The organism is Streptomyces sp. NPDC002994 (assembly GCF_040611155.1).
In the GTDB taxonomy this organism is placed as follows: Bacteria; Actinomycetota; Actinomycetes; order Streptomycetales; family Streptomycetaceae; genus Streptomyces.
The window spans coordinates 56,118-112,741 of sequence record NZ_JBEXNQ010000023.1 but is presented as its reverse complement, the minus strand read 5'-3'; the positions used below and the strand labels follow the sequence as shown (position 1 = coordinate 112,741).

The following is a 56,624-nucleotide window of genomic DNA, read 5'->3' as shown; positions in this document are numbered from 1 at the left end:
CGGGAGCCCGCATCCGGTTGACACGGAACACAAAGCTTCGGAGTGAGGCCGGTCACAGTACGAAAGCGCATACCATGCGGCGCGTTGTATCCATCGCAGCATCACCTCCGACCGAGGGGACTTCAGCGTGCGCACCAAGGTCCTGCCTTCTCTGCTCTGTGCCGGCCTCATAACGGCAACCGGTCTGCTGGCCGGCTCGCCCGCCGTCGCCGCCGAACCGGCGGCGCACGCTTCCTCCGACGTCGCGGCCGCCGCGGCCGACGCGGCCGCACCGGACAACGCGGCCGCACCGGACAACGCGGCCGCGGCAGCCGACATCCGCGAAAAGCTGGAGCGGATCCCCGGGCTGACGGTCGTTTCGGTGGCCGACAAGGGCGGATTCCCCTTCTACACCCTGACGCTGGCCCAGCCCGTCGACCACCGCGACCCCGGCAGCGGCACCTTCCAGCAGAGATTCACCCTCTGGCACAAGACCGAGACGGCGCCGGTCGTGCACTACACCGGCGGATACGGGCTCTCCTCAGGCACTCGCGAGATCACCACGCTGCTCGGCGCCAACCAGGTCAGCGTGGAGCACCGCTACTTCAACACCTCGCGCCCCGCGGCCGCCGACGTCGACTGGGACGACCTGAACGTCTGGCAGCAGGCGAGCGACGAGCACGCGATCGTCCAGGCGCTCAAGAGCATCTACAAGGCCAAGTGGCTCGGAACCGGCGCGAGCAAGGGCGGAATGACGCAGGTCTACCACGAGCGCTTCTACCCCCAGGACCTGGACGCGGTCGTCGCGTACGTCGCCCCGAACGACGCGAACAACCGCGACGACAGCGTCTACGAGAGGTTCTTCAAGACGGTCGGCACGGCGGAGTGCCGGACCGCCCTGGACGCCGTACAGCGCGAAATGCTCGTACGGCGCGGCGCCATGCTGCCGCGCTTCGAGGCCATGTCCAAGGAGCAGGGCCTCACCTTCAAGTACCTCGGCTCGGCCGACCGCGCCTTCGAGTTCTCGGTGCTCGACCAGGTGTGGAACTTCTGGCAGAGCGGTACGTACACCGACTGCCCGGCGGTCCCCGACGCGAGCAGGGCGACCGACGACGAGCTGTACAAGTGGTCGCTCGACCACGGCCTCAGCATCTACTCGGACCAGGGCAACGGGGCCGAGGGCAGCGGCCCGTACTACCGGCAGGCCGCCTCCCAGCTGGGCTGGGCGGACCTGAAGTTCAAGCACCTGCGCGACGTCCGCAACTATCCGGACATCTACCAGCCCAACTCGGTGCTGCCCGCCGACATGCGGACGTCCTACGACGGCCGCGTCATCAAGGACGTCGACCGCTGGGTGGCCACGCGGGGCGAGCAGATGATGTTCGTGTACGGGCAGAACGACCCGTGGAGCGCCGAGCAGTTCAAGCCCAGCAAGCACGACTCGCACCTCTACGTCGCACCGAACACCAACCACGGCGCGCTCATCTCCAAGCTGACGCCCACGGAGCGCGCCCAGGCCGAGGCCACCGTCAAGCGCTGGGCCGGCCAGTAACCCCGAGCCAGTTACCCCTACCGGCTGAGCGCCGCCCTCATCGTCTTCTCGGCGATGGGGGCCGCCAGGCCGTTGCCGCTGACCTCCGAGCGCGCCGCTCCCGAGTCCTCGACGACGACCGCTACCGCCACCTCCTTGCCGCTGGTCGTGTCCTTCGCGTACGACGTGAACCAGGCGTACGGCGTCTTGCTGTTGTCGACGCCGTGCTGTGCGGTGCCCGTCTTGCCGCCCACCTCCACGCCGCCGATCCGCGCGTTCGTCCCCGTGCCGTCCTCGACGACCGTGACCATCGCGCTCCGCAGCTGCTCGGCGGTGGAGGACGAGACGACCCGCTCACCGCCCGGGTCCCCGAGGTCTTCCAGCGTGTCGCCGTCCGCGTCCGTCACCTTGGAGACCATGTGCGGCGACGCGAGCTCACCGCCGTTGGCGAGGGCCGCCGAGACCATGGCCATCTGGAGCGGGGTGGCCGTCACATCGAACTGGCCGATGCCCGTCAGCGCCGTCTGCGCCTTGTCCATGCCGGACGGGTAGACGCTCTCCGAGGCCCGGACCGGCACATCGAGCTTCTCGGTGTTGAAGCCGAACTTCTCGGCCATCGCCTTCACCTTGTCCTGGCCGAGGTCGACGGCCAGCTTCGCGAAGACGTTGTTGCAGGAGTACTTCAGCGCGGTGCGCAGCGTGGCGTTCTCGCAGGGCGCGGACTTGTTCTCGTTCTCAAGAACCGTCCGCGTGCCGGGCAGCGTGTACGGGTTCGGGCTGTCCGTCCGCTCGTCGACCGACCCGTGGCGCCCGTCCTCCAGCGCTGCCGCGGCGACCACCAGCTTGAACGTCGAGCCCGGCGGCAGCGGCTGCCGCAGCACCCGGTTGACCAGCGGCTTGTCCTTGTCGCCGGTCAGCGACTGCCAGGCGTCACCGTCCGTCGTACCGCTGATCTTCGACGGATCGTACGACGGTGTCGAGACCATGCCGAGGATCTGCCCGGTCTTCGGGTCGATCGCGACGGCCGCGCCCTTCTTGTCACCCAGCGCCTCGTAGGCGGCCTTCTGCACGCCGGGGTCGATGGTCGTCACGACGTCACCGGGGTCGCTCTGCTTGCCCATGATGATGTCGGCCGGGTTCTTCAGCCGGGTGTCGGTCCCGTCCAGGACGTCGCTGTAGATGCCTTCGAGCTGGGTGGCTCCGTACGCCTGCGAGCTGTAACCGGTGACGGCCGAGTAGAGCTCGCCGTCCGTGTAGGTCCGCTTGTACTCGAGATCGCTTCCCTCCGTCTTCTTGGATCCGGTGACCGGCGAACCGGCCACGATGATGTTCCCGAGCGGCTGCGCGTACTGCGCGATCACGTTCCGCCGGTTGTGCTTGTCGTCCGCGAGGGCCTGGCCTTCGTACGCCTGCACCCAGGTGATCCGCACCAGCAGGGCGAGCACCATCAGCAGGCAGAAGACCGAAGCACGCCTGATCGTTTTGTTCATCCCGTACGGGAGACGAACGGGGCGGCCGGTGGCGTTCCCCTATGCCGCGTTTCTCACTGAATCCTCATCCGTCAGCGGCGGCACGCTCAGCGTGGCGTGATGAAGCCCGACTCGTACGCCGCGATCACCGCCTGTGTACGGTCACGAGCGCCCGTTTTCGCCAGCACGGCCGCCACATGGCTCTTCGCCGTAGCCGCGCCGACCCGCAATCTGTCCGCTATCTCCGCGTTTGTCAGGCCCGACGCCATCAGCCGCAGCACCTCCGACTCACGCTCGGTCAGCCGCGCCACCCACGGCGGCGGCGGGGCGGGCTGCCGCTTGGCGTGCTCGGCGGCCAGAGCGCGCACCGCCGAGGGGAAGAGCAGGGAGTCGCTGCGCGCGACCATCCGGACCGCCTGGACCAGGTCCTCGGCGGCGGCCCGCTTGAGCAGGAACCCGGCGGCGCCGGCGCGCAGCGCGTCGTACACATAGGAGTCGTTCTCGAAGGTGGTGACGACGACGATGCGCGGGGGCGCCTCCATGCCGCCGAGGATCTGCTCGGTGGCGCGGATGCCGTCGATCTCCGGCATGCGTACGTCCATCAGCACCACGTCGGGCCGCAGCTCACGGACCACCGAGACGGCCTGGGCCCCGGTCGCCGCCTCTCCGACGACCTCCAGGCCTGGCTCGGCGTCGAGGATGACGCGCAGCGCGGTGCGGACCATGCGCTCGTCGTCGGCGAGCACGACCCTGACCGGTGACGCCGGCGGGCTCATCGCGCGTCGCCCCCGCCGCTGATGGGCAGGCGGGCCGTGAGCCGCCACACGTCGCCGTACGGGCCCGCTTCGGCGTGGCCGCCGAGCAGGGTGGCCCGTTCCGCTGTGCCGGTCAGCCCCCGGCCGCCCCCGGGGCGTACCACCGGGGCCCTGTCGGGCAGCGGGTTCTCCATCACGATCTCCAACTCCTCGCCGCTCAGGGCGATCCGTAGCGACACCGGTGCGGCGCCGCCGTGCCGAAGGGCGTTGCTCAGCCCTTCCTGGACGATGCGGTACGCCTCGCGGGACACCGGTCCGGGTGCCCGGGCGGCCGGATCGCCGTCCTGCGTGTACGCGACCTTCACGCCGCTGCGGGCCAGCAGGTCGTCCAGTACGTCCAGCGTGGGCCCCGGCAGCTCACCGGCGCTGTCCTCGCCCTGCCGCAACAGGCCCAGCATGGCGTCCAGTTCGCCCACGGTGCGACGCGTCGTCTCCTCGATCGCGGTCAGCGCCTCCCGTACGAACTCCACATCGCTGTCCAGCACCCTGCGCGCCGCCCCCGCCTGGAGCGTGACCGCGCTCAGCGCGTGTCCCACCGAGTCGTGCAGCTCGCGGGCCAGCCGGTTGCGCACGGCCAGGTCCGCGGCCCGCCGCTCGGCCGCCGCCAGCCGGTCGGCCGGTGTCGGCCCGAGCAGCACCGGCGCCCAGCGGGCCAGCAGCGCCCCGGCCAGCGCCGCGCACGCCGCCAGCGCCACCAGGATCGCCACCCCCGCGACCGGGGCGAGCGCCAGCGCCCAGGTGTGGTCGAACACTTCGGGCAGCGCGAGCGGGGTGTCGCGCAGCCAGGTCAGCAGCGGCAGGATGATCAGTGCGCCCGCGAACGGCGGCACCGCGAGCGTCATGCCGCTGATGATGCCGCCGAGCCCGAGATGCAGCGTGAACCAGCCCGCGGTCCGCACCCGCGCCGGCCTGGACCGGGCGGGCCCGTCGGCCAGCCCCTCGCGGGGCACCCCGCACAGCGCCCGTACGGCGCCCACCGACAGGGGCCTGACGAGCGGGAAGAACGCGGTGAGGGTGGCCATGGGGAGCGCGACGCCGAAGGCGGCGAACTGCAGGGAGGTGGAGGTGAAGACGTTCTGGTTGCCGATGAACGGGCCGACGAAGACGCTTCCGAGGAGGAAGTACGGCATCGACAGGGCGCCGCCGAGGATCAGATGGATCCAGCGCAGCCGGGCCCGCGCCCCGAACAGCCGCTTCACGCCGCGCGTCCCCGTAGCTGTCCTTCTCCCCGTCCCTCGACCTCTGAGTCCCCTGAGTCCCGCACGCGCCGCCGCAGGAAGGAGGCGCCCGCGGCGAGGGCGACGAGACCGGCGATCATCTGGACAGCGTAGGTCACCAGCATCAACGCGGTGGCCTGATCGGCCGCATCGGCCGCGGGCATCGCCGAGGCGACGAGCAGCCAGCCGCCCCAGCAGCCGAGCGCCCCCGAGCCCAGCCAGGCGAGCGCCAGCGGTGTCTTCAGAGCCAGGCCGCGCCCGCGTCGCAGGGCGAGCGTCAGGACGCCCACCACGGTGAGGGCCGCGAACAGGACATAGGTGCCTTCGAGGAGCTGGAAGTCCGCCGAACGCTGGTCGATCCTGCTCTGGTTGAGCCCCGTGGTCGAACCGGCGGCCCACATCACATGCGGAACAGCGCAGAGCCCCGCGAGTACGGACGCGGCCACTGCGACCGTCTTCAGCCCAGGCCCGACGGCGGAGCCGGGCAGCTCCGAGACCGCGCCCCGCCACAGGTGGCCCCAGCGCTCGCGGGCGTACAGCGTGAAGAGGGTGCCCAGGGCCAGGCCCTGCACGATGAAGCCGGTGTAGACGACGCTGAAGACCCAGTCGGCGAGGAAGGGTCTGTCGCCGCTCGGTGCGCTGTGCTCACCGGTGATCACCTTCGCCAGCAGCTGGAGCGGAAACCCGGTCATGATCGGCGTCAGCAGCCCCGTCGCCGCCCACATGGGCAGGGCGAGCAGCCAGGCCGGGACGCGACGGCCCCAGTCCTGCGTGAGCAGCAGGGCCAGGACGACGACGGTCGCGTCCATCAGGATCGTGACGCTGTTGGCGACGGCCATCAGCCCCGGGTGGTCGAGGACCACGCTGCCGTCCGGGATGCCGGCGCGGCTGCCGGCGATCCAGGCGATCTTCAGCCCGACGTAGGGGACGCACGAGATGACGGCGGCGGCGCGCAGCACCCGGCGCAACCGGTTGGCAGGGGCCCGGTGGAGGCCCTGGGACGTGGGGACGAGCGCGGTCTCTGTCATGACACCTACGCTCCGGCACGCGCCGCCGCCGCACCTCCCGCTCAAAGGTGAACCGTCTCCCCCGGACGGGGGAGAGCGCTCAGCCGGTGAGAGCGAGGACCAGCTCGTCGATCTCCGTCCCCCGGGCGTTCGCGAACCCCCGGTCGTGCCCCGTGACCGTGAACCCGCACTTTTCCAGGACCCGCAGCGACCCGGTGTTGTCCGCGGCGGCGCGGGCGAACAGCGGGCGCTCCGGGACGAGTTCGAGCAACGCCCGGAGCGCGCCGGTGGCCACCCCGCGGCCCCAGTACGCGCGGTCGATGAAGTACGTGACCTCACGCTCCTGCGGCGGCCCGTACACGGCGGCGTGGCCCGCGATGTCGCCGTCGGCCAGGACGGTCCGTATGACGGCGTCCGAGGCGCGGATCCGAGCCCAGTGCGCGTCGAATGCGGCGCGGTCGGTGGGGTCCTTGGAGGTGAAGGCGGCGACCTGGTTGGACTCGGGGTCGCTCATGTGCCGGAAGATGACCGGCAGATCACTGTCCGCCACTTCCCGCAGCATCACGGCCGGGGCGGCCATGTCAGCGGCCATGTCAGCGGCCATGTCAAAGCCTCCGGGTGGCGAGCGTCAGCCGGTCACGTGCGTCGAACAGCGCGTCCTTGACCATCTGTTCGTGCGCCGGGGTGAGCCGGGCGACGGGCACCGAGCAGCTGATGGCGTCGCGGGCCGGGGTCCGGTAGGGGATCGCGACACCGAAGCAGCGCAGGCCCAGCGTGTTCTCCTCGCGGTCCACGGCGTACCCCTGCTCGCGGACGACGTGCAGCTCCTGGATGAGCTTCTCGCGGTCGGTGATCGTGTGCTCGGTCAGCGCCGGCAGCGTCTCCGGCAGCAGCTTGCGCACCTGCTCGTCGGTGTGCGTCGCGAGCAGCGCCTTGCCGAGGGACGTCGAGTGCGCGGGCAGCCGGCGGCCGACGCGGGTGAAGGGGCGCAGATAGTGCTGGGACTGGCGGGTCGCGAGGTACACGACGTTCGTACCGTCGAGGCGGGCCAGGTGGATCGTCTCCGTCGTGTCGTCGGAGAGCCGGTCCAGGGTGGGGCGGGCGGAGGCCACGACCTCGTCCCCGTCGATGTACGACGTACCGACGAGCAGGGCCCGTACGCCGATGCCGTACCGCGTGCCCGTCGCGTCCGTCTCCACCCAGCCGAGTTCGACGAGGGTGCGCAGCAGCATGTAGAGACTGGATTTCGGGTACCCGACGGCCTCTTGGACGGCAGCCAGGGAATGCATGCCGGGGCGGCCGGCGAAGAATTCGAGCAACTCCACGGTCCGCACCGCCGACTTGACCTGCGCACCGCCCGTATCGGCAGTAGACATTGAGCCTCGCCCCTTCTTGGCCACTCTTGACCGCTCAGATCGTCCGTTAATAGAGTCCCCAGCATATTCAGTATCAGGAACTCTGTTCAGAATATCGAACAGCTTGAACGGCTGGAAGGACCCCACGGTGGCAGCAACACCAGTCTGGAGTGTCGACCCCCGAACGGGGAAGCCGCGTGAGCAGGTCGCGGTCGAGGCCACGGCGGAGGAGGTCGACCGCGCGGTACGGGCCGCGCACGCCGTTCGCGCCGCGCTCGCCGACCGTACGGTGCGGGCCGCCCTGCTCCGTACCGCCGCCGGGCTCCTCGACGAGGCGGTGCAGCACGTCGTCGAGGCCGCCGACGCGGAGACCGCGCTGGGTCCGACGCGGCTGACCGGCGAACTCGCGCGCACCACGGCCCAGCTCAGGGCGTTCGCGGACGTCGTCGACGAGGGCTCCTTCCTCGACATCAGGATCGACCACGAGGACGGTACGAAGACCCCGCCCTGGCCCGACCTGCGCCGCTACAAGATCCCGCTGGGCGTCGTCGCCGTCTACGCCGCCAGCAACTTCCCGCTTGCCTTCTCGGTGCCCGGTGGCGACACCGCGAGCGCGCTCGCGGCGGGCTGCCCGGTCGTGGTCAAGGCGCACCCCGACCATCCGGCGACGTCGGAGCTGTGCGCGTCCGTGCTGCGCAGGGCGGCGGCCCAAGTGGGCCTGCCGGAGGACGTGGTGATCCTGGTCCACGGCTTCGACGCGGGCATCGAGCTGGTACGGCACCCGCTGGTCGCGGCCGCGGGCTTCACCGGCTCGGTGCGCGGCGGCCGGGCGCTCTTCGACGCCGCGGCGGCCCGCCCGGCCCCCATCCCCTTCCACGGCGAACTCGGCTCCCTCAACCCGGTCGTGATCACCGCGGCGGCCGCGGAGGAGCGGGCCGAGCAGATCGGGGCCGGGCTGGCGGGCTCCCTGACGCTGGGCACGGGGCAGTTCTGCACCAAGCCGGGCTTCGTCCTGGCGCCTGCGGGCGGGGCCGGCGACCGGGTGGTGAAGTCCCTCACGGCGGCCGTCAGTGAAACCGACCCGGGCGTCATGCTCGACCACCGGATGCGGGACGCGTTCGTGGAAGGTGTACGGGAACGGGCCGGCCTCCCGGACACCGAAGCCCCGGTGACCCCCGGCGCGGGCGGCGAGCACACCGTGAGCGCGGGGTTCCTGACCGTACCGGCGCAGGTGCTGACCTCAGAGGGGCCGCACGACCTGCTCCTGGAGGAGTGCTTCGGGCCGGTCACGGTCGTCGCGCGCTACGAGGACCCGGCGGAGATCGGCGCGGTGCTCTCCCGGCTGCCAGGCAACCTCACCGCCACACTGCAGCTCTCCACGGAGGAGCTGGCGGGGGACGGGGGCACGGGGGCGGATCTGCTGGCGGAACTGACGCCGCTGGCGGGGCGTGTGCTGGTCAATGGGTGGCCTACGGGGGTGGCGGTGGCGCCGGCCCAGCACCACGGTGGTCCCTACCCGGCGACGACTTCTACGTTCACGTCGGTGGGGGCGACGGCGGTCGAGCGGTGGTTGCGGCCGGTCACCTATCAGTCGACGCCGGAGGCGTTGTTGCCGGTCGAGTTGCGGGACGACAACCCTGGCGGGCTGCCTCGGCGGGTGGACGGCCGGCAGGAGTAGGGGTGCGGGTGGGGGCCCTGCGGGGCTTTCCCCGCCCCGCCCCTTCCCGCAGTGACCTTTGCGGCTTCGCCGCCTGTGGGGCGCTGCCCCAGGCCTCGGACGCCCTTCGGGCGTGTCCTCAATCGCCGGACGGGCTCCTATTAGAGCCCCTCCGGCGGTTGAGGAGCGGGGGCACCATGTCTCAGAGTCGCCCTTCCATGTCCGTTCGTCTCGCCGCCAGTTGAGCTGCGATACGGTCTCGCCACGGACGTCCTCAGTGATGTGATCGCCGCCATGCGCGCCGGACGGCCGCACTCCTCACGCAGCCGCCAATACGCCCCCTGGGGCATGCGTTTCCCCGAAAGCGAGGGCGCCGGGTTCCATGTCGTCCTCCAGGGCGCGGCGTGGCTGATACCCCCGGGGGACACGAGCGCGCCCGTACCCCTCGGCGTGGGCGACGTGGTGTTCCTGCCGCACGGGCGCGGGCACGCCCTCGCCGGCGACCCGGCCACCGAACTCGTCGACGTACGACCGGGCCCCGACGGAACCTGGCCGAGCGCCGAGGACGCGCCGCCGGACGACGCCTCCGCCCCCAGCACCCTTCTGCTCTGCGGCGCGTACCAGCTGAACAAGTCCCGCGCGCATCCGCTGCTTTCGCAGCTGCCCGATGTGGTCCACCTGCCGGCCGGCATCGGCTCGTACCCCTCACTGCGCGCGGCCGTCGAACTCCTCGGCGCCGAACTCCAGCACCCGCAGCCGGGATCCGACGCGATCGTGCCCGCGCTGCTCGACACACTGCTGCTCTGCATCCTGCGCGCCTGGTGGGTGCACGAGCGGCCCACCCGTGAGGAGCACCGCGCCGGATGGGCGGGCGCGCTCGGCGACCCGGCGGTCTCGGCGGCCCTGCACGCCATCCACGACGACCCGGCCCACCCCTGGACGGTCGAGGAACTCGGCGCCAGAGGCGGCCTGTCCCGGGCCGCCTTCGCCCGCCGGTTCACCGGGCTCGTCGGGGAGCCCCCGCTGGCGTATCTCACCTGGTGGCGCATGACGACGGCGGGGCGGTTGCTGCGCGCGGACGACGCGCCGCTGCGGACTGTCGCCCAGCAGGTGGGGTACGTCGCTGAGTTCGCGTTCGCCAAGGCCTTCAAGCGGGAGTACGGAGTGGCTCCCGGCCAGTACCGGCGGCAGGCCGCTGCGGGGTGAGCCGGGTGAGCGTCGCCAGCGCCGTCGCCGCCAGCAGCCCCGCGCTGATCAGCAGCGACGTACGCAGACCGGCCGCGAACTCCCCGACGACCAGCGCGCCGAACGCCGCGACGCCGAGCCCGCCCGAGACCTGCCGGGCGGCGTTGAGCACACCGGCAGCGAGCCCCGCCCGCTCGGCGGGCACCGCCTCCATCATGGCGGCGGTCAGCGGCGGCAGCGCGAGACCGATGCCGAGCCCCATCGGGATCAGCAGCAGGGCCATCACCGGCAGGGGAGTGCCCGGGCCGACGAGCAGCAGGAGGAGCAGGCCCGCGACGGCGACCGACTGGCCGATGAGCATCGGACGGCGCGGGCCGTAACGATTCGCCAGCCTCCCCGAGGCCATGTTCACCACGGGGATCAGTCCGGTCAGGGGCAGGAACATCAGCCCGGCGTTCAGCGCCGACAGGTGGTGGACCTGCTGGAAGTACAGGCTGAAGACGAAGATCATGCCGTAGAAGGCCACGCTGCACGCCGAGCCCGCCGCCACCGCCACCGCGACGACCGGGTTACGGAACAGGCCGAGCGGGACGACCGGATGCGGCTGCCGCGCCTCCACCGCCAGGAACACCGACCCGGACACCACCGCGACCCCCAGCGCCACCAGCGCGACCGTCCCGCCCTCGATCACCGCGAAGGCCAGCGCCGCCAGCGCCACCACGGCCGTCAGCTGCCCCGGCAGATCCAGCGGCGCGGGCCGCCGCACCGAGCGCGGCAACCGGGTCGCCAGCGCCAGGGCCGCCAGCCCCAGCGGCAGATTGATGAAGAAGATCCCACGCCAGTCCCAGGCCGTGGTCAGCGCCCCACCCGCCACCGGACCCAGCGCCGCCGCCACGGTCCCGCCCACCGCCCACAGCGACACCGCCCGCGAGCGCTGTCCGGGATCGGCGTACGCCTGCCGTACGAGAGCGAGCGTCGTCGGGAGGATCACGGCGGCCGCGACACCCTGCACCACCCGCGCCCCGGTCAACACCCCCAGATTCGGGGCAAATCCGCAGGCCGCCGACGCCACGGTGAACACCGCGATGCCGACCGTGTACGCCCTGGCCGCCCCCACCCGGTCGGAGAACGCGCCGGTGGAGAGCAGCAGCGCCGCGAAGGCGAGGGTGTAGGCGTCCACGACCCACTGGAGGCCGGACATGCCGCCGCCCAGCTCGGAGCCGATGGAGGGGAGCGCCACGTTCACCACGGAGGTGTCCAGGGTGATGAGCGCGAAGCCGAGCAGCGAGGCGGTGAGGACAAGAGCGGGGGAGGGGGACAAGTGGTCGCCGGTGTCCGGCTTTTGCCGGAGGTCCTTCGTTTCCATGCGCCCAGCCTGTCGATCATGGCGCCGGTAGAGTAGTGGCCCGAATGCCAGACATCCGGAGGTTCTCGCCATGCGGTCGGTGAAGTCGGTGCAGCGCGTCGCCGTGATCGTCGCCCCGCCCGTCGTCTCGATGTTCAATCTGGCCGTCCCTGAGATGCTGTTCTCGAAGGCCGAGGTCGACGGCGCACCCGGCTACGAGGTGACCGCCTGCACCCCGGACCCCGGCCCCGTCCCCACCACCGGCGGCCTCGACCTGCACGTACGGCAGGGACTCGACGCCGTCGACGCGGCCGACATCGTCATCGTCGCGGGCACCGGATCACGCGAGGAGCCCGACCCGCGGATTCTGGCCTCCGTACGCCGCGCCGCCGCCGACGGCAAGCGCATCGCCTCCATCTGCACCGGGGCGTTCCTCCTCGCCGAGGCGGGGCTGCTCGACGGCAGGGCCGCGACCACGTACTGGGCGTACACCCGCGAACTCGGCGAGCGTTACCCGGCGGTCGACCTCCAGGACGACGTCCTCTACGTCCAGGACGGCCCGTTCATGACCTCGTCCGGCTACGCCGCCGGCATCGACCTGTGCCTCCACATCATCCGCACCGACTACGGCGCCGCCGTCGCCAATACGGTGGCCCGCCTCGCCCTCGTCGCGCCCGTACGCCAGGGCGGCCAGACCCAGTTCACCGACACCCCCCTGCCGCCCGAACGCGGCGCCTCCTTCGCCTGCACGCGCGCGTGGGCGATGCGGCACCTCGACGAGCCGCTCACCCTCACCGACCTCGCCCGCCACGCGGGAGTCTCCGTACGTACCCTCTCGCGCCGCTTTCTCGCCGAGACCGGGATCAGCCCCCTCCAGTGGCTGGTGCACCAGCGCGTCGAGCGCGCCCGCGAGCTGCTCGAAACCACCGCACTCCCCGTGGACCAGGTGGCCCGCTCCAGCGGACTCGGTACGGCCGACTCGCTGCGCCAGCACCTGCTGCGCAAGGTCGGCCTGACCCCCAGCGCCTACCGCTCGTCCTTCAGCCGCCTCCCCGCGCCTGACCGTGCCACTGCCACTGCCACCACCGCCGCTCACTGACCTCCTGCCGGGAATGAGCCGCGCCCGGTACGCGTTCTGGCCGGAGCGGAGGCCCCCTCCGCGCCCCCTCACCCGCCCTCTGACCTGAAGTGACCTGGAGTGAAGAACCACATGCGCGTCGAGATCTGGAGCGACATCGCCTGCCCCTGGTGCTACATCGGCAAGGCCCGCTTCGAGAAGGGGCTGGCCGCCTTCCCGCACCGCGCCGACGTCGAGGTGGTGCACCGCTCCTTCGAGCTCGACCCGGCGACCCCCAAGGGCGTCACGGACTCGGTGACCGACATGCTGGCCAGGAAGTACGGGCGTACGCACGAGGAAGTGGCCGCCATGGAGCAGCAGGTCGCCTCCCACGCGCACGCCGAAGGGCTCGGCTTCCTGGCCGAGGGCCGCGACCACGGCAACACCTTCGACATCCACCGGCTGCTGCACCTCGCCAAGGCACGTGGCCGCCAGGACGAGCTGCTCGACCTTGTCTTCCGCGCCAACTTCGCCGAGGAGCGGTCCGTCTTCGACCCGCTGGTGCTGCTGGATCTGGCGGCGGAGGCCGGACTCGACGCCGACGAGGCGCGAGCGGTACTGGCCGACGACAGCGCGTACGCCGACGAGGTGCGCGGCGACGAGCGCGAGGCGGCCGAGCTGGGGGCGAACAGTGTGCCGTTCTTCGTCTTCGACCGGCGTTACGGGATCTCCGGCGGCCAGCCTGCCGAAGTCTTCACCCAGGCGCTCGAACAGGCCTGGGCGAGCCACGTCGCCGACCGCAGCGCGAGCAACGCATAAGCATTGCTTAGAGGTACGCGCCAAATATACGCAATGGACGGAGAGTTGAGGAGGTAGCAGAGTAGGAGGCATGAAGCCCCTTACTCTCACCGAAGCTGTGAGCGCGGAGTTCGCGCCGGAGACCACTTACCTCAACACCTCCAGCTGCGGGCTGCTGCCCCGGCGTGGCGTCGAGGCCGTCAAGGCCGCGGCCGAGCTCAACGCGACCGGCACCCCCGGCGGCGGGTTCAGCTTCGACGCCGTGGCCGCCGCCCGCGCCTCCTACGGGCGGCTCGTCGGCGTCTCCGCGGAGCGGGTCGCCGTCGGAAGTTCGGTGGCCGTCCATGTCGGGCTGATCGCGGCCTCACTGCCCGCCGGAGGGGAAGTCCTCTGCCCCGAAGGTGACTTCGCCTCGGTGGTCAACCCCTTCGTGGTCCGCGGGGACCTCAAGGTGCGGTACGTTCCGCTGGAGGACCTGGCCGAGTCCGTGCGGCCGGAGACCCGGATGGTCGCCTTCTCCGCGGTGCAGTCCGCCGACGGCCGTGTCGCGGACCTGTCCGCCGTACGGGCCGCTGCCGCCGTTCACGGCGCCCGTACGCTCGTCGACGCGACCCAGGCGGTGGGCTGGACTCCCTTCGACGCGGGCAGCTTCGACTACACCGTCGCCGGCGGCTACAAGTACCTGATGGCGCCGCGCGGCGTGTCGTTCCTCACCGTCGCCGAAGACGCGCAGGAAGCCCTCACGCCGCTCCACGCGGGGTGGATGTCCGGCGAGGACATCTGGGCCAGCACCTACGGTCCCGTCCGGGAACTCGCCCGCAGCGCACGCCGGTTCGACGAGCCGCCGCCCTTCCTGCCGTACGTCGGCGTCGAGCAGTCCCTCGCGTTCCTGGAGGAGGTGGGCATCGAGAACGTGCGGGACCACAACCTCGCGCTCGCCGCGCGCTACCGCGAAGGGCTCGCTTCCCTCGGCCACACCCCGGTGCCCGCCGACTCCGTGGTCGTCGCCACTGCGGGCCTCGCGCACCGGCTCGACGCGCTGACGGCGGCCGACATCGTGGCCTCGGTCCGGGCGGGCAACCTGCGGGCGTCGTTCCATCTCTACAACACCAGCGCCGACGTGGACCGGGTGCTGGACGTGCTCGCGGGCTGAGTGCCGTCGCCGGACGGGCTTGTACGTTCAAGCCCGTCCGGCGATTGAGTACGCCCGGTCGCCTACGCCCAGCCCGCTACTCCTCCGCGTCGCACGCCCCGTCCGCCGCCGTCGTCGCCGCCGCCTCGCGAGCCTGGGGGCAGAGGTTGCCTTCCACGCGGCCCAGTAGTCTCAGCAGTTCCTTGCGCTCGGGTTCGTCGAGGCCCGCCAGCGTGATCTCCTCCAGCTGCCGCCACGCCTGCTCCACCTGCGCCTTCAGGCCGCAGCTCGCCCCGGTCGCCTCGACGAGAGCGGCCCGCCGGTCGGCGGGGTCGGGGGAGCGGCGTACATGGCCCGACTGCTCCAGGCGCTGGAGCATCTTCGTCACCGTCGACGGGTCGAGCCCGACCGCCTTGATCAGCTCCGACTGGCGCACCGGCCCCGCGTCCCACAGGTGCATCATCACGAATTCCTGGCCGGGGTAGAGACCGAGGTCGCGCAGGAGCCTGCCCGCGGCGATGCGGTGGAGCCGCGCCGTCTGGGAGATGGAGTGGCTGACCGGGCCGCCGCTCGCGGTGCTGGGCGGCTCGGGACAGGCGGGGTCGGCCTTCATGGGAACTCCTTGTCGGAACTGTCTGGAACAACTTTACCTTGGTCGGCCAAGTAATGCGCTACAGTGGCTCTCGCCTGATTACTTGGCCGACCACATATCTGCTTCGGAGGCTTCTGCCATGACCACCGCATTCGATTCGTTCGAGCTCTCGGGCACCCAGCTCGCCAACCGCATCGTGATGGCCCCGATGACGCGCAGCCGCGCCGGTGAGGGCGGCGTACCCACCGAGCTCACGGCCGAGTACTACGCCCAGCGGGCCTCCGCCGGTCTGATCGTCACCGAAGGCGTCCAGCCCTCCGTCGTCGGCCAGGGCTACCCGTTCACCCCCGGCCTGCACAGCGCCGAGCAGACCGCGGGCTGGCGCAAGGTCACCGACGCCGTGCACGCCGCCGGCGGCCGGATCTACGCGCAGATCATGCACTCGGGCCGTATCGGCCACCCCGTTCTCCTCCCCGACGGGCTGATCCCGGTCGCCCCGTCCGCCGTCGCCGCCGCCGGGCAGCTCTACACCGCCGAGGGCATGAAGGACTTCGTCACCCCGCGCGAGCTGACCGACGCCGAGATCCGCGAGACCGTCGCCGACTTCGTGGCGGCCGCCCGCAACGCCATCGACGCGGGCTTCGACGGCGTCGAGCTGCACGGCGCCAACGGCTACCTGATCCAGCAGTTCCTCTCCACCAACACCAACCTGCGCACCGACGAGTGGGGTGGCTCCGTCGAGAACCGCATCCGCTTCGCCGTCGAGGTCACCAAGGCCGTCGCCGAGGCCATCGGCGCCGATCGGACCGGCCTGCGGATCTCGCCCGCCAACCCGTACAACGACATCGCCGAGACCGACACCGACGTCGTGTACCCGGCGCTCGTCGAGGCCATAGCCCCGCTCGGCCTCGCGTACCTGCACGCCGTCGAGGTCGCCCCCCAGCGGCGCGAGCTGCTGCTTGAGCTGCGCGCGAAGTTCGCCGGCGCCTTCATCCTCAACCCGGCGACCGAGGGCCCCACGGACCACGGTTCGCTCGGCCTCGTCGAGGAGGGCGTCGCCGACCTCGTCGCGTACGGAGCGCTCTTCCTCGCCAACCCCGACCTGCCGGCCCGGCTGAAGACAGAGGGCCCGTACAACACCCCGGACCCGGCCTCCTTCTTCGGCGGCGACCACAAGGGCTACACCGACTACCCGGCGCTGGCTGCCTGAAGCGCCTGACGGCCTGAAACGCAAGGCGGGCGGGACCGGTTCCACCGAACCGGTCCCGCCCGCCCTGCCGTCGTACGTTCAGCGCCTACGCGCTCACCTCACCGGCGTGAAGTCCCTCGCCCCGATGAATTCCGGCCGCCGTACGGGCGCCGCGAACGGCTCGACAGCCGCGTTCTCCACGCTGTTGAAGACGATGAAGACATTGCTGCGCGCGTACGGCGTGATGTTGTCGCCCGAGCCGTGCATCGCGTTGCAGTCGAACCACGTCGCCGAACCGGCCTTGCCCGTGAAGAGCCTGATGCCGTGCCGGTCCGCCATGCGCGTCAGCGCGGCGTCCGACGGGATACCGGCGTCCTGCATCTGCAGCGAGCGCTTGTAGTTGTCCTCCGGCGTTCTGCCCGCGCAGCCGAGGAACTCCTTGTGCGAGCCGGGCAGGATCATCAGGCCGCCGTTGGTGTCGTAGTTCTCGGTCAGCGCGATCGAGACGGACACGGTCCGCATGTTCGGCAGACCGTCCTCGGCGTGCCACGTCTCGAAGTCCGAGTGCCAGTAGAACCCGGAGGCCCCGAAGCCCGGCTTGACGTTGATCCGCGACTGGTGGACGTACACGTCCGAACCGAGGATCTGCCGGGCCCTGCCGACCACCCGCGGGTCCCGCACCAGCTTCGCGAAGACCTCACTGATGCGGTGCACCTCGAAGACCGAACGTACGTCCCTCGACTTGGGCTCGATGATCGAGCGTTCGTCCGCCCGCACACCGGGGTCGCTGACCAGCCGGTCCAGCTCGGCCCGGTAGAGCGACACCTCGTCCGGGGCGATGAGCTGGTCGATGGCGAGGAAACCGTCCCGCTCGAAGCCCATGAGGTCGTCGGCCTCGATGGGGCCCGGCGCGCCCGGCGCGGACCAGACGACCGGGTCCTGGCGGGGGGTGGCCACCTCGGCGGCGCCGCGCGTCGGGTAGAGGTCGGCGCGTGGGGTCTCGGTGCGTGGGGTGAGTACGTCGGTCATGGTTCAGACCTCCTCGGTCAGCAGCGGGTAGACACCGTTCTCGTCGTGGTCCTCCCGTCCGGTGACGGGAGGGTTGAAGACGCATACGCAGCGGAAGTCGGTCTTGGGGCGCATGGTGTGGCGCTCGTGGCCGTCCAGCAGGTACATCGTGCCCGGCGAAATCCAGTGCTTCTCGCCGGTCTCGTCATTGGTGAGCTCGGCCTCGCCCTCAGTGCACAGGACGGCCTCGATGTGGTTCGCGTACCACATCGACGTCTCCGTACCCGCGTACAGCACGGTTTCGTGGAGCGAGAAGCCGACCTTCTCCTTGGCGAGCACGATGCGCTTGCTCTCCCAGGTCCCGGAGGCGGCCTTCACATGGCGGTCGGTGCCCTCAATGTCCTTGAACGATCGGACGATCACGTTGAGTCGAGCCCTTCTGTGTTACTGCGGTGCTGCGTTGAGCAGTCGTGGGTCAGGCGGTCTCGCGGACGGAGCGGGCCAGGATGCGCAGGCCCTCGTCCAGTTCCTCGGGGGAGATGGTGAGCGCCGGCAGGAGCTTCACGACCTCGCTCTGCGGACCCGAGGTCTCCAGCAGCATGCCCAGTTCGAAGGCGCGGCGGCAGACCGCCGTGGCGCGTGCCTTGTCGGTGAACTCCATGCCCCAGACCAGGCCGCGGCCCCGGAAGCTGACGCCGGCGCCGTCGTTCTCGTCGGCGATGGCCAGCAGCGCCCGCTCGACCTGCTCGCCGCGCGCCAGCGTCTGCTTCTCCATCTGGCCGTCGGCCCAGTAGGTGTTGAGCGTGGCGGTGGCGGTGACGAACGCGGGGTTGTTGCCGCGGAAGGTGCCGTTGTGCTCGCCCGGCTCCCAGACGTCCAGCTCGGGCTTGAACAGGCAGAGCGACATGGGCATGCCGTAACCGCTGATGGACTTCGACAGGGTGACGATGTCCGGCGTGATGCCGGCCTCCTCGAAGGAGAAGAAGCCGCCGGTACGGCCGCAGCCCATCTGGATGTCGTCGACGATCAGCAGCATGTCCTGGCGGTGGCACAGGTCCTGCAGCGCGCGCAGCCACTCGGCGCGGGCGACGTTGATGCCGCCCTCGCCCTGCACCGTCTCGACGATCACCGCGGCGGGCTTGTTGAGGCCGGAGCCCTGGTCGTCGAGCAGTCGCTCGAACCACAGGAAGTCCTCGACCGTGCCGTCGAAGTAGTTGTCGAACGGCATCGGCGTGCCGTGTACGAGCGGTATGCCCGCGCCGGCCCGCTTGAAGGCGTTGCCGGTGACGGCGAGCGACCCCAGCGACATGCCGTGGAAGGCGTTGGTGAAGGACACGACCGACTCGCGGCCCTTGACCTTACGGGCCAGCTTCAGGGCGGCCTCGACGGCGTTGGTGCCGGTCGGGCCCGGGAACATCACCTTGTACGGCAGGTCGCGCGGCCGCAGGATCACGTTCTCGAACGTCTCCAGGAAGGCGCGCTTGGCGGTCGTCGCCATGTCCAGGCCGTGGGTGATGCCGTCGCGCTCGATGTAGTCGATCAGCGCGCGTTTCAGCACCGGGTTGTTGTGGCCGTAGTTAAGTGACCCGGCGCCGGCGAAGAAGTCGAGGTACGTGTGGCCGTCCTCGTCGTGGAGGTGGCTGCCCTGCGCGCGGTCGAACACGGCCGGCCAGCTGCGGCAGTAGCTGCGTACCTCGGATTCCAGGGTCTCGAAGACGCTCAGGGCGGGAGGAGTGATGGTCACAGCGGTCTCCTGGGAGAGGGGGGAAGAAGTATGGGGGGAGGGCGGGGGCGCGTCAGGAAGCGATCGGGCCGATGCGGTACAGCACCTCGGGCAGGTGGGTTCCCTCGGGGAAGAGCCCTCCGTCGAAGAGGACTTCGCGCTCCAGGGGCACTCCCCGGCGCTCGGCGTACGAGGTGAACAACCGGTCGGAGGCGGTGTTGTCCGGCGTCACGGTCGTCTCGATCGTCTTCACTCCCTGCCGGGCGGTGACCTTCTCGGTCAGCGCCTCCAGGAGGGTGCCGGCCAGCCCGCGGCCGCGGTGGCCGTGGTCGACGGCGACCTGCCAGACGACGAGCGTGTCGGGGCGCTCGGGACGTACATAGCCCGTGATGAACGCGATCGGCTCACCCCCTGGGCTGTCTCTGGCCACGACGGAGGTCGCTGCGAAGTCGCGGCACCACAGCAGATAGCTGTACGAGGAGTTGAGGTCCAGGGCCTTGGAGTCGCGGGCAATGCGCCAGATCGCGGCTCCGTCCTCCACTCGCGGAGCTTCGATCTGCAGGAATTCGCTTCGGGCACGTGCAAGGTCTGCTTGTGCGGCGGTCATGCGGATGAAATTTACCGAGCAAATTCAAAAAGTGCATCGTCGGAAGGGGTTGGGTGAGAGCCCTTCGTGTGTTATCGCGCGGGGGCGCGCTTCGCGCGAGCAGACTGCAAATGCGGGTGATTTGACCGTAAATATCCGGGCAAATCGCACTGATTGTGGGGTCCGTCACACGTTCGAAACGGCCTCGATCTCTCGTTGAAATCTTGGCGTTTAGGGTCGGGGAAACGGGGCAGAAGAAAACGGGAAGCTGCGCTGATAAAGCAGCTTCCCGTTTTCCGTTAATTCCCTGAATTCAAGGAACCTATTAGCTGGGCCAGGTTTCCGCCACGGCCTTTCGGGCAGCTTCGGTGTCGACTCCCCGCACGCCCGATTCGCTCAGTGCCGCGCCCAGTGCGGTGAGTGACGACTGGACCACATCCCGCATGGCATCGACACCGTAGTGATTGACCCGGATCATCTCCTTCGCCAGCGCCCCGCCGCCCGCGATCAGCGGCAGCGACGGGTCGGCGGCCAGCGCCTTCGCGACGATCTCCGACGCGTCCACCCCGGCGGGCGTGCGCAGCGTCGTGGCGACCGGCGCGGCGTCCCGCGCCGCGTGGACGTACGGCTCCAGGTCCCCGCCCAGCGCGACCGCGCCCGCGCGGGTGGCCGTGGCGGCGGCGAGGTGCCTGGCCTCCACAGCGGCGAGCCCTTCCGCCTCGATACGCTCCAGACACGCCTCCAGCGCCAGCATCTCCAGTTGCGCGGGCGCGTGCGGCAGCGCCTTGCGGCCGCCGTCGATCCACCGCTCCTTCCAGTCCAGGAGGGAGAGGTACGAGCGGCGCGGGGCTGCGGGGTTCGCGGCGATCCGCTCCCAGGCACGGGTGCTGACCGACACCGCGGAGACCCCGGCCGGCCCGCCCATCGCCTTCTGTGCCCCGATCACGCACAGGTCCGCGCCCCACGCGTCGGGCAGCAGCGGCTCGGCGCCCACCGAAGCGACCGCGTCGAGCATGAAGAGGGCGCCGTGGGCCCGTACGACCTCACCGATCTCGGCCACCGGGTTGGTGTTTCCGGTCGCCGCCTCCGCGTGCACCAGCGAGACGAAGTCGATCTCCGGGTGTTCGTCGAGCGCCTGCCCGATCTGCTCGGCGGAGACCGCCGTGTGGAAGGGGACGGTCAGGTCGAAGACGGCCGCGCCGCAGTCGCGCAGCCAGTTGCCGAAGGTCTGTCCGTACGGCCCGGTCACCACGTTCAGTGCGGCCGAGCCGGGGCGGGCGCCGCCGCGGATGCAGCCTTCGAGGGGAAGCAGCGCCTCGCCCTGCATGATGACCACGTCCTGCTCGGTGGAGAGCAGCGCGGCGACCCGGCGTTCGATGGCCGCGAAGTGCGCGGCGGTCAGCGGGGCCAGGTCCAGAAGCGGATGTGTCACGGCGGAGCTCTCTTCGGATCTTCGAAACGGTGGATCAGCGGTGCTGCCTCACGCGGATGAGCGTAGTCGCCCCCTCGTAGAGTGCTCTGTATGAGTGAGCGCATGGTGCTGCGGGTGAAGGGGCGGGTGCTCGCGGGGCCCGACGACGTACGGGACGAGCTGTGGGCCGTGGACGGCAGGGTCACGTACGAACGGCCCGCGGACGTACGCGATGAGCAGGTCGTCCACGGCTGGGCGCTGCCCGGCCTGGTCGACGCGCACTGCCACGTCGGACTCGACCGGCACGGCCCCGTCGACGAGGCCACCAGCGAGAAGCAGGCGCTGACCGACCGGGAGGCGGGCACGCTGCTGATCCGCGACGCGGGGTCGCCGTCCGACACCCGCTGGATCGACGACCGCGACGACCTCCCGAAAATCATCAGGGCGGGGCGGCACATCGCCCGGACCCGCCGCTACATCCGTAATTACGCCCACGAGATCGAGCCGGGCGACCTGGTCGCGTACGTCGCCCGCGAGGCGCGGCGCGGCGACGGCTGGGTCAAGCTCGTCGGGGACTGGCTCGACCGGGAGACCGGGGACCTGGGTGCGTGCTGGCCGCGCGGCGAGGTCGAGGCGGCGATCGCGGAGGCGCACCGGCTCGGCGCCCGCGTCACCGCGCACTGCTTCGCCGAGGACTCGCTGCGTGACCTCGTCGAGGCGGGCATCGACTGCATCGAGCACGCCACCGGCCTCACGGAGGACACGATCCCGCTCTTCGCCGAGCGCGGCGTCGCGATCGTCCCGACCCTGGTCAACATCGCGACGTTCCCGCACCTCGCGGACGGCGGCGAGGCGAAGTTCCCCCGCTGGTCGACGCACATGCGGGAGCTGCACGCGCGCCGGTACGACACGGTCCGCGCGGCGTACGACGCGGGCATCCCGGTCTTCGTCGGCACGGACGCGGGCGGCTCGCTGGCCCACGGACTGGTGGCGGCCGAGGTCGCGGAGCTGGTGAAGGCGGGCATCCCCGCGATCGAGGCCCTGTCGGCGACGGCGTGGGGAGCGCGGAAGTGGCTCGGGCGGCCGGTGCTGGAGGAGGGCGCGCCCGCCGACCTGGTGGTGTACGAAGAGGATCCGCGCGCGGATGTGCGCGTACTGGCGGCCCCGCAGCGGATCATCCTGAACGGCCGGATCGTCGGCTGACGGCCAGGGATTCGAATGCCGGATCGGAAACCCCACTTTGGGGTGAACTCACGTCACGTCGCTGACCGTTCACTCTAAGTGCGTAAGTATTCCTGTGTCTCAGCCGCCCCGGCGCTCACGTGTCCCCGTGGAGTGCGCCGGGCGGCGCCGTGTCACTTGTGGGGGTTCCACCGCCTTGAACAGCACCTTCTTCAGCATGCCCGCACGCCGGTCCGCAGCCGCCGCGGCTGCCTTCGCCCTGACCGCGGGCCCCGCTGCCGCGCTGCTCGTCGCCGCTCCGGCGGCGCACGCCACCGGGGGCGGCGGCGAGGGCCGGGCGAGCGCCGTCGTACTCCGTACCGGTCTCGACATCTCGCTGCTCAACAAGTCCGTCAACGTGCCGCTCACGGCCGCGCTCAACGAGGTGAACGCCCCGGTGAAGGCCCCGGCGAGCGCCGAAAAGACCGCACTGACGGTCCAGTTGGGCGGCGTGGAGCAGGGCAAGCCGGTCAGCGTGCTGCGCGCCGACGTGGCCACGGCGAAGGCGACGGCCGACGCGCACAAGGCCGAGGGCCACGTCAACCTCGCGCACGCCAGGGTCCATGTGCCGGGGCTGCCGCTGCTCTCGCTCATCGAGGTGGAGAAGGTCACGTCGAAGGCGCTGTGCGAGGCGGGGAAGCAGCCGGTGGCCGAGTCGAACGTGCTGGGTGCGGTGACCGTGCTGGGCAAGAAGGTCACCTTGTCGGCGGGCGGGCCGACTCGGGTGGACGTGCCCGCGGTGGGCGTGGTGACGCTGGATCTGTCGAAGACGCACACCACATCACGTACGGCGGCGGCCACGGCCCTCGAGCTCAAGGTGTCGGTGAACCCGCTCAAGCTGAACGTCGCCGAGGTCAACGGCACGGTGACGCTCGCGGGCGCGACGTGCGAGTCGCCGAAGGCGCCGGCAGTGCAGGATGAGCCGAAGGCCCCCTCGGCGCCGGAGCCGGAGCCGGACGTAAAGCCGCAGACACCGGCGGAGGGGAACCTCGCGGAAACGGGCGGCAGTTCGACGACCCCGTACCTCGCGGGCGGAGCGGCGCTGTTGCTGGCGGCGGGCGGCGGAGCGCTGGCGGTGGCGAGGAGCCGGCGATCCCGTAACGGGGCCTGACACGGAGGCGGGGCCTGGCGCGCCCCGCAGGCACTGACGCCGGCGTCAGCGTCCCACCAGCGTCAGTGCCTGGTCCAGGGCCTGGAGGAAGCGGCCTGTCGTGGACCGGTCGCGTACGGCCAGGCGGAGCCACTGCGGGCCCAGGCCCGGGAACGTGTCCCCCCGCCGCACCGCGAAGCCCAGGCTCCGCAGGCGTTCCCGTACCTCGTCGGCCCGTTCCATCCGTACGAGTACGAAAGGACCCTCGGCCGCCTCAACCGCCACCACCTCGTCGAACTCCGCCAGGCCGGCCAGCAGATGCGCCCGGTCAGCGGCCACCCGCCGCGCCGCCCGCGTCGCCTCCGCGAGCGCCGCCGGACCGACGCACGCCTCGGCGGCCGTCAGCGCCGGCGTCGACACCGGCCACAGCGGCTGCGCCCGCTCCAGGGCGGAGATTGTCTCCGGGTCGGCCAGGACGTAACCGATGCGCAGGCCCGCCAGACCCCAGGTCTTCGTCAGGCTGCGGAGCACGACCAGGCCCGGTACGTCCGTACGCCCCGCCAGCGCCTCCGGCTCGCCCGGCACCGCGTCCATGAACGCCTCGTCGACCACCAGCGTCCGCCCGGGGCGGGCGAGGCGGGCGACGGTGTCCGCCGGGTGCAGGACCGACGTGGGGTTGGTCGGGTTGCCGATCATCACCAGGTCCGCGTCCTCGGGGACATCCACCGGCGCGAGCCGGAAGCCGTCCTCCTCGCGCAGCAGGACGCGGCCGACCTCGTGGCCCGCGTCCCGCAGCGCCGCCTCCGGCTCCGTGAACTGTGGGTGTACGACGACGGGCCGGCGCACCGCCAGAGCCCGCGCGAGCAGCACGAAAGCCTCCGCCGCGCCCGCCGTCAGCAGTACCCGCTCCACCGGCAGCCCGTGCCGCTCCGCGACCGCCGCGCGCGCGGCCCGCCCGTCCGGGTAGGCCGCGAGCGAGTCCAGGGACGCGGCGATGCGGGCCTTGAGCCAGGCCGGGGGAGCGTCCGCCCGTACATTGACCGCGAGATCGGTGAGATCACCCTCCCGCACCTCGGCGTCCCCGTGGTGGCGCAGGTCATGAGCGGCGGCGGCCCCGGCGCCGGTGTCAGTGGGCGTGTGCATGGCTGCCTGGGTGGTGGTGATGGTGGTGGCCGTCGTCATCGGGGTGGAAGTGCGGCTGCTGCGGCGCCCCCACCTTGTCCTCGAAGCCGGGCAGGGCGATCCGGTAGACGCAGGAGTCGCAGTTCATGCGCAGGTCACCCTTCACTGCCTCCCGGTAGCGCTCCATCACGAGGTCCATCAACTCCTCGGTGGGGCCGATCACATCGGCCGACCGCACCCCGGTCTCCGGGTGCGCACCGGCCCAGTCCTGCGTCTGCTGCCGCACCCGGTCCGGCAGGATCCCGGTGAAGAGGAAGTACGGCAGAACCACGATGTGCTTCGCCCCCAGCTTCGTGCAGCGGTCGAGTCCGCTCGGCACGTCCGGCGCGGCGAGCGACACGAATGCGGTTTCCACACCCGCATACCCACGTCCCTCCCAGAACAGTCGTGCCGCCTTGTGCACCTCGGCGTTGGCGTCCGGATCGGTCGAGCCGCGCCCCACCAGCAACACGGTCACCTCGGACCGGTCCAGGTCGCCGAGCACCTCGTCGACCCGCCGCTCCAGCACCGCCAGCAGGCCCGGGTGCGGGCCGAGCGGACGGCCGTAGGTGTACGAGATGCCGGGGTGGCGCTCCTTCTCGCGCGTGAGCGCCGCCGGTATGTCGCCCTTGGCGTGACCGGCGGAGACGAGCATCAGGGGAACGGCCGCGAAGCGCGAGACACCCCGCTCGACCAACGAGGTCACCGCGTCGCCGAGCGGCGGCGGGGACAGTTCGATGAAGCCTCCCGCGACGGGCAGTTCGGGGTGACGCCTGCCCAGTTCCTCGACGAAGTCGCGGAACGCGCCGGCGCCGGCTTCGTCCCGGGTGCCGTGTCCGGCGATGAGCAGTGCGGGGGGCGCGGTGGTCACGCGTTCTCCTTGGTGAGGGGGGTGGAGGTGGTGCTGGTGAGAGGGGTGTAGAGGAGGGCGTTCAGCGCCGCCGCCGCGACCGCCGAACCGCCCTTCTCCGAGACGTTGCTGACAGCCGGCAGCCCGCTCTCGCGCAGCGCCGCCTTGGATTCGGCCGCTCCGACGAAGCCGACCGGCAGGCCGATGACGAGCGCGGGTTCGGCGTTCAGGATCAGCAGCTCCTCCAGCGCGGTGGGCGCGCAGCCGATCACCCACACGGCGCCGGGCCCCACCTGCTCGTACGCCAGCCTGATCGCGTGTGCGCTGCGGGTCAGTTCCGGCCCCGCCACGGCCTCCTTCAGCCGGCACACGGTCTCGCGCCGGGTGATGCCCGCCGCGACCATCTCCACGTCCACGACGACCGGCGCACCCGCGTGCAGTGCGGCGTGCGCGGCTTCGAGCGTGCGCTCGTCGCAGACCAGGTCGGTGGCGTACTCCAGATCCGCCGCGGAGTGGATGACCCGCTCCACGACGGCCCGCGTCAGCGGCGCGAAGTGCGACGTGTCGAGGCGGGAGCGCAGGCGCCGGAAGGATTCCTGCTCGATGGGATGCACAACCCTGTCAGTGGTCATTACGAACCCTCCGTCTGCTGCCAGCGGTAGCCGCGCGGCGTCACCATGCGGCCGGCGATCTCGCGGGCGGCGGTGTTGCCGACGACCACGACGGTCATCATGTCGACGGTCGCCGGGTCGAGCGCGGCGATCGTGGTGAGGCGGCTTGTTCCGTCCGGTCGCGAGGCGTTGCGTACGACACCGACCGGCGTCGTCGGCTCGCGATGCTCCGCGAGGATCGACAGCGCCTTGGGGAGCTGCCAGTCGCGGCCCCGGCTGCGGGGGTTGTAGAACGTCACGACGATGTCGGCCTCCGCCGCCGCCCGTACGCGCCGCTCGATGACCTCCCACGGCGTGTGCAGGTCGGAGAGGCTGATCGAGACGTGGTCGTGGCCGAGCGGCGCGCCCAGGATCGCGGCGGCGGCGAGCGCGGCCGTCACCCCTGGTACGCCGACGACGTCGATGTCGTCGCTCGCCTCGGCCAGCGCGGGCGACGCCATGGCGTACACGCCCGCGTCACCCGACCCGATCAGCGCGACCGCGTGCCCGGCGCGGGCCTCGGCGACGGCCGTACGGGCCCGCTCCTCCTCGGCGCCGAGCCCCGACTCCAGGACGCGCGTCCCCGGCCGCAGCAGGTCCCGGATCTGGTCGACGTACTGGTCGAGCCCGACGAGCACCGAGGCGCGGCGGATCTCGTCCCGGGCGCGCGGCGTCAGCAGATCGCGTGCGCCGGGCCCGAGTCCGACGACCGCGAGCCGGCCGCGCGGCTCCTTGCGTACGACGGCGCAGGTGGCCATCGCCGCACGCCCCTCGGGCGTGGACTTCCGCTTGGGCACGAGGAGTTCACCCCCGCCGACGAGCGCGGCGGCCTCCGCGACGGACGGCGTGCCGACGGCGGCGAGCGGAGCCCCCGAGGGGTTCGGTACGTCGATACGGGCCAACTCATCGGCGGCGTACGTCCGCAGAGGCACGCCCAGCCGAGCGGCCGCTTCCACGATCCCGGCCTCTTCGGCCTTGGCGTCGACGGTCGCGAGCGCGGCGACGGACCGCATGGAAAGCCCGGCGCCCGCCAGCGTCTCCTCCACGAGCCCGAACACCTCGTCGGCGGACGCGCCCTTGCTGGCGCCCACGCCGACGACGAGCGACGGCGGTCGCAGGACGACCTCCCTCTCGCCGATGTCGACGACGCGGTCGGTGACGCGCACCACGGCGGGCGGCGGCGCGTCCTGCGGCGCCGCGTCCTTCGCCGACCCGGCGGCGGCCGAGGCCGCCTCGGCGAGGACACCGGCCGCAACAGTCGCGGCCATGGCACCCGGGAGCCCGCCGACGGGCACGGCAGCGGCCGCAGCCGCCTCGGCCATGCCGGGGGCGGTCCCTGCGTCACCGTCCCCGCCGACCTGCTCTGCGCCGCTCGCGCCTCCCGGACGACTGTCGCCCGCACCCGGCGCCTGGCCATCGATCGGTCCCGACGCTCGGCTGCCGCCCGCACGCACCGCTCGTCCACCACCAGCACCCGACGCCTGCTCGCCGCCCGCGCCTGCCGTCCCGTCGTCACCCGACCCCGCGGCTCGACCCCCACCCGTAATGGACGCCTGCTCGCCGCCCGTACCCGGCGTCCGGCCGTCGTCCGTACCGGGCGCCTGGGCGTTGCCCGCACCCGGCGTCCGGGCGTCGTCCGTACCGGGCGTCTGGGCGTTGCCCGCACCCGGCGTCCGACTGCCGTCCGTACCGGGCGTCCGGGCGTGGCCCGCAACCGGCGCCCCGCCGTCGCCCGAAGTCGCGCTCGCCGACGACGCCGCGTCCGGCGCCGTTACATTCGCCGGCAGCGGCGGCAGCGGCCACACCGTGTCCGCCTCCAGCGTGACCGGGGCGCCGTCCAGGATCGCCCGGGTCACCGCCGCCGTCGCGCCCTCGACGGGCCAGCCAAGGGTGTCCAGGCCGGGGATGTCCGTGGCGTCCGTCGCCGTCGTGATCACCGGGGCGCAGCCCAGGACGCCCGACACCGCGAGCGCGAGCTCGTTCGCGCCGCCGCCATGGCCGCCGATGAGCGACACCGCGTGGCGCTGCACCTCGTCGACGCACACCACACCCGGGTCGGACGCCTTGTCCGCGAGGAGCGGGGCCACCAGCCGTACGACCGCGCCCGTCGCGAGGAAGCACACCAACTGCTCGCATTCCGCGAAGGCGCGCCGGACGGCCTCCCGCACCGGGCCGTCGTACACCTGCGTACGCCCGGGCCAGGCCGCGGCCAGCCGGTCGCGGGCCACGGCGCCTGCCGCCGTGGCGGAGATGAGGCCGATCACTGAACTGCTCCTTCAATTGCCGGATCTGGATCTCGATCCGGGTCTGGATCCGCGGGGCGATGTCCCCACAGCAGAAAGACAGGGTTGGCGGCCGCCAGCCGGGTCACGTCCCCGGGCAGCGGCGCGAGCCGCGACGACTGCAGCAGTACGCCCTCGGGTTCGAACCCGGCGGACGCAAGGGCCGCCCGTACCGCCGGCACCCGGTCCAGCGCCGCCAGCGCCACCACGACCGTGCGCCGCGCACTGCGCGCGCACGCCGCGACGATGGCGGGCAGTTCGCGCCCGCCGCCACCGACGAACACCGCGTCGGGCTCGGGCAGTTGGGACAGGACCGTCGGCGCCGCGCCGTGCACGGTCTGTACGTCGACCCCGTGCGCGGCGGCGTTCGCCCGGATACGTTCCACGCCGTCGCAGGTCTTCTCCACCGCGATCGCCGCCGCCCCCAGCCGCACGCACTCCACGGCCATGGACCCCGACCCCGCCCCGATGTCCCACACCAGGTCACCCAGGCGCGGGCCGAGCCTGGCGAGCGCCAGCGCCCGTACCTCGAACTTCGTGATCATCGAGTCGCGGTGCTCGAACGCCGCCTCGGGCAGCGCCCATTGAGTGGGCCCGACGCCCCGCCCCGCGACCGTCCGCTGCACCGGCGCGAGCGCCCGCGACTCGTCCAGGCACACGACGACGCTGACCGCCGCCGGCCAGTCGCGCGCCGCCGCCTCGGTGGGGGAGAGGTGCTCGACGCTCTCACCGCCCGCCGGATCGCCGAGCGCGGACGCCACGACGAGGGTGCGTTCGATGCCGGTACGGGCCAGCGCGGCGCCCAGTTCGGCGGGCCCGGCGCCGGGCCCGGTCAGGACGGCCGTCTTCGGGTGCGCCCGGCACACGTTCACGGCGGTACGCAGCGCCCGCCCGTGCGCGCTGACGACGACCGCGTCGTCCCACGGCAGCCCGAGCCGCGCGAAGGCGACCGCGACGGAGGGCGCCCCGGGGCGTACGTCGAGAGCATCCGCACCGAACCGCTCCGCCAGCGCCCGTACGATCCCGAAGAACCCGGGGTCGCCCGAGGCCAGCACCACAACCCCCGCATCCGCGCTGTCCGCCCGCTTGGCCAGGTGCTCCGCCACCGCGTCCAGCGCGGGCGCGAGCGGCCCGAGCACCACCCGGGCCACCCCGTCGGGGAGCCCGGCGGCGTCCAGATGCCGCCGCCCGCCGACGACAAGCCCGGCGGCGTCGAGCGCCGCGCGGGCGTCAGGGGAGAGCGGGGCGCCCGTCCCCGTACCGACAACAGTGATCACGACCCTGACTTCTCCGACTTCTCCGCCCGCAGCGCGGCCCGCGCGGCGCGGTCGGCCCGCCGGAAGCCGTGGAAGTGACCGGGGTGGTAGAGGTGCGAGCGCGTACCGGAGGCGGAGAGCGCGGGCCCGACCAGGAAGAGCGTGTGCTTCCAGAGCTTGTGCTCCTTGACCGTCTCCTCCAGCGTCGCGATGGTGCACCGCAGCACCAACTCCTCCGGCCAGGTGACCTGGTACGCGATGACGACCGGCGTGTCCGTCGGGTAGCCGCCCTCCAGCAGCTCCGCCGTCAGCTGCCCGGACCGGGCCGCCGACAGGAAGACGGCCATCGTCGTGCCGTGCCGCGCGAACTCCCGCACTTCCTCGCCGGGCGGCATCGGCGTCTTGCCGCCGCCGAGCCGGGTCAGGATCACGGACTGCGCGACCTCGGGAATCGTCAGCTCGCGCTGCGCGATCGCGGCAACGGCGGAGAACGAAGAGACCCCCGGCACGATCTCGACCTCCAGGCCCAGCTCGTCGCACCGGTCGACCTGCTCCTGCGTGCCGCCCCACAGCGCGGGATCGCCCGAGTGCACGCGGGCCACCTTCAACCCGTCCCGCACTGCCCGCTCGTACACCGCCACCACGTCCTCCAGGGACATCGCGGCGGAGTCGAGGATCTCGGCGCCCTCACGCGCGTGCTCAAGGATTTCTGCCTGTACGAGGCTCGCCGCCCAGATCACGACATCCGCGTCGGCGATGGCGCGCGCGGCACGGAAGGTCAGCAGGTCGGCGGCGCCGGGGCCGGCGCCCACGAAGGTCACTTTGCCGGTGGGGGCATCGGCCATGAGTGGGGTTCCTCTCGGGATTCAACGGTCAATCGACTTGAAACTGATCTTGGATGTGCGCGGCAGGGGGTCAATCGACTAGCAAGAGCACATGGCGGTCTTCGTCGCGCTCGGCGCGTTCCTCATGACGCTTTTCGGTGGCTGGGTGGCGCTGCGCGTCACCGACCGCCGCCACCTGGTGCTGGGCCTGGCCGGCGGACTGATGCTGGGCGTCGTCGGCCTGGACCTGCTGCCGGAGGCACTGGAGGCCGCGGGCGGCGAAGTGTTCGGCGTACCGCAGGCACTTCTGCTCTTCGTCGGCGGCTTCCTGGTGGCCCACCTGGTGGAGCGCCTGCTCGCCGGACGCCAGGCGGCGCACGGCGCTGCGAGCGCGGAACGCGTCCCGCAGGTGGGGCTGACGGCGGCGGGCGCGATGGTCGGCCACAGCCTGATGGACGGCATCGCGATCGGCGCGGCCTTCCAGGTCGGCGAGGGCATGGGCACGACTGTCGCGCTCGCCGTCGTCACCCACGACTTCGCCGACGGATTCAACACGTACACGCTCACGAGCGTGTACGGGAACGCGCGCCGAAAGGCCGTGGCGATGCTGGTCGCGGACGCGCTGGCCCCGGTGGCGGGCGCGGCCTCCACTCTCCTGTTCACCCTTCCTGAGGAACTTCTCGGCACCTACCTGGGCTTCTTCGGCGGCGCGCTGCTCTACCTCGCGGCCGCCGAAATCCTGCCCGAGGCCCACCACGAACACCCCGCCCGCTCCACGCTGCTGTGCACGGTCACGGGAGTGGCCTTCATCTGGCTGGTGGTGGGCATCGCGCACTGAGCGGCTCACAACTTGCCCCCGCGACCGCCGTCGCGCCGCGCGGGAGCGATGAGCGTGGAGAGGTACGGCAGCGACACGCCCTCCTCCTCCAGCTCAGCGGCGGGCCGAATCGATTCCTCGGGCAGCCCGAGCGCCGACCCCCACACCGCGTCCTCGGTACGCCCCGTCTCGCGCAGCGCGGTCGCCACCTCGCCCGCCAGCCGCCCGAACTTGTACGCCACGACGGTCCCGGGGCCCTCCAGGGCCTCCTTGAGCACAGCGGCCCCGGCGGTCACGGGCACGAGCGTGAGCGGCTCGGTCCCTTCCGTCAGTACGGCCCCGCTGCGGGCGGCCAGATCCTGCATGGCGGTGATCCCCGGCACGGTCACCACGTCGGTCCCCGGCACCAGCTCCGTGATCGTCTGCGCGAGATAGGTAAACGTCGAGTAGACGTTGGGATCACCGATCGTCGCGAACGCCACCGACCCGCGCTCCCGCAGCAGTTCGGCGACCCGCGCCCCGGCCGCGTCCCAGGCGGCTTCGCGCCGCGCCCGGTCCTCACGCTCGTTGAGCGCGAAGACGACCCGTACGACCTTTGCCGCGTCGACGTAATGCAGGACGGTCGCCTCGGCGCGCCCGCGCTCGCCACTGTCCATCACGGGAACGACCACAACGGCGGCGTCCCGCAGGGCATTGACGCCCTTCACGGTCACCAGCTCAGGATCCCCGGGCCCGACGCCGACACCGGTCAGTTTTGTGATCATGCCGCTCGTCCCGCTCATCCCGCACACCTCTCGACAAATCTCATGGCCATGCCTGGCTCGGCAGCCCAGTGGGTATGCAGATAACTCGCATGCACACCCTGTTGTACGAACCCTTCGACCCGCCGCTCCGGCAGATGCATCCCCCACGCGGGAGCCGCACCCGCCCCGGGCTCGATCACCGTCCGGTGAAACTCGTGCCCGCGCAGCCGGGTCCCGACGGCGGCAAGCGAACTCATCGACACCGCAACGGCTTCGCGATACCCGAGCGTCAGCCGCTCCGACATCCGGGCCTCGGCGTCGAGCACCCCGCACATGGGCTGCCCGTCGAGTGACCGCGAGAGATAGAGCAGCCCGGCACACTCGGCGGCAACGGGCGCCCCGGACAACGCGAGCTCGGCAACGGCCTTGCGCAACGGCTCATTACCGGAAAGCTCCGGTGCGTACACCTCAGGGAACCCACCACCGATGACGAGCCCACGGGTCCCCTCGGGCAGCCCTTCGTCCCGGAGCGGATCGAACGGCACGACGTCGGCACCGGCGGCGACGAGCAACTCGGAGTGCTCGGCGTACGAGAACGTAAACGCGGCCCCAGAAGCGACAGCCACCACTGGCCTACCCAGCCCGTCCGGCGTTTGAGGACCGGCAGGCTCGCCGCAGGCGACCGCCCGCACCGGATCCCACGCCCCCACGCCAAGCTCCGGCGCACTCCGAGCAAGAGCGAGCACCGCCTCCAGATCACACCCCACCCGCACCTGCTCAGCCAACGCCGCCACCGCGTCAACCGCCTCGCCCCGCCGCTCGGCGACCGGCACAAGCCCCAAGTGCCGAGAAGGCGTCCGCACCTGCCGCTCCCGCCGCAACGCCCCCAACACCGGCACCCCAGACGCATCCAGCGCCTCCCGCAGCAACTCCTCGTGCCGCGCGGACCCCACCTTGTTCAGAATCACGCCCCCGATCCGCACCTCCGGATCCCAGGACGCGAACCCATGCACCAAAGCCGCCACGGACCGCGACTGCGAAGACGCATCCACCACCAACAGAACCGGCGCCCGCAGCAGCTTCGCCACCTGCGCCGTAGAGGCTAGCTCCCCCTGCCCGGAAGCTCCGTCGTACATCCCCATCACGCCCTCGACGACGGCGAGGTCACACCCGGCCGCCCCGTGCGCGAACAGCGGCGCGATCAACTCCGGACCGCACAAATACGCATCCAGATTCCGCCCAGCCCGCCCGGTGGCCAGCGAGTGATACCCGGGATCGATGTAATCCGGCCCCACCTTGTGCGGCGAAACAGCGAGCCCGGCCGCCGTGAAGGCAGCCATCAGCCCGGTCGCGACGGTGGTCTTCCCACTCCCCGACGACGGCGCGGCAATGACGACACGTGCTACCACTCGATGCCCCGTTGCCCCTTCTGACCCGCGTCCATCGGATGCTTGATCTTGGACATCTCAGTCACCAGGTCAGCAACCTCAACCAACTTCTCCGGAGCGTTACGCCCAGTAATCACCACATGCTGAGTCCCCGGCCGGTCCCGAAGCACCTGCACGACCTCATCGACATCCACCCACCCCCAGTGCATGGGATAGGCAAACTCGTCCAGCACGTAGAGCTTGTACGTCTCGGCGGCCAGATCCCGCTTGACCTGCTCCCACCCCTCGCGCGCCGCCGCCTCGTTGTCGAGCTGAGCGTCGCGCTGCACCCAGGACCAGCCCTCGCCCATCTTGTGCCAGGCGACCGAACCGCCCTCGCCGCTGGCGCCCAGCACCTTCAGCGCGTTCTCCTCGCCGACCTTCCACTTCGCCGACTTGACGAACTGGAACACCCCAATCGGCCACCCCTGATTCCAGGCCCGCAGCGCGAGCCCGAAGGCCGCGGTCGACTTGCCCTTCCCGATCCCCGTATGCACCACAACAAGCGGCCGGTTGCGCCGCTGGCGCGTGGTGAGACCGTCCTCCGGTACGACGCTCGGCTGTCCCTGCGGCATCAGGCTGCCCTCCTGCTGTTGATTCCCTGTACGTCCTTGACGAGCCCGGCGATGCTGTCGGCCCGCAGCTCATCGAGCGTGACGGCCGTACCGCCCAGGTCCCGCGCCAGCTCCCCAGCCAGCCCGAGCCGCACCGGACCGGACTCGCAGTCCACGACCACCGAGGCGACACCCTCCACCTCGTGCAGCCGCGCCGCCCGCGCCGCGAGCGCCACCGGCTCGGGCCCACCCGTGGCCCGACCGTCGGTCACGACCACGAGCAGCGGCCGCCGCGAAGGATCCCGCATCTTCTCCACCCGCAGCACGTCATGCGCCTTCAACAGCCCGGCGGACAGCGGCGTACGCCCACCCGTGGGCAGCGTCTCCAGCCGAGTGGCGGCCGCGTCCACGGAGGACGTGGGCGGAAGCACAAGCTCCGCGTCCTTCCCCCGAAAGGTCACCAGCCCGACCTTGTCCCGCCGCTGATACGCATCGAGCAGCAGCGACAGCACAGCCCCCTTCACCGCGCTCATGCGCTGCCGCGCGGCCATCGACCCGGACGCGTCCACGACGAACAGCACGAGGTTGCCCTCGCGCCCCTCCCGCGTCGCCTGCCGCAGATCGTCCCGCCGCACCACCAGCCCACGCCCACTGCGGCCCCGCGCCCGCTGATGGGGCGCGGCGGCCTGCACGGTGGCGGCGAGGTGCAGCTTGGTGAGCGCCCCCTGCGGCCGGCGGGCCCCGGTCGTACGACCGTGCTCGGTACGCGCACGGGACCGACGCCCGGCCGCCCCCTCCCCAAGCCCGGGCACGCTCAGCATCTTCGTACGGAACGGCTCACCGGACCTGGCCGCCGCCTGCTCGCCACCGGACCCGGCGGGAGCCTGCTGCCCCTCACCGGCCTCGGGCTCCGCCTCACCGGGCTGGTCCGGCGAGTCGGACGACCCGTCGCCATCACCCTGCGGCGGCTGCCCACCCCCACCAGGCCCGTCCGGATCAGGATCAGGATCCTCATCATCGGACCCGCTGTTCTGCTCCAGCGTGTCGTCGAGCTTGTCCTCGTCCAGCCCCGGAGCGTCGAACGGGTTGCGACGGCGCCGGTGCGGAAGCGCGAGCAGCGCGGCCTGCCGTACATCTTCAGCGAGTACGTCGCTGCGCCCCGCCCAGGCGGCCAGAGCGGTAGCAGTCCGTGCCATCACGATGTCCGCCCGCATCCCGTCGACCTCGAAGGCCGCGCAGGTGGCGGCGATCTGCCGCAACGCACCGTCCCCAAGCCGTACTTCGGGCAACAGCGACCGCGCGGCCACGATCCGCGCGCGCAGCGCGGCCTCTTCGCCGGCCCACTGCGCGGCGAAGGCGGCAGGGTCGTCGTCGTACGCGAGCCTGCGCCGTACGACCTCCACCCGCTGATCGGTCTCCCGGGAGGCGGCCACCTCCACGGTGAGCCCGAACCGGTCGAGCAACTGCGGCCGCAGCTCGCCCTCTTCGGGGTTCATGGTGCCGACGAGCAGGAACCGCGCGGCGTGCCGCACGGACACGCCTTCGCGCTCGACGTACGACGCGCCCATGGCGGCGGCGTCCAGCAGCAGGTCCACCAAGTGGTCATGCAGCAGATTCACTTCATCGACGTAAAGAATCCCGCGATGAGCGTCGGCCAGCAGCCCGGGCTCGAATGCCTTTACGCCCTCGGCCAGCGCCCGCTCGATGTCGAGCGCACCGACAAGCCGGTCCTCGGACGCCCCGACCGGCAGCTCCACCATCCGCGCGGCCCGCGACACACCGCCCGCGACCTCGTGCGGCCCGTCGGGACACGCGGGGTCGGGCGAGCCGGGGTCACAGGAGAACCGGCACCCGGCGACTACCGCCACCTCAGGCAACAGCGCCGAAAGCGCACGCACGGCGGTGCTCTTCGCGGTCCCCTTCTCACCACGAACGAGCACACCGCCGACGGCCGGCGAGACGGCGTTGAGCAGCAGCCCGAGCCGCAGGTCGTCCATTCCGACGATGGCGGTGAAGGGGTAAGGGGTACTCACGAAGCCTCCTTTGTTGTGCGAACCGCAGCCCTATCCAGCCCGTCCGGCGTTTGAGGACTGGGGGTCTGGGGGCAAAGCCTCCAGCTTCGGGAAGGGGCGGGTCGGGGAAAGCCCGCCGCAGGCGCCCTCACGCGTCCCCCTCCAGGTCGCCCTCAAGCTCCAGATACGTCGCCCGAAGCCGCTCCAGCGTCTCCGCCTCCGGCTCCGCCCAAAGCCCCCGCTCAGCCGCCTCCAGCAGCCGCTCCGTAATGCCCCGCAGCGCCCAAGGATTGGACTTCTTCATGAAGTCCCGGTTCTCCGGATCGAAGACGTACTCGGAGCTGAGCTTCTCGTACATCCAGTCGTCGACGACCCCCGCAGTCGCGTCGTACCCAAAGAGGTAATCCACGGTGGCGGCCATCTCAAAGGCACCCTTGTACCCGTGCCGACGCATCGCCGCCATCCATCGCGGATTGACCACGCGCGCCCGGAACACCCGGTGCGTCTCCTCGCCCAGCGTCCGGGTCTTCACCTGGTCGGGCGTCGCACTGTCACCCACGTACGCCTCGGGCGACGCACCCGTCAGATGCCGCACCATGGCGACCATGCCGCCGTGGTACTGGAAGTAGTCGTCCGCATCGACGAGATCGTGTTCCCGCGTATCGACATTCTTCGCGGCCACAGCGATCCGCCGGAACGCCGTCTCCATGTCCCCGCGCGCGGCCTTCCCCTCAAGCCCCCGCCCATACGCGTAACCGCCCCACACCGCGTACACCTCGGCCAGATCCGCATCGCTGCGCCAGTTCCGCGCATCGATCAGCGGCAACAGCCCAGCGCCGTAAGCCCCAGGCTTCGAGCCGAAGATACGAGCCGTAGCCCGCCGCCGGTCACCGTGCTCGGCGGTGTCCGCGTCCGCGTGCGCCCGCACGAAATTCCTGTCACCCGGCTCGTCCAACTCCGCGACAGCCCGCACCGCGTCATCAATGAGCCCCACCACATGCGGGAACGCATCCCGGAAGAACCCGGAGATCCGTACCGTCACGTCAATACGCGGCCGCCCCAGCTCATCCAGCGGCACGATCTCGAACCCCGTGACCCGCCGCGAAGCGTCGTCCCACAGCGGCCGGCAGCCCAGCAGTGCCAGGATCTCCGCGATGTCGTCGCCCTGGGTACGCATAGCCGACGTACCCCACACCGTGAGTCCCACGGACTTCGGATAGTCACCCGTATCCGTCAGATACCGCGCCACCAACGAGTCGGCCAGCGCCTGCCCGACCTCCCACGAAAGCCGCGACGGAATCGCCTTCGGGTCCACCGAATAGAAGTTGCGCCCGGTAGGCAGCACATTCACCAAGCCACGCGTCGGCGACCCCGACGGCCCCGCCGGCACATAGCCACCGTCCAGCGCATGCAGGATGTTGCTGATCTCATCAGTCGTACGCGCAAGCCTCGGCACGACTTCCTCGCACGCGAACCGCAGCACAGCCACAGCGTCCGGAAGCTCGACGCCCAGCACTTCACCGACCAGCCCGGCCGCTTCCCTCGCGTCCCAGCGCCGCTCCTCCATGCCCTCGGCGAGCCGTCGGCACAGCTGCTCCAGCAAGTCCACCGCGTCAGCGCCCGTACGCGCCGGACCCTCCACCAGCGCCGTAAGCCCGTCCGCCACCTTCACCGGCGCACCCGGCTCGCCCAGCAGCTCCTTCTCGACCAGCCCGAAGTGCTCCGCGAGGCACGCCCGCAGCCCCGGCAGCGCGTTGGCCTTCCCGCCCCACACCTGGGAGGCCCGCAGCACGGCCAGCACCAGATTGACCCGGGCCTCGGCCTCCGGACCGCCGCCCAGGATGTGCAGGCCGTCCCGGATCTGAACGTCCTTGATCTCGCACAGGTAGCCGTCGATGTGCATGACGAATTCATCGAAGTCGTCATCGGTCGGCTGCTCGTCCAGATGCAGGTCATGGTGCAGCTGCGCCGCCGTCACGAGCGTCCAGATCTGCGCCCGCACCGCAGGCGCCTTTGCCGGGTCGAGGTCGCTCACCAGCGCGTACTCGTCCAGCAGCTGCTCAAGCTTCGCCAGATCCCCGTACGTGTCCGCACGCGCCATCGGCGGCACCAGGTGATCGACCACCGTCGCGTGCCCGCGCCGCTTGGCCTGCGTACCCTCGCCCGGGTCGTTGACGATGAACGGGTAGATCAGTGGCAGCTCGCCCAGCACGGCGTCGGGCCCACACCCCGCCGAGAGACCAAGCCCCTTCCCCGGCAGCCACTCCATGGTCCCGTGCTTGCCCATGTGCACGATCGCATCGGCACCGAACGAATTTTCCAGCCAGCGGTACGCCGCCATGTAGTGGTGCGACGGCGGCATGTCGGGGTCGTGGTAGATCGCGATCGGGTTCTCGCCGAAGCCGCGCGGCGGCTGGATCATCACGACGACGTTCCCGAACTGCAGCGACGCCAGCACGATCTCGTCACCGTCGACGTACAGCTGCCCGGGCGCCTCGCCCCAGTGCTCCAGCATCCCGTCCCTGAGCCCGGGCTCCAGCTTGTCGAACCACGCCTGGTAGTCGGCGAGCGGCACGCGCGCGGGCGCCGACGCGAGCTGCTCCTCGGTCAGCCATTCCACATCATGCCCACCGGCGTTGATGAGCCGGTGGATCAGCTCGTCGCCGTTGTCGGGGTGGCCCTCCACCGCGTACCCCGCGTCGCGCAGCGCGTCGAGCACCCGGATCGCGGAAGCCGGCGTATCAAGCCCCACCGCGTTGCCCACCCGCGAGTGCTTCGTCGGGTACGCCGTGAAGACGAGGGCGAGGCGCTTGTCCTTGTTCGGCTTGTGGGCCAGCCTGGCGTGCCGTACGGCGATACCGGCGACCCGCGCGGCACGCTCGGGATCGGCGACGTACACGGGAACGTCACCCTCACCCTGCTCCTTGAAGGAGAACGGAACGGTGATGAGCCGGCCGTCGAACTCAGGAATGGCGACCTGCATCGCCGCGTCCATCGGCGAAAGCGCCGCATCGGACGCGTCCCAGGCAGCGCGCGACGACGTAAGACACAGCCCTTGCAGCACCGGTACGTCGAGGTCCGCGAGCGCACCGATGTCCCACGCCTCGTCGTCACCGCCCGCCGACGCGTCACTGGCGCGCGTGCCGCCCGCCGCGAGGACCGTCGCGATCAGCGCGTCGGCCTTGCCGAGCTCCTGGTAGAGCTCAGCCTCGGCGCTGCGCAGCGAACCGCAGAAGACGGGAAGGGCGTTGGCGCCCTGCGCCTCGATCTGGTCGCACAGTACGTCGACGAAGGAGGTGTTCCCGGAAAGCTCGTGGGCGCGGTAGAAGAGCACGCCGACGGTAGGACGGCGATCGTCGTACTTACGCGACCCGTGCACGCCCCATTCGGGCATCTTCTGCGGCTCGGCGAAACCGACACCCGTGAGCAGCACGGTGTCGGACAGGAAGCGAGCCAGTTCGACGAGGTTCCCGGGACCGCCCTCGACGAGATAGCGCAACGCCTCCGCGACCACACCCGCCGGCACCGAAGACTCGGCCATCAGCTCCGCGTCGGGCACGGTCTCGCCGCCCAGCAGGACGGTCGGTATTCCCGAGGCCTTCAGGACGGCGAGCCCGTCCTCCCAGGCGCGCTTGCCGCCGAGCAGCCGCACGACGGCGACCGACGCGCCCTCGATCAGCGCGGGCAGTTCCGCGGCCGCGTCGATACGGGTCGGGTTACCGATCCGGTACGGGGCGCCACAGGCGCGGGCCGCCAGCAGATCCGTATCGGCGGTGGACAACAACAGCACAGTGTTCTCAGCGTGCTCAGTGCTCATGCGGGCGCTCCAGGTGCGATGAAGGGAAGTCCTGACGGCGCGCCCGACTCAATGAGCCGCAGCAGCGCATCCGTATCCGCGTGTTCTTCGATGAGGTCACCGAGGCGGTCGAGCTGCTCCTCGCGCAGCGCCTCGAAGGAGGTGTCCGGTGCCGGTACGAAGCGGCGCCCCGCCGCAGCCGCGACCTCGCGCAAAAGGGCGCGCCGGAACGCGTCGCTCTCGAGCGACCCGTGCCAGTGGGTGCCCCAGACCGACCCGACCCGGCACCCGTCCAGGAACGCCTCGCCCCCCAGCACCTCGGCGACCCCGTGATGGATCTCGTACCCCTCGACGGGCTCACCCAGCGCGCTGCCGACCGGCCGCGCCAGCGTCTTCTCGACCGCGAACCGCACGCGCACCGGCAGCAGCCCCAGCCCGTCGACCGCCCCCGCCTTCGACTCGACGTCGTCCTGGATGCGTTCACCCAGCAGCTGGAAGCCGCCACAAATGCCCAGGACGGGACGGCCTTGTGCCGCCCGCCGCGCCAGCGCGTCCGCCAGCCCGCGCTCGCGCAGCCACTCCAGGGCCTTCACGGTCCCGCGCGTCCCCGGCACGATGACGAGATCGGCGTCGACCAGCTCCTCGGCCCGGTCCACGAAACGGACAACAACCCCCGGTTCGGCGGCGAGCGCGTCGACGTCCGTGAAGTTCGACATGAGCGGCACAGCGCACACGGCCACCCGCAGTACGTCGTCCCCGACCGGCGGCGCGACCACGGACTCCCGTACGGCTCCCCGCATCGAGACCCGCAGCCCGTCCTCCTCGTCGATGCCGAGACCGTGCGCGAAGGGCAGCACGCCGTACGTACGCCGCCCCGTCAGCCCCTCCAGCATGTCGAGTCCGGGCTCAAGGAGCGACACATCACCCCGGAACTTGTTGACCAGATACCCGGCGACCAACTCCTGGTCCTCCCGGCTCAGCAGCGCCGTCGTTCCGAAGAACGAAGCGAAGACCCCGCCCCGGTCGATGTCGCCGACGACGATCACCGGGAACCGGGCCGCTCGCGCGATGCCCATGTTCACGATGTCGGTACGCCGCAAATTGATCTCGGCCGGACTGCCCGCCCCCTCGCAGATCACGGCGTCATACGTGCCCCGCAACTGCCGCAGACAGTCCGTCACGGTCCCGAGCAACGCTTCCTGCCGCCCCCCGTGGTAGCCGCGGGCACTCATCTCGCCCACCGGCTTGCCCATCAGCACCACCTGGCTGCTGCGGTCACTGCCGGGCTTGAGCAGTACGGGATTCATGAGCGCCGTCGGCTCCACGCGCGCCGCCTGCGCCTGCATGGCCTGCGCCCGCCCGATTTCCGCGCCTTCGCGCGTAACGAACGAATTGAGCGACATGTTCTGCGCCTTGAACGGCGCGACCTTCACACCCTTGCGTACGAGCCACCGGCAGATCCCGGCCGTCACGACGCTCTTGCCCGCGTCGGACGTGGTCCCCGCGACGAGCAGGCCGCCCCCCAATGAACCGCTCACGCGTGCCCCTTCCCCGTACGTATCCCACTACGTGCGGCGCGTCCGCGCCGCAGCGCCCCGAAAGCCAGCCGACCCGCCACAGCCGTCGCCAGAGCCAGCACCCCGACGCGCCGCGACAGCCGCGCCGCCCGTTCGATGTCCGGTACGCCGACGGGCCGGCCGGTGGCGTTGAGCACGGGCCGGTGCTCGACCCGGCCCGCGTACGAGAGCGTCCCGCCGAGCCGTACGCCGAGCGCGCCCGCGAAGGAGGCTTCCACAGGGCCCGCGTTGGGGCTCGGGTGCTTGTCCGCATCCGTACGCCAGGCCCGCACCGCACCGTGAGGGTCCCCGCCGGCGACGACCGCCAGGGCAGCCGTCAGCCGGGCCCCGGGCCACCCGGCCACGTCGTCGAGGCGTGCCGAAGCCCAGCCATAGCGGCGGTATTTGGCTGATTTGTGCCCCACCATGGCGTCCAGTGTGTTGATGGCGCGGAAGGCCACGAGCCCCGGCACGCCACCCAAAGCGCCCCACACCAGCGCGCCGACCACCGCGTCCGAGGTGTTCTCGGCGACGGACTCGACGACGGCGCGGGCGATCTGCTGAGCGTCCAGTGACTGCGGGTCGCGCCCGCACAGGTGGGGGAGACGTTCGCGGGCGACCTCGATGTCCCCGGCTTCCAGGGCGCTGCCCACGGCCCGGGCCTCGCGGCCCAGCGACGTACCCCCGACGACGGCCCAGGTGGCGGCGGCGGTCAGGGCCACGGCGGCGGCGGGGGAGCGGCGTACGGCACGGGAAGCGAGCGCGGCGGCTCCGGCGGCGCCTCCGGCGCACACCAGGGTGTGCACCGCGCCCCACCCGCGGTGGTCACGCCACAGCAGGGACTCGACGGCGCCCGCGGCCCGCCCGAACGCGGCGACCGGATGCCCGCGGCGAGGATCACCGAGAACGAGGTCGCCGATCAGGCCGGCGGTGGCGCCGTACGCGAAGATGCGATCGGCACGCATGGCTCAGCAGACCGATGCGCCTCGAAGCGAACGCGTCGTACACATAGGGATGTCAGGGCTGACAGGACTGACTGAACGGCAGCCGGGCATGGCGGTATGTCCTCACTCAGGGTCCGCGCCCTGGTTCGACGTGACCGGCGGTGAGAGTTCCTGGCTCCCGGGGACCTCTTCGTCTTCCCCGGTCACAGTGGCGGGACCGCGCCGGATTCGCACCGGGCTTCCTCTCGTGCCGCCGTATTCGGCTCCGGCAGTCCACCACGCTCCGCGAACGCCGTCAACTTGCCGTTGACCTGCGACGGGAGAGTGTGCTGAGGCACACAGGAAGCGCCCCGCCGACGGCTGTTGAGGGCCGTGGGCGGGGCGCTTTCTGTGTGGGTTTGCGGAGGATCGGACCGGCGCGTCAGACGACGATCAGATAGATCCCGTACGTCACGGCCGCCGCGCACAGCGCGAAGCAGGCGTACGCGCCGGTGCGGGCCAGGACGGCGGAGCCGCCGCCCTGCGCGGCGGCGCTCTCCTGCTTGGAGAGGCCCAGGATGCCCAGGGTGAACAGGCCAACCAGTGCGACGGTGACCACGAGGCTCACGCCGAATACGGAGCCGAGAGCTGCCCAGTCGATCTTCATGCTGCTGTGTCCCTGTCCTTACACCGCGGCCGGGCTGGCCGGCTCGGCGGAGCTGCCGGCCGGGGCCGGGATGGTGGCTTTGAAGTCCTCGGCGGCGATGGCAGCGGCCGTGGGCGGCACGCTGACGGCCGCCATGGCGGTGGTGACCACACCGGCGGGCTCGCCGATCTCGTCGTCGGTGACGTTGGTGTGGTCGACCGGCTTGCGGCGCGACAGCCCCCAGATGACGGCCGATCCGCCCACCAGCAGCGCGCCGACCGCGATGATGCCCCAGGTGCCCTGACCGGTGAGGAACTCGGCGGCGGCGGCGACCAGACCCGCGGCCGGGAGCGTCAGGCCCCAGGCGACGAACATCCGGGTGGCGGTGGACCAGCGGACCACGCCGCCCTTGCGGCCGAGACCCGCGCCCATGACGGCGCCGGAGCAGGACTGGGTGGTGGAGAGCGAGAAGCCCAGGTGCGAGGACGCCAGGATGACCGTCGCGGCGCTGGTCTGGGCCGCGAAGCCCTGCGGCGGGCGCAGGTCGGTGAGGCCCTTGCCCATGGTGCGGATGATGCGCCAGCCGCCCAGGTACGTACCGAGCGCGATGGCGACTCCGGCGGACACGATGACCCACATCGGGGGGTTCGAGCCGGGTGCGATGACATTGCCGGTGACCAGGGCGAGGGTGATGACGCCCATGGTCTTCTGTGCGTCGTTGGTGCCGTGGGCGAGGGAGACGAGACCGGCGGAGGCGATCTGACCGGCCCGGTAGCCCTTGGCGGTGGCCTTCTCGTCGGCCTTGCCGGCGAGCTTGTACGTCAGCCTGGTGGCCAGCAGCGCGGCGAGACCGGCCACGAGGGGCGCGGCGATCGCGGGCAGCAGGACCTTGGTGACGACGACGTCGCCGTTGACACCGGAGGCGCCGACCGACATCAGGGTGGCGCCGATGAGGCCGCCGAAGAGTGCGTGGGAGGAACTGGACGGCAGGCCGATCAGCCATGTCATCAGGTTCCAGAGGATCGCGCCGACCAGGGCCGCGAAGATCACTTCTACGGTGATGCCGCTCTCGTTGACGAGTCCCCCGGAGATCGTCTTGGCGACCTCCACGGACAGGAACGCGCCGACCAGATTGAGCACGGCGGACATGGCCACCGCCGTCTTGGGCTTCAGGGCACCGGTCGAGATGGTGGTCGCCATCGCGTTCGCGGTGTCGTGGAAACCGTTCGTGAAATCGAACACTAGAGCTGTCACGATCACAATCGCGAGCAGCAAGGTGATGTGTTCCATTTACCCAGGCAATCGTTTGACGTCAGTGGCACGTGGAACGTAGGCAACCTGAGTGAACGGAAGGTGAACTGGGCCGGGCGGTGTGGTGACCCGAAGCGGCTCGCCGCCATTCCGTTTGTGGTCGGAACGGCGGCGAACCGGGCAATCGGCGGCCTCTCAGCCCCTCGCGAACCTCTTCAGCCGGTCCGTGGATCCGTTGAAGAGATTCTGGTCACCCGGCAGGCTTCCGCTGCCGTTGTCGAACTGCCAGATCGTCCAGTACGACCAGCCCGCGGGCAGCGGGCCCGGCGTCGAGTTGTAGCGGGCGAGCCACAGCGGATGGTTCGAGCCGAAGGCGCGGCTCTTGCCGGTGCACTCGTTCCACCACAGCGTGGTGGTGTAGATGACCGGCCTGCGACCCGTGCGGCGCTTGACCTCATCGCTGAAGGAGTGGATCCAGGCGACCATCGTCGACTTGCTCAGCCCGTAGCACTTGTTCCCGCCGTACGGGTTGTGCTCCAGGTCCACGGCCGGCGGCAGCGTCCAGCCGTCCGACCGCCAGCCCCCTCCGTTCCGCACGAAATGCGCGGCCTGCGCCTTCCCGGACGACGTGTGGGGCACGGCGAAGTGGTACGCGCCGCGCACGATGCCCACCTCGCGCGATCCGTTGTGCTGCTGGCTGTAGTAGGGATTGCGGTAGGTGTGCGACTCGGTGGCCTTGACGTAGACGAACCTCGCGCCCTTGTTCTTCGCCTTCCGCCAGTCGACGTTCTTCTGGTGCGAAGAGACGTCGTGGCCCTTGGGCTTCGAAGCGGCCGAGACCGGGATCTCGGCGAGAGCGGTTCCCCCCAGGGCCAGGACGGCGGCGGATGCCGCGAGCATCCGGGCGCGGCGCAGCGGTTCGCGGTCACGAGCCATGTTTCCCCCCGATGGCGACGTGCATGACAAATGCCGGAGATCCTACGGGAAGATCCACAAATGCCCGTCGATCTCCGGCCAATCCACTAATCCATCGAAGCGCGGCACATATCCCTCTGCGCGGCCTTTCGGAGGCCGGGCCTCCGCACAACAGTGCGCCGCCCCGGCTGGCAGGATCTCCCCATGGCTGAGCAGATACAGGACCCGACGCACAGCGGCATGCCGGACGGGATCGAACGGGCATGGGACGACGTGGTGGCCACGGCCCGCCGGACCGTGCGCGAAGGGCTGGTGGTCGGCACCTCGGGCAACGTCTCCGCGCGCGTCGGCGAACTCGTCCTCGTCACCCCGAGCGGAGTCCCGTACGACCGGCTGCGGCCGGAAGACGCCGTCGCCGTCGACCTCGACGGGAACCAGGTCCTCGGCAAGCTCACCCCCACCAGCGAGCTGCCGATGCACCTCGCGGTCTACCGCAGCACCGGCGCCGCCGCCGTGGTCCACACCCACGCCGTGCACGCCACCGCCGTCTCCACCCTCGTGCCCGAGCTGCCGCTCGTGCACTACATGGCAGCGGCCCTCGGCGGCCCCGTCCGCACCGCCCCGTACGCGACGTACGGATCGCAGGAGTTGGCCGAGAACATGCTCCTGGCCCTGCGCGACCGCTCCGGCTGCCTGCTGCGGAACCACGGCACCGTGACCTACGGGGACACCCTCGACCAGGCCTACGACCGCACCGCCCAGCTGGAATGGATGTGCAGGCTCTGGCTCACCGCGAGCTCTGTTCCGGGGCGCGAACCGTCGCTGCTCTCCGACGGTCAGCTGCGCGAAGTACAGGAGAAGCTCCGCGGTTACGGCCAGCGGGGCACCGGCGCGGCTGACGCCCCACCACAAAGCTGACCCGTCGCCGTAAAAACCGTCCGGCCCAATCCCTCCGGCCCAAACCGTCCGGCCCAAATCGTCCGGCCCCCGCCCACTGGCTTTGCGTCCCGCAGGTGCGGACACTGGAGCGGTGCGCCCGGCTACAGCGACGGCAGCGGCCGTCACCACACTCATCGGCGTCGGTGCGGCAGCGGTCGCGCTCGGCCGCTACGCCGGCGACGCCGCGCTCAAGGCATCGGCCGGCAGGCCGCTGCCCGGCGACCCCCGGCTCACCGTGCACGCCACCGCGGCGGGACAGATCACCCTCACCCGCTGCCTGGCGTCCCTGCGCCCCGGCATGTACGGCATCGAAGGCCCCGGCGTCCACGCGGTCGTGGGCCCCGTCATCCAGGACGCGCCGCACACGGCCGACACCGTCGTACGCCGCCTGGAACGCGTCAGCCACGGCACACTCGCCACCGGCGCCAGAGTGCGGCTCACCCCGCAGCTGTACGTCGGCGATCCGCGCACCGCACTCGGCATCCACCACGCCGACGTGGAGGTCCCCGGCGAACTCGGCGCCCTCCCCGCGTGGTTCCTGCCCGGTGCCCGCAGCACCTGGGTGATCACCGTGCACGGCCTCGGCACCACGCGGGAACATCCCATGAACCTCATGCCCTTCCTGCGCTCCCACCACCTCCCGGTCCTCGGCCTCGCCTACCGGGGCGACACCGGGGCCCCCAGGCCGCCGGGCGGCCTCGGCCACCTCGGCGACTCGGAGTGGCGTGACGTGGACGCCGCCATCCGCCACGCCGTCCGCCGCGGCGCCGAGCGCGTCATCCTGCACGGCTGGTCCACCGGCGGGGCCATGGCCGTGCACGCCGCTGTGCACTCCCCGCTCCGCGACCTGATCAGCGGCCTCGTACTCGACTCCCCGGTCCTGGACTGGGAGGCCACGGTGCGGGCCCTGGCCGTCGCCCGCCGCACCCCGCGCGCCCTGCTGCCGCTCGCGGTCAGGGCGGTCCAGGGCCGCACGGGAGTGCACGGCGACCGACTGCGGGAAGCAGCCGGCCCTGAAGGGCTGCGCATCCCCACGCTGGTCTTCCACGGCCCGGACGACACCGTGGCCCCGTGGCACCCCTCGCGGGAGCTGGCCGCGCTGCGCCCGGACCTGGTCACCCTCCACCCCGTGCCGAACGCCCCGCACGCGGCCATGTGGAACGCTTCGCCGACCACGTACGAAGAGATCCTGCGCCGCTTCCTGACCCCCTTGATGTAGCCCCGACCCCCACCTCTTCCCGGAATGTCCGGCCCGTCCGGTGGGGAAAGGTTCCGGCCACGGGACGTCCATGAACGGCAAGTTCGATTCCGTTTGGGCTTTCGGGGCGTCAGCGGAGAGACTGCTCCCCGTGACGTCCCGTACCCCGCGCGACTCCAGGCTCCGACTTGTCCGCCCGCGACCCCTCGCCGCTGCCCTCCCCCTGACTTCTCAGGGCGGAGCCCAGGCCGTGACGAACCGGCGTACCCGCCCGGCCCCGAGGCCCCCGGAGGGCACTCCGCCCCCCGCGGAACTGGCCCGTCAGGCCAGGGCCGTGCTCGCCGACGCCGTACGGGTAGCACGTTGGGCCTCACCGTCCCTGCGCGGCGGAAAGTCCCACGTCGAGCCCGGCCGGGACGGCGCTCTGTCCGCCGTGGCCGTCCAACAGGCGTCGGCGGACCTGGACTTGACCCCGTCCCAGATTCGCGCGGGCTGGGACAGGGCCAGGCTCGCCGGCCTGATCGAACTCCACGGCGACCGCACCCGCCCCGGCTGGCGGCTGCGCGCCTGGGACCGTGACGACGCGGCCGTTCTGCGCGGCTGGGTCGCGCTCTTCGACGCGTGGTCGATCGTTCACCCCGCGCCGGACGGGATCACCGCCACCTCTGTCGCCGAGGTAGTGGAAGCCGTCCCCCAGGTCCTCTCGCTCCTCCAGCTCTCGGCCGGTCCCGTTCAGGTGCCGGCCCTGCTCGACCTGCTCGAACAGCGGGTCGCCGAACTCCGCGAGGAGCGCTGCGAGGTCCCGTACGGCCCCGAGCCGCTCCCCGAGCCGCCCCTTCCTCCGACGGTCCCTCTCCTCCCCCTCCTGAACTGGGCGCTGGAAGGCCAGGCGGCCGTGGGCGCCCTGACCCTCACCCCCGGACTCGCCACGCTCACCGCGCTCGGCAACTGGGCGGTGTGGGTCAAGCTGGAGCAGATCTGCGTCGCGGCGCAGAGCCCGGCGGGGAACATCGAGCAGTCCGCCGAGGACATGCTGCGTGGCTGCGCCCGTCTGACGCCGGGCCCGGCCCGCGCGGAGTACCGCGCCTGGCTCGCCGCCCGTACCGTCTCCAGCGCCGTGACCGAGCTCCTCGAAGCCGCCCGCGGCGAGGACGCGCTGCTGCGCGGACTCGCCTTCGAGGCGCTGCGGGTGGTCGGCGCGCCCGCGGAGTCCGGCGTACGGGCCGCCGCCGACGACAGCTCGCTGCGTCCGTACGCCCTGCTGTGGCTGGCGGAGTACGAGGGCGCCGATCCCGAGGACGCGCACGAGATCCTCACCCGTGAGGAGTCCACGTGGCTGTGGGTGGACACGGCGGCTGCCGTGGCGGACCACGGTGAGACGCAGCTGCTGGTACGGCACCTGGACGCGGCCGTGCAGTCCACGGTGCCTGCCCTCCTGGACGAGGTCCGCGCCATCGGCCACCCCCGCACGGTCCAGGTCCTGGTCGCCCTGGCCGCGGCCCACCCGGACCCCGCCCTCGCGAAGGCAGTACGCCGAGCGGCGTTCCAGGTCCACACGGGCGGGGTCTAACACGCCGCTGCGCGGGGCCCTTCCCCGCCCCGCCCCTTCCCGCTGTGACACTTTGCGGCTCCGCCGCGTGAGGGGCTCCGCCCCAGACCCCGCTCCTCAAACGCCGGAGGGGCTGGACAGTGCCGCGTTGCGGCAACCATTCAGCCTGTCCGGCGTTTGAGGACACGCCCGTAGGGCGTCTGTGTTGTCTGGGGGCTGGGGGCTGGGGGCTTGCCCCCAGTTCGGGAAGGGGCGGGTCGGGGGAAAGGCCCCGCGCAGCGGTCGCGCCGTGTCAGCCTTCGATCGCCGGGGTGTACGTGCCGAAGCTCCAGATGTTGCCCTCGGCGTCCCGCGCCATGTAGTCCCGCGAGCCGTAGTCCTGATCGGTCGGCGGCATCAGAATCTCCACCCCGTGTTCGACCGCCCGCGCATGATGCGCGTCCACGTCCGCGACCACCACATACACGCCGACGGGCCCCGCATTCGCCATCGCCTTGGCGAAGACGCCCTCCCGCCCGTGCGACCCCACCATCACCGCGCCATTGCCGTGCGCCAGCTCCGCATGCTCGACGTAACCGCTCTCACTCTCGTAGAGAGCCACCTCCCGGAACCCGAAAGCCTCCTTCAGCAACCTGATGGCGGCCTTGGCGTCCTTGTAAAGAACCGTCGGGTAAATGCTCGGTGCGCCGGCCATGCCGATCACCTCATCCTCTCGTCCGGTGTGACGTGGATCTCAGTCTGGCACCGGCCACTGACAACGGAGGTCACGGCGCCGCGGTCCGGACGCGGCCGAACGGGGGACGCAGCCGCCCCGGCCCGCCGTGTCGGCCAGGCCCGGCCGCCCGGCCCCCGACGCCCGCAGCTACGTTCTGTGCCTGATCCATGGCCATGGGCGGCGCCGCAAGGGGGAATCGTGACTGCCAGCACGTCATTCGGCTCCCTCACCCCCCGCCCCCCGCGCCCCCGCCCCCGCCCCCGCCTCGCACTCACCCTCGCCGCCGCCGCCCTCGCCCTGCCCCTGGTCACCGCCGCCCACCAGGCCAGGCCCGCCCCGTACGGCGACCGGCTCACCGCCCACACCCCCACGGCCCGCCCCGACCCCGCCCTGCGGATCCGCGGCGAGGCGGTCGAGGCGTACGACAGGACCAGCGGTCTGCGGCACTGGACGCACGCCCGCGCGGGACGCCGCGCGCTCGCCCTGCGCCCCGCGCCCGGCCACGCCTTCGTCCTGTGGAGCGACGGCCTGGTCACCGACACCGCCCGCACAGACGGCCGTACGGTCCACTGGCACCGCGCCGTCCCGGGCCTCTCGCACTGGCTGGCCGCCGGCGGCCAGGACCGCGCCGCCGGTGTCCTGCAGCCCCTCGACCCCGCCGCCGGCATGCTCGCCGTCGTCACTCCGCAGCGCATCGCGGCGTACCGCACCGTGGACGGCGACCTGCGCTGGGTGCTGCCCGCCGAGCCCGGCTGCGCCTTCGACGCGCGCCGGACGGTCCGCAACGGCGGCGCGCTGCTGGTCGCGCAACCCTGCGGCGCCGGCGCCTCCTGGACCGCCGAACTGATCGCCGTGGACGATCTCGGCCGGATCGTGCCCGATCGCACACCGCTCGGCAACGCCCTGCCGGGCGACGGAACCCGCGCCCGAAAAGTAGTTGCGGGCGACCGTTAGACTGGGTCTATGGCAACTCTCCTTGTGCATTAGACGGCGTCGAAGAAATCTCTCCGTCCGTCCCTTCCGCCGTCCATACCGCCCTGGAGTTTTCCCCTTGATCACCGCCTCCGGCATCGAGCTGCGCGCCGGCGCCCGCCTCCTCATCGAGTCCGCCTCCTTCCGTATCGCCAAGGGCGACCGCATCGGCCTCGTCGGCCGCAACGGAGCGGGCAAGACGACCCTCACCAAGTGCCTCGCAGGTGAAGGCACCCCCGCCGGCGGAGCCATCACCCGCTCCGGCGAGGTCGGCTACCTCCCGCAGGACCCGCGCACCGGCGACCTCGACGTCCTCGCCCGCGACCGCATCCTCTCCGCCCGCGACCTCGACTCGGTCCTGCGCAAGATGCGCGAGAACGAGGAGCGCATGTCGAACGGACAGGGCGCCACCCGCGAAAAGGCGATGAAGAAGTACGAGCGCCTGGAGACGGAGTTCCTCACCAAGGGCGGTTACGCCGCCGAGGCCGAGGCCGCCACCATCGCCGCCGCGCTGGGCCTGCCCGACCGCGTGCTCGGCCAGCCGCTCCACACCCTCTCCGGCGGTCAGCGCCGTCGCGTCGAGCTGGCCCGGATTCTTTTCTCCGACGCCGACACCCTGCTCCTCGACGAGCCGACCAACCACCTCGACGCGGACTCGATCGTCTGGCTGCGGGACTACCTCAAGACGTACCGCGGCGGCTTCATCGTGATCTCCCACGATGTCGACCTCGTCGAGACGGTCGTCAACAAGGTCTTCTACCTGGACGCCAACCGCTCCCAGATCGACGTCTACAACATGGGCTGGAAGCTCTACCAGCAGCAGCGCGAGGCCGACGAGAAGCGCCGCAAGCGCGAGCGTCAGAACGCCGAGAAGAAGGCCTCCGCCCTCAACTCGCAGGCCGACAAGATGCGCGCCAAGGCGACGAAGACCGTCGCCGCGCAGAACATGGCCAAGCGCGCCGAGCGGCTGCTCTCCGGCCTCGAAGCGGTACGGGTCTCCGACAAGGTCGCCAAGCTGCGCTTCCCCGATCCCGCGCCCTGTGGCAAGACCCCGCTGATGGCGGAGGGCCTGTCCAAGTCGTACGGCTCGCTGGAGATCTTCACCGACGTCAACCTGGCCATCGACAAGGGCTCGCGCGTCGTCATCCTCGGCCTCAACGGCGCGGGCAAGACGACCCTGCTGCGCCTCCTCGGCGGCGCGGAGAAGCCCGACACGGGTGAAGTCATCCCGGGACACGGCCTCAAGCTCGGGTACTACGCCCAGGAGCACGAGACGCTCGACCCGGAGCGCTCGGTCCTGGAGAACATGCGCTCGGCGGCGCCCGACCTCGACCTGGTCGCGGTCCGCAAGACGCTCGGCTCGTTCCTCTTCACCGGCGACGACGTCAACAAGCCGGCCGGAGTCCTCTCCGGCGGCGAGAAGACCCGCCTCGCGCTGGCGACCCTGGTCGTCTCGTCCGCGAACGTCCTGCTCCTCGACGAGCCGACGAACAACCTCGACCCGGCCAGCCGCGAGGAGATCCTGGGCGCCCTGCGCACCTACAAGGGCGCGGTCATCCTCGTCACGCACGACGAGGGCGCCGTCGACGCACTGGAGCCGGAGCGGATCATCCTGCTGCCGGACGGCGTGGAGGACCTGTGGGGTCCGGACTACAAGGACCTCGTCGCCCTGGCCTGATCCCGGCCCGCCCCCGGTCTGATCCACTTCGGATGGATCATTCGGCTTACGGGTGATCCTTCATCTGAGTGAGTGGCTCTCGTACCGCGGCGTGTCATGCACCGGATTGCGGCCCGCCCCCTGTGGGGCGGGCCCTTTGCGTTCCGCGATCCTTTTGGCGCCCTGACCTGCTGATTCCCTCCTGGCTCGGTCCGGCCGTACGCCGGAAACCCTGCGGAATCTGAAATTCCGATTGTGGCGTTCGGTTCCTTCCCGGCGAACGTTGTTGTACGGACCTTGCCGAATGGGTGGCCAGGAAGCCCGGGAGGGGTGATCATGAGAGTCCAGAGCGCACTTCCTTGAGGAGGCACGGGTGGCCGAGACTCTGAAGAAGGGCAGCCGGGTAACCGGCGCCGCGCGCGACAAGCTCGCGGCAGACCTGAAGAAGAAGTACGACTCCGGTGCGAGCATCCGGGCGTTGGCCGAAGAGACCGGCCGCTCCTACGGATTCGTACACCGGATGCTCAGCGAGTCCGGCGTCACGCTGCGGGGACGCGGCGGGGCGACACGAGGCAAGAAGGCCGCTACGGCCTGACCGCCTCGGGCGGGCCTGGCTCACCGGTTTTTGGGCGGTGGCCACCCGGTCGATCGCAGGATCGCCCGGGTGGTTACTGTGCAGTCACTTACTGATGCGGTTCTTTAGTGACTGCGCGACTGCCACCCGAACCGGAGGCGCCACATGGCTTCGCTCGACTCTGTGCTCGACAAGGACGGCGTACGACTCACCGTCGAGGACGCCGTTGCCACGGTGACCCTGACCAATGCGGACAAGCGCAACGCCCAGTCTCCCGCTCTGTGGCGGGCGTTGACAGAAGCCGGACGGTCTCTTCCTGGCGACGTGCGGGTCGTGGTGCTGCGCGGCGAAGGCAAGTCCTTCTCCGCCGGCCTGGACCGGCAGGCGTTCAGCCCCGAGGGCTTCGACGGTGAGCCCTCCTTCCTTGATCTCGCACGCGGCTCCGACGAAGACCTCGACGCGGTCATCGCCGAGTACCAGGACGCGTTCACCTGGTGGCGGCGCGGCGACCTCGTCACCATCGCCGCCGTACAGGGCCACGCCATCGGCGCCGGTTTCCAGCTCGCCCTGGCGTGCGACCTGCGGGTCGTCGCCGAGGACGTGCAGTTCGCCATGCGCGAGACCAGCCTCGGTCTCGTACCCGACCTCACTGGTACGCACCCGCTGACCGGCCTCGTCGGTTACGCGCGTGCGCTGGAGATCTGCGCCACCGGCCGCTTCGTGCACGCGGCGGAGGCTGAGCGTATCGGCCTGGCCAACCTTGTCGTGCCCGGCGAAGAACTCGACGGCGCGGTACGGGACTTGGCGGGCGCACTGCTGGCCGCGCCGCGCGACGCGGTGATCGAGACCAAGGCGCTGCTCCAGGGTGCGGCCTCTCGGACGTACGAGGAGCAGCGCATCGCGGAGCGCGCCGCCCAGGCCCGCAGGCTGCGCGACCTCGCGGGTCTCGGCGACTGATTCACTCCACGCGGGTCACCAGGACGGTCACCGTCGGCCGGCCGTCCTGGGACGCCGCGACCGCCCGGCGTACGGCGATGGCGACCGCCAGCGCGCGGTGGTCAGCCGCCGTCGCCAGCTCGACCTGCACGTGGCCGTCGCCAAGCCGGACAGGGGCGCCGAGGACGCGGGTCAGGCGCGCCACGCCGGCGACGGACGTCGCGGCCGCGGCTGCGCGCGCGGCCCGGTCGCCCTCCTGCGGCCGGTCCTGACTTTCCGCCGGCCGCGCGGAGTCGGCGTCGTACGCCTCTCCGTACCCCTCTTCGTATCTGTCGCCGTCGCCGCCTGCCTCGTCCGGCGCAGTGGTCGCGACGGGTTCCTGCCCCGCCTCCACCAGGTCCGTCACGCGCAGATCCACGGCGGTGACCGCGAGTCCCAGCCGCGCCGAAGCCGCCTCCCGCAGTGCGATGCGCAGCCGCTCCGCCCGGTGCGGCAGCGGCTCGCCCCCCGCCGTGGCGATGAAGTCCGCCTCGATACGCAGCGGCCCGGGCGGCAGCGCGCCCGGCGGCGGTGGAACGGCGGGCGCGGCAGCCGAGTCCGGGTCGGCGAGCCCGATGCGCAGCGGCCCCAGACCGACGCCGGCGACCTGCGCCGCCGCCTGCCGCAGAACCGAATCGGCCGCCTTCTCCGCGAGCCACGCGCCGTCCGACGCCTCGCCCAGAGGCAGCAGCCTGCCCAGGCCGAGTCGTTGCCGTACCGCCCTGGTCAATCCGTCAGGTGCCATTGCTCCAGCCTGCCGCATCCCCGGCGCGAGATCGGGCAACCGCACCTAATGTGGGCAGTGGAGTCCAGTACCGCCCGGAAAGGGACGAACGGCTATGACTGAGACCACGCAGCGAAACCGGCCCGACAATCCGCCCGACAAGGGGTCGTCCGGCGACGAGGCGCGAAAGCCCTCCATGACGAAGCGGGGTGGCGGTGATCCCGGCTCCCGCGGGCGTACGACCATCGCCGACGGCGTGGTCGAGAAGATCGCCGGCCTCGCGGCTCGCGACGTACTCGGTGTGCACGCCATGGGCAGTGGTCTCTCCCGCACCTTCGGGGCCGTTCGGGACCGGGTTCCGGGCGGCGCGAAGTCCGTCAGCCGGGGCGTGAAGGCCGAGGTCGGCGAGGTGCAGACCGCCCTCGACCTGGAAATCGTTGTCGAGTACGGGGTGTCGATCGCCGATGTCGCCCGCGCGGTCCGGGAGAACGTCGTATCGGCGGTGGAACGCATGACGGGCCTTGAAGTCGTCGAGGTCAATATCGCGGTCAGCGATGTGAAGCTGCCCGACGAGGAAGAGGACGAGCCGGAGCCACGTCTCCAGTAGAAGGAGCAGCAGGATGAGCATGGCGGTGGTCGGCCTGGTGGCCGGTATGGCGCTCGGATTCGCCGGATACTTCGGCGGTTTCGGAGCATTTGTGTTGGTGGCGGCGCTGGGCGCGATCGGCTTCGTCGTGGGCAAGTTCGCCGACGGCGACCTCGAACCGGGCGACTTCTTCCGCGTGGGTGAGCGCGGCGGCCGGCCGAGGTGACCCCCGCGATGGCCGCCGGTCAGGTCGAGGCCGCCGAGCGCGGCGCGACCCGGATCGCCGACCGGGTCGTCGCGAAGATCGCCGCCCAGTCGGCGCGCGAGGCGCTCGGAAAGGTGCCGGAGGGCGGAAAGCCGCCGCGCGCGACAGTGACCGTGCATCACGACAAGGCGCGGGTGCGGGTCATTCTCGAACTCGGCTACCCCTCGGACATCGGCGCTCAGTGCGGTGCGGTGCGCCGTGAAGTCGCCCTGGGAGTACGCACGTTGGCGGGAATGGAAGTGTCCGAAGTGGCGGTTCAGGTCGAGCGGCTGCACTCGGCGCAGACCCGTCACGGGGAGCGAGGGAGGATCCGATGAGCGAACCCGCCGGCGACGACAGCGGGCGCACGCAGCGGCTTCCCATCATCGAACGCGAGCGGGGCGATGCGTCCGCACCTGTGCACGACCCGGTTCCGACCCTCCAGGAGGAGGACAGCGGGAGAGCCGGACGCTTCTGGTCCGCCCGCCGGGTGCCGGCCGCGCTGGTCGCCCTGGTCGTGCTCGGCGGGGCCGGCCTCCTGCTGTACGACGTCGCGGCGGTACGGGCCGGCCGCCCCGCGATGTGGTGGCGCCGCGAACTGGCCGACGAGCTCGCGACGCGGCCCCTGGACGACGTATGGGTGCTCGTCGGCGCGGGCGTCGCGGCGGCCCTCGGCCTGTGGCTGCTGCTCTTCGCCCTGACCCCCGGGCTGCGCGCGATTCTGCCGATGCGGCGTACGTCGGCCGACGTACGGGCCGGGCTCGACCGTCCGGCCGCCGCGATGATGCTCCGCGACCGGGCCATGGAGGTGTCCGGAGTGCAGTCCGTACGGGTGCGCGTGGGGCGCTCCAAGGTGCGGGTGCGGGCCATGTCCCACTTCCGCGAACTCGACGACGTACGCGCCGACCTGGACGCGGCGCTCGCAGCCGGGATCCGGCAGCTTGGACTGGCCGGGCGGCCGGGTCTGTCCGTGCGCGTCGACCGGCCGGTCAAGAAGGGGTGACGGGGCGATGCCCAAGAAGGTCAACCGTGTCCTGCTCGGGCTCTCGGGTCTGGTGCTGCTCGCCGTCGGCGGAGGAGTGCTGGCCACCGGGCTGGGGATGTCCGTACCGTCGTGGTGGCCGTTCGACGGGCGTGACGATGTGCTGCTGAGCGAGGCGGACCGGACGCGGTGGCGGGGTGAGGGGTGGTGGTGGCCGGTGGTCATCGCGGTCCTCGCCGTGCTGGTGCTGCTCGCGCTGTGGTGGCTGCTGGCCCAGTTGCGCCGGCACCGGCTCGCCGAAGTGCTGGTCGACAGCGGTGACGGTGAGGGGGCGGTGCTGCGGGGGCGGGCGATGGAGCATGCGCTGGCGGGGGAGGCGCAGACGCTGGACGGCGTGGAGCGGGCGCACGTCACGCTGACGGGCCGCCGGGAGGCGCCCCGGGCGCGGGTCGCGCTGCTCCTCGCGCCCCACGCGGAAC

53 protein-coding genes and 1 riboswitch (1 of these 54 only partly in view) are annotated in these 56,624 nt (G+C 71.4%); of the genes, 22 read left to right on the top strand and 31 right to left on the bottom strand.

Annotation, left to right across the window (positions count from 1 at the left end):
• The first annotated feature begins 127 nt into the window (after positions 1-127).
• Positions 128-1,531 carry a S28 family serine protease gene (locus ABZX79_RS27725; protein WP_355263255.1) on the top strand — a complete coding sequence of 468 codons (1,404 nt, stop codon included), beginning with the start codon at positions 128-130 and terminating at the stop codon, positions 1,529-1,531.
• Positions 1,532-1,548: 17 nt separating this feature from the next.
• Here ABZX79_RS27725 and ABZX79_RS27720 read toward each other — a convergent pair whose 3' ends face one another.
• From ABZX79_RS27720 to ABZX79_RS27695, 6 genes are all read right to left on the bottom strand, one after another.
• Positions 1,549-3,000, bottom strand: a complete 1,452-nt coding sequence (locus ABZX79_RS27720) for a penicillin-binding protein 2 (RefSeq protein ID WP_355263252.1) — start codon at positions 2,998-3,000, stop codon at positions 1,549-1,551.
• A gap of 86 nt (positions 3,001-3,086) precedes the next feature.
• The gene (locus ABZX79_RS27715) at positions 3,087-3,755 is read right to left on the bottom strand and encodes a response regulator transcription factor (RefSeq protein ID WP_355263249.1); all 669 of its coding nucleotides are present in this window, start codon (positions 3,753-3,755) and stop codon (positions 3,087-3,089) included.
• Positions 3,752-4,993, bottom strand: coding sequence for a histidine kinase (locus tag ABZX79_RS27710; protein ID WP_355263246.1), 1,242 nt, complete (start codon positions 4,991-4,993; stop codon positions 3,752-3,754). The genes ABZX79_RS27715 and ABZX79_RS27710 overlap by 4 nt, the downstream gene beginning before the upstream one ends.
• A complete protein-coding gene (locus ABZX79_RS27705) occupies positions 4,990-6,039 on the bottom strand; it encodes a hypothetical protein (protein ID WP_355263243.1) in 1,050 nt (349 codons plus the stop codon). The genes ABZX79_RS27710 and ABZX79_RS27705 overlap by 4 nt, the downstream gene beginning before the upstream one ends.
• 79 nt (positions 6,040-6,118) lie before the next feature.
• Entirely contained in the window at positions 6,119-6,622 is a 504-nt protein-coding gene (locus ABZX79_RS27700; protein ID WP_355263240.1) for a GNAT family N-acetyltransferase, read from the bottom strand.
• Between the two features lies 1 nt (position 6,623).
• A complete protein-coding gene (locus ABZX79_RS27695) occupies positions 6,624-7,394 on the bottom strand; it encodes an IclR family transcriptional regulator (protein WP_355263237.1) in 771 nt (256 codons plus the stop codon).
• Positions 7,395-7,521: 127 nt separating this feature from the next.
• Between ABZX79_RS27695 and ABZX79_RS27690 the strand changes: the two genes are divergently transcribed.
• On the top strand, positions 7,522-9,051 hold the full coding sequence (locus tag ABZX79_RS27690) for an aldehyde dehydrogenase (NADP(+)) (RefSeq protein WP_355263234.1): 1,530 nt from the start codon (positions 7,522-7,524) through the stop codon (positions 9,049-9,051).
• A gap of 225 nt (positions 9,052-9,276) precedes the next feature.
• Complete coding sequence (locus tag ABZX79_RS27685) at positions 9,277-10,236, top strand: AraC family transcriptional regulator (protein ID WP_355263313.1); 960 nt, start codon at positions 9,277-9,279, stop codon at positions 10,234-10,236.
• Here the strand turns inward: ABZX79_RS27685 and ABZX79_RS27680 are convergent.
• On the bottom strand, positions 10,178-11,581 hold the full coding sequence (locus ABZX79_RS27680) for an MFS transporter (protein ID WP_355263231.1): 1,404 nt from the start codon (positions 11,579-11,581) through the stop codon (positions 10,178-10,180). The genes ABZX79_RS27685 and ABZX79_RS27680 overlap by 59 nt on opposite strands.
• 70 nt (positions 11,582-11,651) lie before the next feature.
• On the opposite strand from ABZX79_RS27680, the gene ABZX79_RS27675 reads away from it, so the two are divergent.
• The 3 genes from ABZX79_RS27675 (at position 11,652) to ABZX79_RS27665 (ending at position 14,568) form a co-directional block, all read left to right on the top strand.
• Positions 11,652-12,659: a helix-turn-helix domain-containing protein gene (locus tag ABZX79_RS27675; protein ID WP_355263228.1), complete on the top strand. Its 1,008-nt coding sequence runs from the start codon at positions 11,652-11,654 to the stop codon at positions 12,657-12,659.
• Positions 12,660-12,770: 111 nt separating this feature from the next.
• Positions 12,771-13,436, top strand: coding sequence for a DsbA family oxidoreductase (locus ABZX79_RS27670; protein ID WP_355263225.1), 666 nt, complete (start codon positions 12,771-12,773; stop codon positions 13,434-13,436).
• Between the two features lie 70 nt (positions 13,437-13,506).
• On the top strand, positions 13,507-14,568 hold the full coding sequence (locus ABZX79_RS27665) for an aminotransferase class V-fold PLP-dependent enzyme (protein WP_355263222.1): 1,062 nt from the start codon (positions 13,507-13,509) through the stop codon (positions 14,566-14,568).
• Positions 14,569-14,644: 76 nt separating this feature from the next.
• Here the strand turns inward: ABZX79_RS27665 and ABZX79_RS27660 are convergent, their stop codons facing one another.
• A complete protein-coding gene (locus tag ABZX79_RS27660; RefSeq protein WP_355263218.1) occupies positions 14,645-15,160 on the bottom strand; it encodes a MarR family winged helix-turn-helix transcriptional regulator in 516 nt (171 codons plus the stop codon).
• A gap of 118 nt (positions 15,161-15,278) precedes the next feature.
• Here ABZX79_RS27660 and ABZX79_RS27655 point away from each other — a divergent pair, with 118 nt between their 5' ends.
• The gene (locus tag ABZX79_RS27655; protein WP_355263215.1) at positions 15,279-16,349 is read left to right on the top strand and encodes an alkene reductase; all 1,071 of its coding nucleotides are present in this window, start codon (positions 15,279-15,281) and stop codon (positions 16,347-16,349) included.
• A gap of 93 nt (positions 16,350-16,442) precedes the next feature.
• Here ABZX79_RS27655 and thpD read toward each other — a convergent pair whose 3' ends face one another.
• The 5 genes from thpD to ABZX79_RS27630 form a co-directional block, all read right to left on the bottom strand.
• Positions 16,443-17,357, bottom strand: coding sequence for an ectoine hydroxylase (gene thpD, locus ABZX79_RS27650; protein WP_355263212.1), 915 nt, complete (start codon positions 17,355-17,357; stop codon positions 16,443-16,445).
• A gap of 3 nt (positions 17,358-17,360) precedes the next feature.
• Positions 17,361-17,759 carry an ectoine synthase gene (locus ABZX79_RS27645; RefSeq protein WP_215129471.1) on the bottom strand — a complete coding sequence of 133 codons (399 nt, stop codon included), beginning with the start codon at positions 17,757-17,759 and terminating at the stop codon, positions 17,361-17,363.
• A gap of 52 nt (positions 17,760-17,811) precedes the next feature.
• Entirely contained in the window at positions 17,812-19,080 is a 1,269-nt protein-coding gene (ectB, locus tag ABZX79_RS27640) for a diaminobutyrate--2-oxoglutarate transaminase (RefSeq protein WP_355263208.1), read from the bottom strand.
• 52 nt (positions 19,081-19,132) lie between these two features.
• Positions 19,133-19,666 carry a diaminobutyrate acetyltransferase gene (ectA, locus tag ABZX79_RS27635; protein ID WP_355263205.1) on the bottom strand — a complete coding sequence of 178 codons (534 nt, stop codon included), beginning with the start codon at positions 19,664-19,666 and terminating at the stop codon, positions 19,133-19,135.
• Between the two features lie 304 nt (positions 19,667-19,970).
• Positions 19,971-21,077 (bottom strand): aminotransferase class V-fold PLP-dependent enzyme, encoded by a 1,107-nt coding sequence (locus ABZX79_RS27630; protein ID WP_355263202.1) that lies wholly within the window; start codon positions 21,075-21,077, stop codon positions 19,971-19,973.
• A 90-nt stretch (positions 21,078-21,167) separates the two neighbouring features.
• On the opposite strand from ABZX79_RS27630, the gene ABZX79_RS27625 reads away from it, so the two are divergent.
• Together ABZX79_RS27625 and ABZX79_RS27620 are read left to right on the top strand one after the other, a co-directional pair.
• Entirely contained in the window at positions 21,168-22,259 is a 1,092-nt protein-coding gene (locus tag ABZX79_RS27625; protein ID WP_355263199.1) for an amidohydrolase family protein, read from the top strand.
• 175 nt (positions 22,260-22,434) lie between these two features.
• Positions 22,435-23,388, top strand: a complete 954-nt coding sequence (locus tag ABZX79_RS27620) for an SCO1860 family LAETG-anchored protein (protein ID WP_355263196.1) — start codon at positions 22,435-22,437, stop codon at positions 23,386-23,388.
• 45 nt (positions 23,389-23,433) lie between these two features.
• Here the strand turns inward: ABZX79_RS27620 and cobC are convergent, their stop codons facing one another.
• The 6 genes from cobC to cobM are packed head-to-tail and all read right to left on the bottom strand — an operon-like array spanning position 23,434 to position 30,411.
• Positions 23,434-24,510: an Rv2231c family pyridoxal phosphate-dependent protein CobC gene (cobC, locus tag ABZX79_RS27615; RefSeq protein ID WP_355263310.1), complete on the bottom strand. Its 1,077-nt coding sequence runs from the start codon at positions 24,508-24,510 to the stop codon at positions 23,434-23,436.
• Positions 24,494-25,399: a sirohydrochlorin chelatase gene (locus ABZX79_RS27610; RefSeq protein ID WP_355263193.1), complete on the bottom strand. Its 906-nt coding sequence runs from the start codon at positions 25,397-25,399 to the stop codon at positions 24,494-24,496. Before ABZX79_RS27610 ends, cobC begins: the two co-directional genes overlap by 17 nt.
• The gene (locus tag ABZX79_RS27605) at positions 25,396-26,010 is read right to left on the bottom strand and encodes a precorrin-8X methylmutase (protein WP_355263191.1); all 615 of its coding nucleotides are present in this window, start codon (positions 26,008-26,010) and stop codon (positions 25,396-25,398) included. Before ABZX79_RS27605 ends, ABZX79_RS27610 begins: the two co-directional genes overlap by 4 nt.
• The gene (gene cobJ, locus ABZX79_RS27600; RefSeq protein WP_355263188.1) at positions 26,010-28,292 is read right to left on the bottom strand and encodes a precorrin-3B C(17)-methyltransferase; all 2,283 of its coding nucleotides are present in this window, start codon (positions 28,290-28,292) and stop codon (positions 26,010-26,012) included. The genes ABZX79_RS27605 and cobJ overlap by 1 nt, the downstream gene beginning before the upstream one ends.
• On the bottom strand, positions 28,289-29,587 hold the full coding sequence (gene cbiE, locus ABZX79_RS27595) for a precorrin-6y C5,15-methyltransferase (decarboxylating) subunit CbiE (protein ID WP_355263185.1): 1,299 nt from the start codon (positions 29,585-29,587) through the stop codon (positions 28,289-28,291). The genes cobJ and cbiE overlap by 4 nt, the downstream gene beginning before the upstream one ends.
• Positions 29,584-30,411: a precorrin-4 C(11)-methyltransferase gene (gene cobM, locus ABZX79_RS27590; RefSeq protein ID WP_355263182.1), complete on the bottom strand. Its 828-nt coding sequence runs from the start codon at positions 30,409-30,411 to the stop codon at positions 29,584-29,586. Before cobM ends, cbiE begins: the two co-directional genes overlap by 4 nt.
• Positions 30,412-30,502: 91 nt before the next feature.
• Between cobM and ABZX79_RS27585 the strand changes: the two genes are divergently transcribed.
• Positions 30,503-31,228: a ZIP family metal transporter gene (locus ABZX79_RS27585; protein WP_355263179.1), complete on the top strand. Its 726-nt coding sequence runs from the start codon at positions 30,503-30,505 to the stop codon at positions 31,226-31,228.
• A 5-nt stretch (positions 31,229-31,233) separates the two neighbouring features.
• Here the strand turns inward: ABZX79_RS27585 and cobI are convergent, their stop codons facing one another.
• From cobI to ABZX79_RS27535, 10 genes are all read right to left on the bottom strand, one after another.
• Positions 31,234-31,971: a precorrin-2 C(20)-methyltransferase gene (cobI, locus tag ABZX79_RS27580; protein ID WP_355263307.1), complete on the bottom strand. Its 738-nt coding sequence runs from the start codon at positions 31,969-31,971 to the stop codon at positions 31,234-31,236.
• A gap of 14 nt (positions 31,972-31,985) precedes the next feature.
• Complete coding sequence (locus ABZX79_RS27575; protein WP_355263176.1) at positions 31,986-33,359, bottom strand: cobyrinate a,c-diamide synthase; 1,374 nt, start codon at positions 33,357-33,359, stop codon at positions 31,986-31,988.
• Positions 33,353-33,952 (bottom strand): cob(I)yrinic acid a,c-diamide adenosyltransferase, encoded by a 600-nt coding sequence (cobO, locus tag ABZX79_RS27570; protein ID WP_355263173.1) that lies wholly within the window; start codon positions 33,950-33,952, stop codon positions 33,353-33,355. Before cobO ends, ABZX79_RS27575 begins: the two co-directional genes overlap by 7 nt.
• Positions 33,952-35,964, bottom strand: a complete 2,013-nt coding sequence (locus ABZX79_RS27565; protein WP_355263170.1) for a putative cobaltochelatase — start codon at positions 35,962-35,964, stop codon at positions 33,952-33,954. Before ABZX79_RS27565 ends, cobO begins: the two co-directional genes overlap by 1 nt.
• Positions 35,965-36,091: 127 nt before the next feature.
• Positions 36,092-39,760 (bottom strand): cobaltochelatase subunit CobN, encoded by a 3,669-nt coding sequence (gene cobN, locus ABZX79_RS27560; protein WP_355263167.1) that lies wholly within the window; start codon positions 39,758-39,760, stop codon positions 36,092-36,094.
• Positions 39,757-41,265, bottom strand: coding sequence for a cobyric acid synthase (locus ABZX79_RS27555; protein WP_355263304.1), 1,509 nt, complete (start codon positions 41,263-41,265; stop codon positions 39,757-39,759). The genes cobN and ABZX79_RS27555 overlap by 4 nt, the downstream gene beginning before the upstream one ends.
• 8 nt (positions 41,266-41,273) lie before the next feature.
• Positions 41,274-42,260 carry a cobalamin biosynthesis protein gene (locus tag ABZX79_RS27550; RefSeq protein ID WP_355263164.1) on the bottom strand — a complete coding sequence of 329 codons (987 nt, stop codon included), beginning with the start codon at positions 42,258-42,260 and terminating at the stop codon, positions 41,274-41,276.
• Between the two features lie 144 nt (positions 42,261-42,404).
• Positions 42,405-42,485, bottom strand: a riboswitch (cobalamin riboswitch).
• 175 nt (positions 42,486-42,660) lie between these two features.
• A complete protein-coding gene (locus ABZX79_RS27545) occupies positions 42,661-42,885 on the bottom strand; it encodes a hypothetical protein (protein WP_215129504.1) in 225 nt (74 codons plus the stop codon).
• An 18-nt stretch (positions 42,886-42,903) separates the two neighbouring features.
• Positions 42,904-44,154, bottom strand: a complete 1,251-nt coding sequence (locus ABZX79_RS27540; protein ID WP_355263161.1) for an inorganic phosphate transporter — start codon at positions 44,152-44,154, stop codon at positions 42,904-42,906.
• 156 nt (positions 44,155-44,310) lie between these two features.
• Positions 44,311-45,051, bottom strand: a complete 741-nt coding sequence (locus ABZX79_RS27535) for a lysozyme (RefSeq protein ID WP_355263158.1) — start codon at positions 45,049-45,051, stop codon at positions 44,311-44,313.
• Positions 45,052-45,234: 183 nt separating this feature from the next.
• On the opposite strand from ABZX79_RS27535, the gene ABZX79_RS27530 reads away from it, so the two are divergent.
• The 3 genes from ABZX79_RS27530 to ABZX79_RS27520 all read left to right on the top strand — a co-directional run bounded on the left by ABZX79_RS27530 (position 45,235) and on the right by ABZX79_RS27520 (position 48,737).
• On the top strand, positions 45,235-45,948 hold the full coding sequence (locus tag ABZX79_RS27530; protein ID WP_355263155.1) for a class II aldolase/adducin family protein: 714 nt from the start codon (positions 45,235-45,237) through the stop codon (positions 45,946-45,948).
• 112 nt (positions 45,949-46,060) lie between these two features.
• Positions 46,061-47,188 (top strand): alpha/beta fold hydrolase, encoded by a 1,128-nt coding sequence (locus ABZX79_RS27525; protein ID WP_355263152.1) that lies wholly within the window; start codon positions 46,061-46,063, stop codon positions 47,186-47,188.
• Between the two features lie 229 nt (positions 47,189-47,417).
• A complete protein-coding gene (locus tag ABZX79_RS27520; RefSeq protein ID WP_355263149.1) occupies positions 47,418-48,737 on the top strand; it encodes a hypothetical protein in 1,320 nt (439 codons plus the stop codon).
• Positions 48,738-49,008: 271 nt separating this feature from the next.
• Here the strand turns inward: ABZX79_RS27520 and ABZX79_RS27515 are convergent, their stop codons facing one another.
• Positions 49,009-49,410: a VOC family protein gene (locus ABZX79_RS27515; RefSeq protein WP_355263146.1), complete on the bottom strand. Its 402-nt coding sequence runs from the start codon at positions 49,408-49,410 to the stop codon at positions 49,009-49,011.
• Between the two features lie 219 nt (positions 49,411-49,629).
• Here ABZX79_RS27515 and ABZX79_RS27510 point away from each other — a divergent pair, with 219 nt between their 5' ends.
• The 4 genes from ABZX79_RS27510 to ABZX79_RS27495 all read left to right on the top strand — a co-directional run bounded on the left by ABZX79_RS27510 (position 49,630) and on the right by ABZX79_RS27495 (position 53,591).
• The gene (locus ABZX79_RS27510; protein WP_355263143.1) at positions 49,630-50,385 is read left to right on the top strand and encodes a hypothetical protein; all 756 of its coding nucleotides are present in this window, start codon (positions 49,630-49,632) and stop codon (positions 50,383-50,385) included.
• 97 nt (positions 50,386-50,482) lie between these two features.
• Entirely contained in the window at positions 50,483-52,081 is a 1,599-nt protein-coding gene (locus tag ABZX79_RS27505) for an ABC-F family ATP-binding cassette domain-containing protein (RefSeq protein ID WP_355263140.1), read from the top strand.
• Between the two features lie 352 nt (positions 52,082-52,433).
• The gene (locus ABZX79_RS27500; protein WP_018518904.1) at positions 52,434-52,655 is read left to right on the top strand and encodes a helix-turn-helix domain-containing protein; all 222 of its coding nucleotides are present in this window, start codon (positions 52,434-52,436) and stop codon (positions 52,653-52,655) included.
• A gap of 144 nt (positions 52,656-52,799) precedes the next feature.
• Entirely contained in the window at positions 52,800-53,591 is a 792-nt protein-coding gene (locus tag ABZX79_RS27495) for an enoyl-CoA hydratase/isomerase family protein (RefSeq protein ID WP_355263134.1), read from the top strand.
• 1 nt (position 53,592) lies between these two features.
• Here ABZX79_RS27495 and ABZX79_RS27490 read toward each other — a convergent pair whose 3' ends face one another.
• Positions 53,593-54,354 (bottom strand): hypothetical protein, encoded by a 762-nt coding sequence (locus tag ABZX79_RS27490; RefSeq protein WP_355263131.1) that lies wholly within the window; start codon positions 54,352-54,354, stop codon positions 53,593-53,595.
• Between the two features lie 94 nt (positions 54,355-54,448).
• Here ABZX79_RS27490 and ABZX79_RS27485 point away from each other — a divergent pair, with 94 nt between their 5' ends.
• The 5 genes in view from ABZX79_RS27485 to amaP are tightly spaced (at most 13 nt apart) and all read left to right on the top strand, a layout consistent with a single transcriptional unit that may run on beyond the window.
• Positions 54,449-54,940 (top strand): Asp23/Gls24 family envelope stress response protein, encoded by a 492-nt coding sequence (locus ABZX79_RS27485; protein ID WP_355263128.1) that lies wholly within the window; start codon positions 54,449-54,451, stop codon positions 54,938-54,940.
• Positions 54,941-54,953: 13 nt separating this feature from the next.
• Complete coding sequence (locus ABZX79_RS27480; protein ID WP_215132074.1) at positions 54,954-55,145, top strand: hypothetical protein; 192 nt, start codon at positions 54,954-54,956, stop codon at positions 55,143-55,145.
• Between the two features lie 8 nt (positions 55,146-55,153).
• Entirely contained in the window at positions 55,154-55,501 is a 348-nt protein-coding gene (locus tag ABZX79_RS27475) for a hypothetical protein (protein ID WP_355263125.1), read from the top strand.
• The gene (locus tag ABZX79_RS27470) at positions 55,498-56,166 is read left to right on the top strand and encodes a DUF6286 domain-containing protein (RefSeq protein WP_355263122.1); all 669 of its coding nucleotides are present in this window, start codon (positions 55,498-55,500) and stop codon (positions 56,164-56,166) included. Before ABZX79_RS27475 ends, ABZX79_RS27470 begins: the two co-directional genes overlap by 4 nt.
• A gap of 7 nt (positions 56,167-56,173) precedes the next feature.
• Positions 56,174-56,624 carry the 5' portion of an alkaline shock response membrane anchor protein AmaP gene (amaP, locus tag ABZX79_RS27465; RefSeq protein WP_355263119.1) on the top strand. Its footprint extends 128 nt past the window's final position, so 451 of the gene's 579 nt are visible here — the first part of the coding sequence; the start codon lies at positions 56,174-56,176; the stop codon falls past the right edge of the window.

What these genes read in the sequence shown, in the direction of transcription:
- ABZX79_RS27545 (WP_215129504.1), bottom strand. Translation starts at nt 42,885, where the DNA reads ATGAAGATCGACTGGGCAGCTCTCGGCTCCGTATTCGGCGTGAGCCTC.
- ectA (WP_355263205.1), bottom strand. Translation starts at nt 19,666, where the DNA reads ATGACCGCCGCACAAGCAGACCTTGCACGTGCCCGAAGCGAATTCCTG.
- ABZX79_RS27715 (WP_355263249.1), bottom strand. Translation starts at nt 3,755, where the DNA reads ATGAGCCCGCCGGCGTCACCGGTCAGGGTCGTGCTCGCCGACGACGAG.
- ABZX79_RS27515 (WP_355263146.1), bottom strand. Translation starts at nt 49,410, where the DNA reads ATGGCCGGCGCACCGAGCATTTACCCGACGGTTCTTTACAAGGACGCC.
- cobM (WP_355263182.1), bottom strand. Translation starts at nt 30,411, where the DNA reads ATGGCCGATGCCCCCACCGGCAAAGTGACCTTCGTGGGCGCCGGCCCC.
- cobN (WP_355263167.1), bottom strand. Translation starts at nt 39,760, where the DNA reads ATGAGCACTGAGCACGCTGAGAACACTGTGCTGTTGTTGTCCACCGCC.
- ABZX79_RS27535 (WP_355263158.1), bottom strand. Translation starts at nt 45,051, where the DNA reads ATGGCTCGTGACCGCGAACCGCTGCGCCGCGCCCGGATGCTCGCGGCA.
- ABZX79_RS27550 (WP_355263164.1), bottom strand. Translation starts at nt 42,260, where the DNA reads ATGCGTGCCGATCGCATCTTCGCGTACGGCGCCACCGCCGGCCTGATC.
- cobO (WP_355263173.1), bottom strand. Translation starts at nt 33,952, where the DNA reads ATGCCGCAGGGACAGCCGAGCGTCGTACCGGAGGACGGTCTCACCACG.
- ABZX79_RS27665 (WP_355263222.1), top strand. Translation starts at nt 13,507, where the DNA reads ATGAAGCCCCTTACTCTCACCGAAGCTGTGAGCGCGGAGTTCGCGCCG.
- cobI (WP_355263307.1), bottom strand. Translation starts at nt 31,971, where the DNA reads ATGATCACAAAACTGACCGGTGTCGGCGTCGGGCCCGGGGATCCTGAG.
- ABZX79_RS27720 (WP_355263252.1), bottom strand. Translation starts at nt 3,000, where the DNA reads ATGAACAAAACGATCAGGCGTGCTTCGGTCTTCTGCCTGCTGATGGTG.
- ABZX79_RS27475 (WP_355263125.1), top strand. Translation starts at nt 55,154, where the DNA reads ATGGCCGCCGGTCAGGTCGAGGCCGCCGAGCGCGGCGCGACCCGGATC.
- ABZX79_RS27490 (WP_355263131.1), bottom strand. Translation starts at nt 54,354, where the DNA reads ATGGCACCTGACGGATTGACCAGGGCGGTACGGCAACGACTCGGCCTG.
- ABZX79_RS27605 (WP_355263191.1), bottom strand. Translation starts at nt 26,010, where the DNA reads ATGACCACTGACAGGGTTGTGCATCCCATCGAGCAGGAATCCTTCCGG.
- ABZX79_RS27670 (WP_355263225.1), top strand. Translation starts at nt 12,771, where the DNA reads ATGCGCGTCGAGATCTGGAGCGACATCGCCTGCCCCTGGTGCTACATC.
- ABZX79_RS27680 (WP_355263231.1), bottom strand. Translation starts at nt 11,581, where the DNA reads ATGGAAACGAAGGACCTCCGGCAAAAGCCGGACACCGGCGACCACTTG.
- ABZX79_RS27655 (WP_355263215.1), top strand. Translation starts at nt 15,279, where the DNA reads ATGACCACCGCATTCGATTCGTTCGAGCTCTCGGGCACCCAGCTCGCC.
- ABZX79_RS27660 (WP_355263218.1), bottom strand. Translation starts at nt 15,160, where the DNA reads ATGAAGGCCGACCCCGCCTGTCCCGAGCCGCCCAGCACCGCGAGCGGC.
- thpD (WP_355263212.1), bottom strand. Translation starts at nt 17,357, where the DNA reads ATGACCGACGTACTCACCCCACGCACCGAGACCCCACGCGCCGACCTC.
- ABZX79_RS27705 (WP_355263243.1), bottom strand. Translation starts at nt 6,039, where the DNA reads ATGACAGAGACCGCGCTCGTCCCCACGTCCCAGGGCCTCCACCGGGCC.
- ABZX79_RS27470 (WP_355263122.1), top strand. Translation starts at nt 55,498, where the DNA reads ATGAGCGAACCCGCCGGCGACGACAGCGGGCGCACGCAGCGGCTTCCC.
- ABZX79_RS27585 (WP_355263179.1), top strand. Translation starts at nt 30,503, where the DNA reads ATGGCGGTCTTCGTCGCGCTCGGCGCGTTCCTCATGACGCTTTTCGGT.
- ABZX79_RS27540 (WP_355263161.1), bottom strand. Translation starts at nt 44,154, where the DNA reads ATGGAACACATCACCTTGCTGCTCGCGATTGTGATCGTGACAGCTCTA.
- ABZX79_RS27495 (WP_355263134.1), top strand. Translation starts at nt 52,800, where the DNA reads ATGGCTTCGCTCGACTCTGTGCTCGACAAGGACGGCGTACGACTCACC.
- ABZX79_RS27485 (WP_355263128.1), top strand. Translation starts at nt 54,449, where the DNA reads ATGACTGAGACCACGCAGCGAAACCGGCCCGACAATCCGCCCGACAAG.
- ABZX79_RS27530 (WP_355263155.1), top strand. Translation starts at nt 45,235, where the DNA reads ATGGCTGAGCAGATACAGGACCCGACGCACAGCGGCATGCCGGACGGG.
- ABZX79_RS27700 (WP_355263240.1), bottom strand. Translation starts at nt 6,622, where the DNA reads ATGGCCGCTGACATGGCCGCTGACATGGCCGCCCCGGCCGTGATGCTG.
- ABZX79_RS27675 (WP_355263228.1), top strand. Translation starts at nt 11,652, where the DNA reads ATGCGGTCGGTGAAGTCGGTGCAGCGCGTCGCCGTGATCGTCGCCCCG.
- ABZX79_RS27695 (WP_355263237.1), bottom strand. Translation starts at nt 7,394, where the DNA reads ATGTCTACTGCCGATACGGGCGGTGCGCAGGTCAAGTCGGCGGTGCGG.
- ABZX79_RS27625 (WP_355263199.1), top strand. Translation starts at nt 21,168, where the DNA reads ATGAGTGAGCGCATGGTGCTGCGGGTGAAGGGGCGGGTGCTCGCGGGG.
- ABZX79_RS27480 (WP_215132074.1), top strand. Translation starts at nt 54,954, where the DNA reads ATGAGCATGGCGGTGGTCGGCCTGGTGGCCGGTATGGCGCTCGGATTC.
- cobC (WP_355263310.1), bottom strand. Translation starts at nt 24,510, where the DNA reads ATGCACACGCCCACTGACACCGGCGCCGGGGCCGCCGCCGCTCATGAC.